This window comes from Burkholderia sp. MSMB1498 (assembly GCF_001526245.1).
GTDB lineage: Bacteria > Pseudomonadota > Gammaproteobacteria > Burkholderiales > Burkholderiaceae > Burkholderia > Burkholderia savannae.
Genome location: NZ_LOYJ01000084.1, coordinates 112,293 through 168,162, shown reverse-complemented (window position 1 = coordinate 168,162; position 55,870 = coordinate 112,293). Strand labels below are relative to the sequence as shown.

Annotated in this window: 52 protein-coding genes, 1 tRNA gene and 1 pseudogene (2 of these 54 only partly in view); 33 read left to right on the top strand and 21 right to left on the bottom strand. The window is 67.1% G+C overall.

From position 1 onward, the window contains the following. The 16 genes from rsmH to lpxC all read left to right on the top strand — a co-directional run. Positions 1-169: the 3' portion of a 16S rRNA (cytosine(1402)-N(4))-methyltransferase RsmH gene (gene rsmH / locus WS91_RS18730; protein WP_038754495.1), read on the top strand. 773 nt of this gene lie to the left of the window's left edge; 169 of the gene's 942 nt are visible here — the last part of the coding sequence; the start codon falls outside the window, past its left edge; its stop codon occupies positions 167-169. Then, positions 166-495 carry a cell division protein FtsL gene (gene ftsL / locus WS91_RS18725; protein WP_038754492.1) on the top strand — a complete coding sequence of 110 codons (330 nt, stop codon included), beginning with the start codon at positions 166-168 and terminating at the stop codon, positions 493-495. The genes rsmH and ftsL overlap by 4 nt, the downstream gene beginning before the upstream one ends. Next, a complete protein-coding gene (locus WS91_RS18720) occupies positions 492-2,336 on the top strand; it encodes a peptidoglycan D,D-transpeptidase FtsI family protein (protein ID WP_038754490.1) in 1,845 nt (614 codons plus the stop codon). Before ftsL ends, WS91_RS18720 begins: the two co-directional genes overlap by 4 nt. Next, positions 2,333-3,877, top strand: coding sequence for a UDP-N-acetylmuramoyl-L-alanyl-D-glutamate--2,6-diaminopimelate ligase (locus WS91_RS18715; RefSeq protein WP_059670753.1), 1,545 nt, complete (start codon positions 2,333-2,335; stop codon positions 3,875-3,877). Before WS91_RS18720 ends, WS91_RS18715 begins: the two co-directional genes overlap by 4 nt. Further along, positions 3,874-5,280, top strand: coding sequence for a UDP-N-acetylmuramoyl-tripeptide--D-alanyl-D-alanine ligase (locus tag WS91_RS18710; RefSeq protein ID WP_059670752.1), 1,407 nt, complete (start codon positions 3,874-3,876; stop codon positions 5,278-5,280). Before WS91_RS18715 ends, WS91_RS18710 begins: the two co-directional genes overlap by 4 nt. 14 nt (positions 5,281-5,294) lie before the next feature. Beyond that, positions 5,295-6,464, top strand: a complete 1,170-nt coding sequence (gene mraY / locus WS91_RS18705; RefSeq protein WP_006025147.1) for a phospho-N-acetylmuramoyl-pentapeptide-transferase — start codon at positions 5,295-5,297, stop codon at positions 6,462-6,464. Positions 6,465-6,489: 25 nt separating this feature from the next. Next, positions 6,490-8,004 carry a UDP-N-acetylmuramoyl-L-alanine--D-glutamate ligase gene (gene murD, locus WS91_RS18700; RefSeq protein WP_059670758.1) on the top strand — a complete coding sequence of 505 codons (1,515 nt, stop codon included), beginning with the start codon at positions 6,490-6,492 and terminating at the stop codon, positions 8,002-8,004. Continuing rightward, on the top strand, positions 8,001-9,293 hold the full coding sequence (ftsW, locus tag WS91_RS18695; RefSeq protein WP_038754480.1) for a putative lipid II flippase FtsW: 1,293 nt from the start codon (positions 8,001-8,003) through the stop codon (positions 9,291-9,293). Before murD ends, ftsW begins: the two co-directional genes overlap by 4 nt. Continuing rightward, a complete protein-coding gene (gene murG, locus WS91_RS18690) occupies positions 9,290-10,390 on the top strand; it encodes an undecaprenyldiphospho-muramoylpentapeptide beta-N-acetylglucosaminyltransferase (protein WP_059647147.1) in 1,101 nt (366 codons plus the stop codon). Before ftsW ends, murG begins: the two co-directional genes overlap by 4 nt. Continuing rightward, entirely contained in the window at positions 10,387-11,784 is a 1,398-nt protein-coding gene (gene murC, locus WS91_RS18685; protein ID WP_038754475.1) for a UDP-N-acetylmuramate--L-alanine ligase, read from the top strand. Before murG ends, murC begins: the two co-directional genes overlap by 4 nt. A 1-nt stretch (position 11,785) precedes the next feature. Then, positions 11,786-12,724 carry a D-alanine--D-alanine ligase gene (locus tag WS91_RS18680; protein WP_038754472.1) on the top strand — a complete coding sequence of 313 codons (939 nt, stop codon included), beginning with the start codon at positions 11,786-11,788 and terminating at the stop codon, positions 12,722-12,724. Between the two features lie 20 nt (positions 12,725-12,744). After that, entirely contained in the window at positions 12,745-13,497 is a 753-nt protein-coding gene (locus WS91_RS18675; RefSeq protein WP_038754469.1) for a cell division protein FtsQ/DivIB, read from the top strand. Between the two features lie 26 nt (positions 13,498-13,523). Further along, positions 13,524-14,756, top strand: coding sequence for a cell division protein FtsA (gene ftsA, locus WS91_RS18670; protein WP_006025154.1), 1,233 nt, complete (start codon positions 13,524-13,526; stop codon positions 14,754-14,756). A gap of 108 nt (positions 14,757-14,864) precedes the next feature. After that, on the top strand, positions 14,865-16,061 hold the full coding sequence (gene ftsZ, locus WS91_RS18665; RefSeq protein ID WP_038754467.1) for a cell division protein FtsZ: 1,197 nt from the start codon (positions 14,865-14,867) through the stop codon (positions 16,059-16,061). A 182-nt stretch (positions 16,062-16,243) separates the two neighbouring features. Continuing rightward, positions 16,244-16,750, top strand: a complete 507-nt coding sequence (locus WS91_RS18660; RefSeq protein WP_038754464.1) for a peroxiredoxin — start codon at positions 16,244-16,246, stop codon at positions 16,748-16,750. A gap of 241 nt (positions 16,751-16,991) precedes the next feature. Continuing rightward, positions 16,992-17,909, top strand: coding sequence for a UDP-3-O-acyl-N-acetylglucosamine deacetylase (gene lpxC / locus WS91_RS18655; protein ID WP_009888790.1), 918 nt, complete (start codon positions 16,992-16,994; stop codon positions 17,907-17,909). Between the two features lie 292 nt (positions 17,910-18,201). On the opposite strand, the gene WS91_RS18650 is transcribed toward lpxC, so the two are convergent. Further along, positions 18,202-18,681, bottom strand: coding sequence for a DciA family protein (locus WS91_RS18650; RefSeq protein WP_059583253.1), 480 nt, complete (start codon positions 18,679-18,681; stop codon positions 18,202-18,204). Positions 18,682-19,092: 411 nt separating this feature from the next. Between WS91_RS18650 and secA the strand changes: the two genes are divergently transcribed. From secA to WS91_RS18630, 4 genes are all read left to right on the top strand, one after another. Then, the gene (gene secA / locus WS91_RS18645; protein WP_038754458.1) at positions 19,093-21,876 is read left to right on the top strand and encodes a preprotein translocase subunit SecA; all 2,784 of its coding nucleotides are present in this window, start codon (positions 19,093-19,095) and stop codon (positions 21,874-21,876) included. 156 nt (positions 21,877-22,032) lie between these two features. Continuing rightward, on the top strand, positions 22,033-23,274 hold the full coding sequence (gene argJ / locus WS91_RS18640) for a bifunctional glutamate N-acetyltransferase/amino-acid acetyltransferase ArgJ (protein WP_038754455.1): 1,242 nt from the start codon (positions 22,033-22,035) through the stop codon (positions 23,272-23,274). Between the two features lie 21 nt (positions 23,275-23,295). Beyond that, a complete protein-coding gene (locus WS91_RS18635; RefSeq protein WP_059647155.1) occupies positions 23,296-24,165 on the top strand; it encodes an ATP-binding protein in 870 nt (289 codons plus the stop codon). After that, positions 24,162-24,611 carry an NUDIX domain-containing protein gene (locus tag WS91_RS18630; protein WP_059670751.1) on the top strand — a complete coding sequence of 150 codons (450 nt, stop codon included), beginning with the start codon at positions 24,162-24,164 and terminating at the stop codon, positions 24,609-24,611. The genes WS91_RS18635 and WS91_RS18630 overlap by 4 nt, the downstream gene beginning before the upstream one ends. 117 nt (positions 24,612-24,728) lie before the next feature. Here WS91_RS18630 and WS91_RS18625 read toward each other — a convergent pair whose 3' ends face one another. The 9 genes from WS91_RS18625 to WS91_RS18585 form a co-directional block, all read right to left on the bottom strand. Then, complete coding sequence (locus tag WS91_RS18625) at positions 24,729-24,932, bottom strand: DNA gyrase inhibitor YacG (protein ID WP_059670750.1); 204 nt, start codon at positions 24,930-24,932, stop codon at positions 24,729-24,731. Positions 24,933-24,962: 30 nt separating this feature from the next. Then, a complete protein-coding gene (gene zapD, locus WS91_RS18620) occupies positions 24,963-25,718 on the bottom strand; it encodes a cell division protein ZapD (RefSeq protein ID WP_038754444.1) in 756 nt (251 codons plus the stop codon). A 146-nt stretch (positions 25,719-25,864) separates the two neighbouring features. After that, positions 25,865-26,476: a dephospho-CoA kinase gene (gene coaE, locus WS91_RS18615; protein WP_059670749.1), complete on the bottom strand. Its 612-nt coding sequence runs from the start codon at positions 26,474-26,476 to the stop codon at positions 25,865-25,867. 3 nt (positions 26,477-26,479) lie between these two features. Then, positions 26,480-27,391, bottom strand: a complete 912-nt coding sequence (locus tag WS91_RS18610; RefSeq protein WP_059670748.1) for a prepilin peptidase — start codon at positions 27,389-27,391, stop codon at positions 26,480-26,482. Between the two features lie 44 nt (positions 27,392-27,435). Beyond that, on the bottom strand, positions 27,436-28,653 hold the full coding sequence (locus WS91_RS18605; protein ID WP_038754435.1) for a type II secretion system F family protein: 1,218 nt from the start codon (positions 28,651-28,653) through the stop codon (positions 27,436-27,438). Then, positions 28,650-29,927 (bottom strand): GspE/PulE family protein, encoded by a 1,278-nt coding sequence (locus WS91_RS18600; RefSeq protein WP_059670747.1) that lies wholly within the window; start codon positions 29,925-29,927, stop codon positions 28,650-28,652. Before WS91_RS18600 ends, WS91_RS18605 begins: the two co-directional genes overlap by 4 nt. A gap of 101 nt (positions 29,928-30,028) precedes the next feature. Beyond that, positions 30,029-31,237: an HlyC/CorC family transporter gene (locus WS91_RS18595; protein ID WP_231752040.1), complete on the bottom strand. Its 1,209-nt coding sequence runs from the start codon at positions 31,235-31,237 to the stop codon at positions 30,029-30,031. A 241-nt stretch (positions 31,238-31,478) separates the two neighbouring features. Then, positions 31,479-31,555, bottom strand: a tRNA-Pro gene (locus WS91_RS18590). A gap of 41 nt (positions 31,556-31,596) precedes the next feature. Next, positions 31,597-32,589 (bottom strand): polyprenyl synthetase family protein, encoded by a 993-nt coding sequence (locus WS91_RS18585; protein ID WP_059670757.1) that lies wholly within the window; start codon positions 32,587-32,589, stop codon positions 31,597-31,599. Between the two features lie 221 nt (positions 32,590-32,810). Here WS91_RS18585 and rplU point away from each other — a divergent pair, with 221 nt between their 5' ends. The 4 genes from rplU to proB all read left to right on the top strand — a co-directional run bounded on the left by rplU (position 32,811) and on the right by proB (position 35,930). Beyond that, entirely contained in the window at positions 32,811-33,122 is a 312-nt protein-coding gene (gene rplU, locus WS91_RS18580; RefSeq protein ID WP_006025184.1) for a 50S ribosomal protein L21, read from the top strand. A 28-nt stretch (positions 33,123-33,150) separates the two neighbouring features. Next, positions 33,151-33,414, top strand: coding sequence for a 50S ribosomal protein L27 (rpmA, locus tag WS91_RS18575; protein ID WP_006025185.1), 264 nt, complete (start codon positions 33,151-33,153; stop codon positions 33,412-33,414). Between the two features lie 184 nt (positions 33,415-33,598). Further along, complete coding sequence (gene cgtA / locus WS91_RS18570; RefSeq protein ID WP_059583270.1) at positions 33,599-34,717, top strand: Obg family GTPase CgtA; 1,119 nt, start codon at positions 33,599-33,601, stop codon at positions 34,715-34,717. 94 nt (positions 34,718-34,811) lie between these two features. Beyond that, on the top strand, positions 34,812-35,930 hold the full coding sequence (gene proB, locus WS91_RS18565; protein ID WP_038754411.1) for a glutamate 5-kinase: 1,119 nt from the start codon (positions 34,812-34,814) through the stop codon (positions 35,928-35,930). A 198-nt stretch (positions 35,931-36,128) separates the two neighbouring features. On the opposite strand, the gene WS91_RS18560 is transcribed toward proB, so the two are convergent. Together WS91_RS18560 and WS91_RS18555 are read right to left on the bottom strand one after the other, a co-directional pair. Then, entirely contained in the window at positions 36,129-36,686 is a 558-nt protein-coding gene (locus WS91_RS18560; protein ID WP_059670746.1) for a CNP1-like family protein, read from the bottom strand. Positions 36,687-36,771: 85 nt separating this feature from the next. Then, a complete protein-coding gene (locus WS91_RS18555; RefSeq protein ID WP_038754405.1) occupies positions 36,772-37,422 on the bottom strand; it encodes an RNA pyrophosphohydrolase in 651 nt (216 codons plus the stop codon). A 218-nt stretch (positions 37,423-37,640) separates the two neighbouring features. On the opposite strand from WS91_RS18555, the gene WS91_RS18550 reads away from it, so the two are divergent. Further along, positions 37,641-39,377: a proline--tRNA ligase gene (locus WS91_RS18550; RefSeq protein WP_059583274.1), complete on the top strand. Its 1,737-nt coding sequence runs from the start codon at positions 37,641-37,643 to the stop codon at positions 39,375-39,377. Positions 39,378-39,410: 33 nt separating this feature from the next. Next, on the top strand, positions 39,411-40,013 hold the full coding sequence (locus WS91_RS18545; RefSeq protein ID WP_038754400.1) for a MarC family protein: 603 nt from the start codon (positions 39,411-39,413) through the stop codon (positions 40,011-40,013). A gap of 132 nt (positions 40,014-40,145) precedes the next feature. On the opposite strand, the gene WS91_RS18540 is transcribed toward WS91_RS18545, so the two are convergent. Both WS91_RS18540 and ffh read right to left on the bottom strand, forming a co-directional pair. Next, entirely contained in the window at positions 40,146-40,697 is a 552-nt protein-coding gene (locus WS91_RS18540; protein WP_038754398.1) for a hypoxanthine-guanine phosphoribosyltransferase, read from the bottom strand. Between the two features lie 97 nt (positions 40,698-40,794). After that, positions 40,795-42,162, bottom strand: coding sequence for a signal recognition particle protein (gene ffh / locus WS91_RS18535; RefSeq protein WP_059583276.1), 1,368 nt, complete (start codon positions 42,160-42,162; stop codon positions 40,795-40,797). Between the two features lie 87 nt (positions 42,163-42,249). On the opposite strand from ffh, the gene WS91_RS18530 reads away from it, so the two are divergent. Genes WS91_RS18530 through ampD form a run of 3 tightly spaced genes read left to right on the top strand, consistent with a single transcriptional unit; the run spans position 42,250 to position 44,070 of the window. Then, positions 42,250-43,149 carry a cytochrome C assembly family protein gene (locus WS91_RS18530; RefSeq protein WP_059583279.1) on the top strand — a complete coding sequence of 300 codons (900 nt, stop codon included), beginning with the start codon at positions 42,250-42,252 and terminating at the stop codon, positions 43,147-43,149. Between the two features lie 13 nt (positions 43,150-43,162). Then, the gene (locus WS91_RS18525; protein ID WP_038754389.1) at positions 43,163-43,483 is read left to right on the top strand and encodes a PP0621 family protein; all 321 of its coding nucleotides are present in this window, start codon (positions 43,163-43,165) and stop codon (positions 43,481-43,483) included. After that, positions 43,480-44,070 carry a 1,6-anhydro-N-acetylmuramyl-L-alanine amidase AmpD gene (ampD, locus tag WS91_RS18520; protein ID WP_059670745.1) on the top strand — a complete coding sequence of 197 codons (591 nt, stop codon included), beginning with the start codon at positions 43,480-43,482 and terminating at the stop codon, positions 44,068-44,070. Before WS91_RS18525 ends, ampD begins: the two co-directional genes overlap by 4 nt. 150 nt (positions 44,071-44,220) lie before the next feature. On the opposite strand, the pseudogene WS91_RS37985 reads toward ampD, so the two are convergent. Further along, positions 44,221-44,503, bottom strand: a pseudogene (locus WS91_RS37985) (hypothetical protein). A 24-nt stretch (positions 44,504-44,527) separates the two neighbouring features. Between WS91_RS37985 and WS91_RS18515 the strand changes: the two are divergent. The 4 genes from WS91_RS18515 (at position 44,528) to WS91_RS18505 (ending at position 50,130) form a co-directional block, all read left to right on the top strand. Then, positions 44,528-47,515, top strand: a complete 2,988-nt coding sequence (locus WS91_RS18515; RefSeq protein ID WP_059670744.1) for a ribonucleoside-diphosphate reductase subunit alpha — start codon at positions 44,528-44,530, stop codon at positions 47,513-47,515. A gap of 367 nt (positions 47,516-47,882) precedes the next feature. Continuing rightward, on the top strand, positions 47,883-49,097 hold the full coding sequence (locus WS91_RS18510; RefSeq protein WP_038754379.1) for a ribonucleotide-diphosphate reductase subunit beta: 1,215 nt from the start codon (positions 47,883-47,885) through the stop codon (positions 49,095-49,097). Between the two features lie 78 nt (positions 49,098-49,175). Then, a complete protein-coding gene (locus WS91_RS33635) occupies positions 49,176-49,502 on the top strand; it encodes a hypothetical protein (protein WP_081990071.1) in 327 nt (108 codons plus the stop codon). 28 nt (positions 49,503-49,530) lie between these two features. Beyond that, entirely contained in the window at positions 49,531-50,130 is a 600-nt protein-coding gene (locus WS91_RS18505; protein WP_038754376.1) for a histone H1-like DNA-binding protein, read from the top strand. Positions 50,131-50,375: 245 nt separating this feature from the next. Here WS91_RS18505 and WS91_RS18500 read toward each other — a convergent pair whose 3' ends face one another. From WS91_RS18500 to accC, 6 genes are all read right to left on the bottom strand, one after another. Beyond that, the gene (locus tag WS91_RS18500) at positions 50,376-50,849 is read right to left on the bottom strand and encodes a glycine zipper 2TM domain-containing protein (protein WP_038754372.1); all 474 of its coding nucleotides are present in this window, start codon (positions 50,847-50,849) and stop codon (positions 50,376-50,378) included. Positions 50,850-50,872: 23 nt separating this feature from the next. Next, positions 50,873-51,811 carry a carbohydrate kinase family protein gene (locus tag WS91_RS18495; RefSeq protein ID WP_059583287.1) on the bottom strand — a complete coding sequence of 313 codons (939 nt, stop codon included), beginning with the start codon at positions 51,809-51,811 and terminating at the stop codon, positions 50,873-50,875. Positions 51,812-51,911: 100 nt separating this feature from the next. Then, positions 51,912-52,415, bottom strand: coding sequence for a thiol peroxidase (tpx, locus tag WS91_RS18490; protein ID WP_038754541.1), 504 nt, complete (start codon positions 52,413-52,415; stop codon positions 51,912-51,914). 67 nt (positions 52,416-52,482) lie between these two features. Beyond that, positions 52,483-53,850 (bottom strand): DUF3426 domain-containing protein, encoded by a 1,368-nt coding sequence (locus WS91_RS18485; RefSeq protein ID WP_059670743.1) that lies wholly within the window; start codon positions 53,848-53,850, stop codon positions 52,483-52,485. A 47-nt stretch (positions 53,851-53,897) separates the two neighbouring features. Beyond that, complete coding sequence (prmA, locus tag WS91_RS18480) at positions 53,898-54,800, bottom strand: 50S ribosomal protein L11 methyltransferase (RefSeq protein ID WP_038754363.1); 903 nt, start codon at positions 54,798-54,800, stop codon at positions 53,898-53,900. A gap of 2 nt (positions 54,801-54,802) precedes the next feature. After that, positions 54,803-55,870, bottom strand: the 3' portion of a protein-coding gene (gene accC / locus WS91_RS18475) for an acetyl-CoA carboxylase biotin carboxylase subunit (protein ID WP_038754360.1). Its footprint extends 300 nt past the window's final position; only the last 1,068 of its 1,368 coding nucleotides appear in the window; its start codon lies beyond the right edge, outside the window — the gene reads right to left on this strand; its stop codon occupies positions 54,803-54,805.

The window sequence follows — 55,870 nt, the reverse complement described above, 5'->3', positions numbered from 1 at the left end:
GCACGCCAGCGCGCCTGCGGTCGACCGCCGCCTGCCGATCCGCGCCGTCGATCTGCCCAGCCCGCCGCTCAAGCTGCTCGGCCGGAAGTTTCCGAGCGACGCGGAAGTCGTGGCCAATCCGCGTGCCCGTTCGGCGGTGATGCGCATCGCGGAGCGCGTCGCGCCATGAGCCGCCTCAACATCTTCCTGCTGATCATCGTGATGGGATGCGCGCTGTCGGTCGTCAATTCGACCAACCAGCAGCGGCAGATCTTCATTCAATTGCAGCGCGCGCAATCGCAGGAGCATCAGCTTCAGCAGGACTACGCGCAGCTTCAGTATCAGCAGAGCGCGCTGTCGAAGACGTCGCGCATCGAGCAGCTCGCGACGAGCTCGCTGAAGATGCAGTCGATCACGACGGGGCGCACGCAGTACCTGACGCTCGCGCCCGGCGCGGCGAAGGCCGTCGACGCGCCGCTGCCGGCGTCCGCCGCGTCGCAGGGGGGCGCGCGATGAAGCCCGCGTCGAAGCGCACGCAAGGCGTGAAGTTCGCATCGAGCCCGGTGCTGTCGGTCCATCTGCCGATGTGGCGCTCGAAGCTCGTCGTGTTCATGCTGTTCATGGCGTTCGTCGCGCTCGCGATCCGCGCGTTCTGGATTCAGGGGCCCGGCAACGCGTTCTATCAGAAACAGGGCGAAAGCCGCTATCAGCGCACGCTCGAATTGCCGGCGACGCGCGGCAAGATCCTCGATCGCAACGGCCTCGTGCTGGCGACGAGCCTGCCCGTGCGCGCGATCTGGGCGATTCCCGCCGACGTGCCCGACGATCTCGGCGCGGACAAGCTCGACGCGCTCGGCAAGCTGCTCGGGATGACGGCGAAGGAGCTGAAGACGAAGCTGTCGGAGGACAAGACTTTCGTCTACGTGAAGCGCCAGGTGCCGCTCGACGTCGCCGACCAGGTCGCGAAGCTCGACATTCCCGGCATCTATCAGCGTGCCGAGTACAAGCGCTTCTATCCGGAAGGCGAGATCACCGCGCACCTGATCGGCTTCACGAACGTCGAGGACGAAGGGCAGGAGGGCGTCGAGCTCGCCGACCAGAAGATGCTCGTCGGCACGCCGGGCAGCCGCCACGTGATCAAGGACCGCGTCGGGCACATCGTCGAGGACGTCGACGCGCAGGTGCCGCCGCACAACGGCGACGACGTCGATCTGTCGATCGACAGCAAGATCCAGTACATCACGTATACGAATCTGAAGGCGGCCGTCGAGAAGTTTCACGCGAAGGCGGGCGCGGCGATGGTGATCGACGTGCAGACGGGCGAGGTGCTGTCGCTCGTCAATTATCCGACGTACAACCCGAACGATCGCTCGCACCTGACGGGCGAGCAGTTGCGCAACCGCGTGCTGACCGACGTGTTCGAGCCGGGCTCGATCATGAAGCCGTTCACGGTGTCGCTCGCGCTCGATCTGCATCGCGTGACGCCGAACACGCTCGTCGACACGGGCAACGGCCACTTCGTGCTCGACGGCGCGCCGATCACCGACGATTCGGGTTTCGGCACGCTGACGGTGGGCGGCGTGATCCAGAAATCGAGCAACATCGGCGCGACGAAGATCGCGATGACGATGAAGCCCGAGGAAATGTGGAATATGTATGCGGGCATCGGGCTCGGGCAGGCGCCGAAGGTCGGGTTCCCCGGCGCGGCGGCGGGCCGGCTGCGTCCGTGGAAGAACTGGCGGCGGATCGAGCAGGCGACGATGTCGTACGGCTACGGCCTGTCGGTGTCGCTGTTCCAGCTCGCGCGCGCGTACACCGCGATCGCGCACGACGGCGAGCTGATGCCCGTTACGATCTTCAAGACGAGCGACGCGCAGCCGGCGACCGGGCCGCGCATCTTCTCGCCGACGACCGCGCGCGAAGTGCGCACGATGCTCGAATCCGTCGTGTCGCCGCAGGGCACGTCGCCGAACGCGGCGGTGCCGGGCTACCGCGTCGGCGGCAAGAGCGGCACCGCTTACAAGCAGGTCGGCCGCGGCTATGATCACAAGAAGTATCGTGCGTCGTTCGTCGGGATGGCGCCGATGCCGAATCCGCGCATCGTCGTCGCGGTGTCGGTCGACGAGCCTACGATGGGCGGCCACTTCGGCGGCCAGGTGTCAGGCCCCGTGTTCTCCGCGATCGTCGGCGACACGCTGCGCGCGCTGAACGTGCCGCCCAACATGCCGGTCAAGCAGCTTGTCGTGTCGGACGATATGGCGAACTCAGCCGCCCCGCAGAAGCTGGCCGCGAACGCGCCGGCGAAGCACATGATCGTGTCGAGCACGACACACAACCGTCCTGGAGTAGTTCGATGAGCGCCGCGCGCAGTTCTCATCCGGCGCACCAACAGATCGCAGCCGCGCTCGCGTGGCTGCGCGCGCATGCCGCGTCCGGCGCGCAATTGCATGCCGACACGCGCAGCCTGCAAGCAGGCGACATATTCGTCGCCTATGCGGTCGACGGCGCGGACAATCGTCCGTTCATTGCCGACGCGCTCGCGCGCGGCGCGGCGGCCGTGCTGTATCAGCCGGAAGGGTTCTCGGCCGAAGGTCTCGACCCCGCGACGTCGCTCGCCGTGCCCGCGCTCGACGAGCTCGCGGGCGACATCGCGAGCGGCTGGTACGGCGATCCGAGCGATGCGCTGTTCACGGTCGGCGTGACGGGCACGAACGGCAAGACGTCGTGCACGCAATGGATCGCGACCGCGCTCACCGCGTTGCGCGAGCCGTGCGCGGTGATCGGCACGCTCGGCAGCGGGATGCCCGGACAGCTCGTGCACACGGGCTTCACGACGCCCGACGCGCCGCAACTGCAGCGCAGCCTCGCGCAGCTGCGCGGCGCGGGCGCGCAGGCCATTGCGATGGAAGTGTCGTCGCACGCGCTGCACCAGGGGCGCGTGAACGGCACCGCGTTCGACGTCGCGGTGTTCACGAACCTGACGCAGGATCACCTCGATTACCACCGCACGTTCGAGGCTTACGAGGCGGCGAAGACGAAGCTCTTCGCGTGGCGCGGGCTGCGCGTCGCGATCGTCAATCGCGACGATCCGGCCGGCCGCCGCCTGCTCGCGAATCTCGCCGGCCGCGTGCGGACGATCGCGTACGGGATCGGCGCGCGGCCGCGAGCGGCGGACGCCGATCGCGAGCTCGTCGCGACGAACGTGCGCGCGACCGCGACGGGCACCGCATTTCATCTGAGCTCGTCGTGGGGCAAAGCGGACGTCGAAGTCGGCACGCTCGGCGCGTTCAACGTGAGCAATCTGCTCGCGGTGCTCGGCACGCTGCTCGTGGCCGACGTGCCGCTCGACGCGGCGCTCGCGGAAATCCAGAAGCTCGAATCGGTCAACGGGCGGATGCAGCGGCTCGGCGGGCGGCTTCAGAACGACGAGCCGCTCGTCGTCGTCGACTACGCGCACACGCCGGACGCGCTCGAGAAGACGCTCGACGCGCTGCGCCCGATCGCGCAAGCGCGCGGCGGCGAGCTCGTCTGCATGTTCGGCTGCGGCGGCGACCGCGACGCGACCAAGCGCCCGCTGATGGGCGCGATCGCCGAACGGCTCGCGGACAAGGTCGTCGTGACGAGCGACAACCCGCGTAGCGAGAATCCGCAGACGATCATCGACCAGATCGCCGCCGGCATGCAGGACGCCGCGAAGGCGCGCCGCATCGAGGACCGCGCGAGCGCGATCCTGCAGGCGGTGCGCGGCGCCGCGCGCGAGGACGTCGTGCTGCTGGCCGGCAAGGGGCACGAGGCGACGCAGGAAATCATGGGCAAGAAGCGCACGTTCTCCGATCAGGATCATGCGCGCCTCGCGCTCGCCGCGCGCACGACGCAGACTCGCGGAGGCGGCGAATGACGATGCTGACCTTGCGCGAAGCCGCGGCGATGATTCCCGGCGCGACGGTGCTCGGCGACGAGTGCGCGTCGTTCGAGCGGGTGTCGACGGACAGCCGCACGGCGGGGCCGGGCGATCTGTTCGTCGCGCTGAAGGGCGAGCGCTTCGACGCGCACGATTTCGTCGGCGACGTGGCCGCGCGCGGCGCGAGCGCCGCGATCGTATCGCGCAGCCCGGCCGAATGGAACCTGCCCGCGCTGAAGGTTGCCGATACGCGCGCCGCGCTCGGCGCGCTCGCGCACGGCTGGCGGATGCGCTTTTCGATGCCGCTCGTCGCGGTCACGGGCAGCAACGGCAAGACGACCGTGAAGGAGATGATCGCGTCGATCTTCGCGGCGGCGGTCGGCGATGACGCGCGCCTTGCGACCTCGGGCAACTTCAACAACGACGTCGGCCTGCCGCTCACGCTGCTGCGCCTCACCGCCGCGCACCGGCTCGCGGTCGTCGAGCTCGGGATGAATCATCCGGGCGAGACGGAGACGCTCGCGCGCATTGCCGCGCCGACGGTCGCGCTCGTGAACAACGCGCAGCGCGAGCATCAGGAATTCATGGCGACGGTCGAGGCGGTCGCGCTCGAGCACGCGGCCGTCATCCACGCACTCGGCCCGGACGGCGTCGCGGTGTTTCCGGCCGACGACGCGTACGCGGGCATCTGGCGCGTCGCGGCGACCGGCAACCGGATCGTCGACTTCGCGCTGCACGGCGCCGGGCGCGACGCGCCCGCCGCGGTGACGGGCGCGCTCGACGGCAGCCGGCTCGCGATCGCGACGCCCGGCGGCCGCGTCGACGTGCAGCTCAACGCGCTCGGCGAGCACAACGCGCGCAACGCGCTCGCCGCGACGGCGGCGGCGCTCGCGGCCGGCGTGCCGCTCGCGGCGATCAAAGCGGGGCTCGAGGCGTTCGTGCCAGTGAAGGGGCGGCTGCAGGTGACGCGCGCGACCATCGGCTCGCTCGCGGGCGCGACGGTGATCGACGACACCTACAACGCGAACCCCGATTCGATGCGCGCCGCGATCGACGTGCTCGCCGCGCAATCGGCGCCGCGCGTGCTCGTGATCGGCGAGATGGGCGAAGTCGGCGACGATGGGCCGGCGTTTCATCGCGAGATCGGCGGCTATGCGCGCGAGCGCGGGATCGACGCGCTTTTCGCGCTCGGCGCGGCCACGCTGCCCGCGTGCGAGGCGTACGGCGGGGCCGCGCGCCACTTCGACGACGCGGCGGCGCTGACCGCCGCGCTGCTCGCCGCGAGCTTCGGCGCGCACGCGACGCTCCTCGTGAAGGGCTCGCGGTTCATGAAGATGGAGCGCGTCGTCGGCGCGCTCGCGAACGAAACCGCGCCGGGCGCAGCGCCCGGCGCACACTGAGGAAGGAAGTAAGCATGCTGCTGGCGTTGGCGCAATGGCTGCAAGGTGACGCAAGCTTTTTGCGCTTGTTCACGTATCTGACGTTCCGGGCGGTGATGGCCACCATCACGGCGCTCGTGATCGGTCTCGTCTGCGGCCCGTGGGTGATTCGCAAGCTCACGCAGATGAAGGTCGGCCAGGCGGTGCGCAAGGACGGCCCGCAGACGCACCTCGTGAAATCCGGCACGCCGACGATGGGCGGCGTGCTGATCCTGATCGGCATCGCGGTCGCGACGTTGCTCTGGGGCGATCTGACGAACCGCTTCATCTGGATCGTGATGCTCGTCACGTTCGGCTTCGGCGTGATCGGCTGGGTCGACGATTATCGCAAGGTCGTCTACAAGGACCCGCGCGGCATGTCGTCGCGCGAAAAGTATTTCTGGCAATCGGTGATCGGCCTGTTCGCGGCCGTCTATCTCGCGTTCAGCGTGTCCGAGGCGAGCAATGTGCGCGTGTTCGACCTGTTCATGGCGTGGGTGCGGAGCGGCTTGTCGATGGGGCTGCCCGCGCGCGCCGACCTGATGTTGCCGTTCCTGAAGTCGATCAGCTATCCGCTCGGCGTCTGGGGCTTCATCGCGCTCACCTATTTCGTGATCGTCGGCGCGAGCAACGCGGTGAACCTGACCGACGGGCTCGACGGCCTCGTGATCATGCCGGTGGTGCTCGTCGGCGCGTCGCTCGGCGTGTTCGCGTACGTGATGGGCAGCGCCGTCTATTCGAAATATCTGCTGTTTCCGCATATTCCGGGCGCGGGCGAGCTGCTGATCTTCTGCTCGGCGATGGGCGGCGCCGGGCTCGCGTTCCTTTGGTACAACACGCACCCGGCGCAGGTGTTCATGGGCGACGTCGGCGCGCTCGCGTTGGGCGGCGCGCTCGGCACGGTCGCCGTGATCGTCCGGCAGGAAATCGTGCTGTTCATCATGGGCGGCATCTTCGTCGCGGAGACGCTGTCCGTGATGCTGCAGGTCACGTGGTTCAAGTACACGAAAAAGCGTTACGGCGAGGGGCGGCGCATCTTCAAGATGGCGCCGCTGCATCACCATTTCGAGTTGTCGGGCTGGAAGGAAACGCAAGTGGTGGTGCGCTTCTGGATCATCACGTTGATGTTGTGCCTGTTCGGTTTGTCCACCCTCAAGCTGCGGTAAAGGGAAGGTAAGGATGTTTGGCGAGATGTTCGGAGATCGGCGGCGGCCGATGGTGCTCGTGCTGGGGCTCGGCGAATCGGGCCTCGCGATCGCGCGGTGGTGCGCGAGGCATGGGTGCCGGCTGCGCGTCGCCGATACGCGCGAGGTGCCGCCCAACCTTGCCGCGTTGACGGCCGCCGGGATCGACGCCGAATTTGTCGGCGGCGCGTTTTCGCCGGCGCTCATCGACGGCGGGATCGAGCTCGTCGCGCTGAGCCCCGGGCTGTCGCCGCTCGCCGGCGATCTCGCGCCGCTTCTCGCCGCCGCGCGCGAGCGGGGCATTCCCGTGTGGGGCGAGCTCGAATTCTTCGCGCAGGCGCTCGGCACGCTCGGCGCGAACGGTTACGCGCCGAAGGTGATCGCGATCACCGGCACGAACGGCAAGACCACGACGACGAGCCTCGCGGGCCTGTTGTGCGAGCGCGCGGGCAAGAAGGTCGCGGTTGCGGGCAACATCAGCCCGGCGATGCTCGACAAGCTGACCGCGGCGATCGACGCGGCCGCGCTGCCGGACGTGTGGGTGCTCGAGCTGTCGAGCTTCCAGCTCGAAACCGCGCACACGTTCGCGCCCGACGCCGCGACGATCCTCAACATCACGCAGGACCACCTCGACTGGCACGGCGGCTTCGCCGCGTACGCGGCCGCGAAAGGGCGGATCTTCGGGCCGCGCACGGCGCGCGTGCTCAACCGCGACGACGCCGAAGTGATGAAGTTCGCGCCGCTTGCGGCGGCGGCCGACGCGCCGCGCGCGATCACGTTCGGCCTGAACGAGCCGGCCGCCGACGGCGATTACGGGCTGCTGCGCGAGAACGGGATCGCCTGGCTCGTCGAGGCGGTCGATCGCGACGCGGCCGATGCGCCCGCCGCGCCGTCGCGCCGCCGCAAGCAGGAAGCGGCGAACCCGCCCGACATCGCGCTGAAGCGCCTGATGCCCGCTGACGCGTTGCGCATCCGCGGGCTGCACAACGCGGCGAACGCGCTCGCCGCATACGCGCTTGCGCGCGCGATCGACCTGCCGGCCGCGCCGCTTTTGCACGGCCTGCGCGAATACCGCGGCGAGCCGCACCGCGTCGAAGTGATCGCGACGCTCGACGGCGTCGATTACGTCGACGACAGCAAGGGCACGAACGTCGGCGCGACGGTCGCGGCGCTCGACGGCCTCGCGCAGCGCGCGGTGCTGATCGCGGGCGGCGACGGCAAGGGCCAGGATTTCGAGCCGCTCGCGGCGCCCGTCGAGCGGTGGTGCCGGGCGGTGATGCTGATCGGCCGCGACGCGCCCGCGCTTCGCGCGGCGCTCGCCGATACAGGCGTGCCGCTTGCCGATCACGCGACGCTCGACGCCGCGGTGCGCGCGGCGAGCGCGCTCGCGCAGCCGGGCGACGCGGTGCTGCTGTCGCCCGCGTGCGCGAGCCTCGACATGTTCCGGAATTACGCGCATCGGGCCGAGGTGTTCCACGGCGCGGTGGAAGACATCGCCTTGGAAAAAGGAACGACGCTATGAGCTGGTCCGATCGCCTCGTTTCCCGCTTCAACGGCACGCGCGACGCGGGCGGCGGCGGCGCGCCGCGCACCGCCGCGCGGGCGGCCTCGGGCGCGCGCGCGGCGGCGGGCGGGCTCGCGAGCGTCGTCAACGGCGCGCGCCCGACCCGCTCGCGGATGCTCGATTTCGATTACTCGTTGCTATGGGTGTCGATCGCGCTCCTCGGCCTTGGCGTCGTGATGGTGTATTCGGCGTCGATCGCGATGCCGGATTCGCCGAAATACGCGTCGTATCACGATTACGCGTTCCTGCTGCGCCACTGCGTGTCGCTCGTCGTCGCGTTCGTCGCGGCGGTGATCGCGTTCCGCGTGCCGGTGTCGACATGGGACAAGTACGCGCCGCATCTCTTCCTGATCGCGCTCGTCGGCCTCGTGATCGTGCTGATTCCGCACGTCGGCAAGGGCGTGAACGGCGCGCGCCGCTGGATTCCGCTCGGCATCACGAACATGCAGCCGTCGGAAATCATGAAGCTCGCGGTGACGATCTACGCGGCGAACTACACGGTGCGCAAGCAGGAGTACATGCAGAGCTTCGCGAAGGGCTTCCTGCCGATGGCGTGCGCGGTCGGCCTCGTCGGCGCGCTGCTGCTGCTCGAGCCGGACATGGGCGCGTTCATGGTGATCGCCGCGATCGCGATGGGCGTGCTGTTCCTCGGCGGCGTGAACGGCAAGCTGTTCGGCGGCCTTGTCGCGACGGCGGTCGGCACCTTCACGATGCTCGTGTGGCTGTCGCCGTGGCGGCGCGAGCGGATTTTCGCGTACCTCGATCCGTGGGACGAGCGCTACGCGCAAGGCAAGGCGTATCAGCTCACGCATTCGCTGATCGCGTTCGGGCGCGGCGAATGGTTCGGCGTCGGCCTGGGCGGCAGCGTCGAAAAGCTCAACTACCTGCCGGAAGCGCACACCGACTTCATTCTGGCGGTGATCGGCGAGGAGCTCGGCTTCGTCGGCGTGCTCGTCGTGATCCTGCTGTTCTACTGGATCGTGCGCCGCGCATTCGAGATCGGCCGCCAGGCGCTCGCGCTCGATCGCACGTTCGCAGGGTTGATGGCGAAGGGCGTCGGCATCTGGTTCGGCGCGCAGGCGTTCATCAACATGGGCGTGAATCTCGGCCTTTTGCCGACCAAGGGGCTCACGCTGCCGCTCGTGAGCTACGGCGGCTCGGGCATTCTGCTCAACTGCGTCGCGCTCGCGGTGTTGCTGCGCGTCGATTATGAAAATCGGGTGCTGATGCGCGGAGGCAAGGTATGACCTCTCGGCGCACGCTGATGGTGATGGCCGGCGGCACCGGGGGCCACGTGTTCCCGGGGCTCGCGGTCGCGCATCGGATGGAGGCGCAGGGCTGGCGCGTCGTGTGGCTCGGCAATCCGGCCGGCATGGAAGCGACGCTCGTGCCGAAGCACGGCATCCCGATGGAGTATGTGCGCTTCGGCGGGCTGCGCGGCAAGGGCCTGAAGACGAAGCTCGCGCTGCCGCTCAATCTGCTGCGCGCGTGCACGCAGAGCCTGCAGGCGCTGCGCCGCGTGAAGCCCGACGTCGTGCTCGGCATGGGCGGCTACATCACGTTCCCGGCGGGGCTGATGACCGTGCTGACGGGCCGTCCGCTCGTGCTGCACGAACAGAATTCGATCGCGGGCCTGACGAACAAGGTGCTCGCGAAGCTCGCGAAGCGCGTGCTCGTCGCGTTTCCGGGCGCGCTGCCGGGCGCCGAATGGACGGGCAACCCGATTCGCGCGGAACTTGCGCGCACGGAACCGCCCCAGGCGCGCTACGCGGCGCGCGGCGGGAAACTGAAGCTGCTCGTCGTCGGCGGCAGCCTGGGCGCGGCCGCGCTGAACGAAGTCGTGCCGCGCGCGCTCGCGCTCCTCGCGCCGAACGAGCGGCCGCAAGTCGTGCATCAGGCGGGCGCGAAGCACATCGATACGCTGAAGGAGAACTACGAAACCGCGGGCCTCGCGTGCGGCAGCGACGTCGCGCTCGTGCCGTTCATCGACGACATGGCGTCCGCCTACGCGAATGCGGATCTCGTGATCTGCCGCTCGGGCGCGATGACGGTCGCGGAGATCGCGGCGGTCGGGGTGGCGGCGCTGTTCGTGCCGTTCCCGCACGCGGTCGACGATCATCAGACGACCAACGCCGAGTTCCTTGCCGAGCAAGGCGCGGCGGTGCTCGTGCAACAACGCGACCTGTCGGCCGAGCTGCTCGCCGACTGGTTGCGCGGCCAGTCGCGGGAATCGCTCGCGGCGATGGCCGAACGTTCGCGCTCGCTCGCGAAGCCGGACGCCACCGACGAAGTCGCGCGCGTGTGCGCGGCGGTGGCGGGCGCGAACCTGGAAGGAAAGCAATGAAACACATCGTCAAACACATTCATTTCGTCGGGATCGGCGGCGCGGGCATGAGCGGCATCGCCGAAGTGCTCGTGAACCTGGGCTATCAGGTGAGCGGCTCCGATCTCGCGCGCAACGCGGTGACCGAACGCCTCGAGGCGCTCGGCGCGCGCGTGTCGATCGGCCACGATGCGGCGAACATCGAAGGCGCGAACGCGGTGGTCGTGTCGACCGCGGTGCGCTCGGACAACCCCGAAGTGCTCGCCGCTCGCCATTTGCGTGTGCCGATCGTGCCGCGCGCGGTGATGCTCGCGGAGCTGATGCGCCTGAAGCAGGGGATCGCGATCGCCGGCACGCACGGCAAGACCACGACGACGAGCCTCGTCGCGAGCGTGCTCGCGGCAGGCGGGCTCGATCCGACGTTCGTGATCGGCGGGCGCCTCACGAGCGCCGGCGCGAACGCGCGGCTCGGCACGGGCGACTTCATCGTCGCGGAAGCCGACGAATCGGACGCGTCGTTCCTGAATCTGTATCCGGTGATCGAGGTCATCACGAACATCGACGCCGATCACATGGATACCTACGGCCACGACTTCGCGCGGCTCAAGCAGGCGTTCATCGAATTCACGCAGCGGCTGCCGTTCTACGGCAGCGCGGTCGTGTGCATCGACGACGCGAACGTGCGGCAGATCGTGCCGCTGATCTCGAAGCCCGTCGTGCGCTACGGCTTCGCGGCGGATGCGCAGGTGCGCGCGGAGAACGTCGAGGCGCGCGACGGCCGGATGCACTTCACGGTGCTGCGCGAAGGGCGCGAGCCGCTGCCCGTCGTGCTGAACATGCCCGGCCTGCACAACGTGCAGAACGCGCTCGCCGCGATCGCGATCGCGACCGATCTCGACGTGGCCGATGCGGCGATCCAGCAGGCGCTCGAGGAATTCAACGGCGTCGGCCGGCGCTTCCAGCGCTACGGCGAGATCGCGGTCGCGGGCGGCGGCGCGTACACGCTGATCGACGACTACGGCCACCATCCGGTCGAGATGGCGGCGACGATCGCGGCCGCGCGCGGCGCGTTCCCGGGCCGCCGGCTCGTGCTCGCGTTCCAGCCGCATCGCTATACGCGCACGCGCGACTGCTTCGACGATTTCGTCAACGTGCTGTCGACCGTCGACGCGCTCGTGCTGACCGAGGTGTACGCGGCGGGCGAGGCGCCGATCGCGACCGCGAACGGCGAGGCGCTGTCGCGCGCGCTGCGCGCGGCGGGCAAGGTCGATCCGGTGTTCGTCGCGACGGTCGACGAGGTGCCGGACGCGCTCGCGAAGGTCGCGCTCGCGGGCGACGTGGTGATCACGATGGGTGCGGGCTCGATCGGCGGGGTGCCGGGCAAGCTCGCGCAAGACACGCAACAGAAGGGATGACATGAGCGGGATCGATCCGAAACGTTTCGGCAAGGTGGCGGTGCTGCTCGGCGGGGAATCCGCCGAGCGCGAGGTGTCGCTGAACTCCGGCCGGCTGGTGCTGCAGGGCTTGCGCGACGCGGGCATCGACGCGCATCCGTTCGATCCGGCGGAGCGGCCGCTCGCGGCGCTCAAGGACGAAGGCTTCGAGCGCGCGTTCAACGCGCTGCACGGCGGCTACGGCGAGAACGGCCAGATCCAGGGCGCGCTCGATTTCTACGGCATCCGCTACACGGGCAGCGGCGTGCTCGGCTCGGCGCTCGGGCTCGACAAGTTCCGCACGAAGCTCGTCTGGCAGCAGACGGGCATCCCGACGCCGCCGTTCGAGACGGTGCTGCGCGGCGACGATTATGCGGCGCGCGCGCAGGACATCGTCGCGAAGCTCGGCGTGCCGCTCTTCGTGAAGCCGGCGAGCGAGGGATCGAGCGTCGCGGTCGAAAAGGTGAAAAGCGCCGATGCGTTGCCCGCCGCACTGGAAGAAGCGGCGAAGCACGACAAGATCGTGATCGTCGAGAAGAGCATCGAAGGCGGCGGCGAGTACACCGCGTGCATCGCCGCGGATCTCGATCTGCCGCTCATCAAGATCGTGCCCGCGGGCGAGTTCTACGACTATCACGCGAAGTACATCGCGAACGACACGCAATACCTGATTCCGTGCGGCCTCGACGCCGCGCAGGAAGCGCAGTTCAAGCGCCTCGCGCGCCGCGCGTTCGACGTGCTCGGCTGCACGGACTGGGGCCGCGCGGACTTCATGCTCGACGCCGCGGGCAACCCGTATTTCCTGGAAGTGAACACCGCGCCGGGGATGACCGATCACTCGCTGCCGCCGAAGGCGGCGCGCGCGGTCGGCATCAGCTACTCGGAGCTGGTGGTGAAGGTGCTTTCGCTCACGCTCGATTGATGCAGGACCGGACTTGAACCATGTGGAATAACGTTCGCCAACTCAACCTTGCCGCCAGCGCGTTGTACGCGCTGCTGCTGCTCGTGTTGGCGGCGGCCGGCTGCTACTGGCTGATCCAGCGCCCGGCATTCGCACTGCGCGAAATCCGGATCGACGGCGACACCGAGCACATCAACGCGCCGATCGTGCGCGCGGGCGTCGTCGGGCGGCTGAAGGGCAACTTCTTCACCGTCGATCTCGATACCGCGCGGGTCGCGTTCGAGCAGATGCCGTGGGTGCGCCACGCGAGCGTGCGCCGGGTGTGGCCGAACGCGCTCGCCGTGACGCTCGAGGAATACAAGCCGCTCGGGACCTGGGGCAACGACCAGCTCGTGAGCGTCGACGGCGAGCTCTTCACCGCGAATCAGGGCGAGCTCGACGAGGAACTGCCGTCGTTCGACGGCCCCGAAGGCAGCGCGAAGGAAGTCGTCGCGCGCTATCGCGATTTCGCGAAATGGTTTGCGCCGATCCGCGCGACGCCGGAGGAAGTGACGCTGTCGCCGCGCTACGCATGGACGGTGAAGCTGTCGAACGGCATGCAGGTCGAGCTCGGCCGGGAGCGCAACGGCGATTCGCTGCCCGACCGCGTTCAGCGCCTCGTCGCCGCGTGGCCGTCCGTCACGCAGCGCTGGGGCAGCGACATCGAGTACGCGGATCTGCGCTATCCGAACGGATTCGCGATCCGCGCGGCGGGCATGCGGTTCCTGACCGACACCGACAAGGGCAAGAAGTAACACGACATCACACGCAAGAGCACTCTATGAGCAAAGACTACAAGGATCTGCTGGTTGCCCTCGACATCGGCACGTCGAAGGTGGTGGCCGTCGTCGCGGAGCTGAAGGGCGAGGGCCACTATGAGGTCATCGGCCTCGGCCAGAGCGAGTCGAAGGGGCTGAAGAAAGGCGTGGTGGTGAACATCGAGGCCACCGTCCAATCGATTCAGCGCGCGCTCGAGGAAGCCGAGCTGATGGCCGACTGCAAGATCACCAACGTCTTCACGGGCATCGCCGGCAGCCACATCCGCAGCTTCAACTCGAGCGGGATGGTCGCGATCAAGGAAAAGGAAGTCACGCAGACCGACGTCGCGCGCGTGATCGAAACCGCGAAGGCGATCAACATCCCGACCGACCAGCAGGTGCTGCACATCCTCACGCAGGAATTCATCATCGACGGCCAGGAGGACGTGCGCGAGCCGATCGGCATGAGCGGCATCCGCCTCGAGGTGAAGGTGCACATCGTGACGGGCGCGGTGAGCGCCGCGCAGAACATCGTGAAGTGCGTGCGCCGCTGCGGGCTGGAAGTGAACGACCTGATTCTGCAGCCGCTCGCGTCGTCGCTCGCGGTGCTGACGGAAGACGAGAAGGATCTCGGCGTCGTGCTCGTCGACATCGGCGGCGGCACGACCGACATCGCGATCTTCGCGGAAGGCGCGATTCGCCACACGGCGGTGATTCCGATCGCGGGCGACCAGATCACGAGCGACATCGCGATGGCGCTGCGCACGCCGACGCCCGATGCGGAAGACATCAAGGTCGGCTACGGGATCGCGAAGCAGGCGCTCGCCGATCCGGACGAGATGGTGGAGGTGCCGGGCCTGGGCGAACGCGGCCCGCGCACGCTGTCGCGACAGGCGCTCGCGGCCGTCGTCGAGCCGCGCGTCGAAGAGCTGTTCTCGCTCGTGCAGCAGGTCGTGCGCGAGTCCGGTTACGAAGAGTTACTCAGTTCCGGTGTCGTGCTCACGGGCGGGGCTGCGATGATGCCCGGCATGGTCGAGCTGGGCGAAGACATTTTTCTGAAGCCGGTGCGCATCGGCGCGCCGGAATACGCGGGCGGGCTCTCGGACGTCGTGCGCAATCCGCGCTATTCGACGGCGATGGGTCTTCTCGTCGAGGGCAGCGCTCAACGGATGCGCGGGCGCAAGGTCGCCGTGCAATCCGGTTCCGCGGGGCAGATCTTCTCGCGGATGAAGGAGTGGTTCCTCAGCAACTTCTGACGATTTCGACATTCGCGCCGGTGCCGGCGGCCGGCGCGCGACGGAGGGTTGCCCGATCTTCCGCCGAATAACGGCCGAGTAGCGGTTCTTTTCTTGACGGAGGCAATAATGGAATTCGAAATGCTGGAAACCGAAACCAACGGCACGATCATCAAGGTGATCGGCGTCGGCGGCGCAGGTGGCAACGCGGTGCAGCACATGATCAACAAGGGTGTTCAGGGCGTCGATTTCGTCGTGATGAACACCGACGCGCAGGCGCTGTCGCGCTCGCGTGCACCGTCCGTGATCCAGCTCGGCAACACCGGCCTCGGCGCCGGCGCGAAGCCGGAGATGGGCCGTGCGGCGGCCGAGGAAGCGCGCGAGCGGATCGCCGACGCGCTGCGCGGCGCGCACATGGTGTTCATCACGGCCGGCATGGGCGGCGGCACCGGCACGGGCGCGGCGCCCGTCGTCGCGCAGATCGCGAAGGAGATGGGCATTCTGACCGTCGGCGTCGTCAGCAAGCCGTTCGAATTCGAAGGCGGCAAGCGGATGCGCGTCGCGGAAGCAGGTTCGCAGCAACTGGAGGATCACGTCGACTCGCTGATCGTCGTTCTGAACGACAAGCTGTTCGAGGTGATGGGCGACGACGCCGAGATGGACAAGTGCTTCCAGTGTGCTGACGACGTGCTCAACAACGCGGTCGCGGGCATTGCCGAGATCATCAACGTCGACGGCCTCGTGAACGTCGACTTCGAAGACGTGAAGACGGTGATGGGCGAGCAGGGCAAGGCGATGATGGGCACGGCGACGGTCGCCGGCGTCGATCGCGCGCGTCTTGCGGCCGAGCAGGCGGTCGCGAGCCCGCTGCTCGAAGGCGTCGATCTGTCGGGCGCGCGCGGCGTGCTCGTCAACATCACGTCGAGCCGCTCGCTGCGTCTGTCGGAAACGCGCGAAGTGATGAACACGATCAAGAGCTACGCGGCCGACGACGCGACCGTGATCTTCGGCGCGGTGTACGACGACGCGATGGGCGACGCGCTGCGCGTGACGGTCGTCGCGACGGGCCTCGGCCGCGCGGCGAAGAAGCAGCAGTCCGCACCGATGACGCTTTTGCGCACGGGTACGGACAACCAGCCGGTCAACGCGGCGTCGCACGGCTACGCGGCTTCGCATCACGTGAGCACGAGCGACTACGGCGCGTTCGACACGCCGGCCGTGTGGCGCAATTCGCGCGAGACGGCTGCGTCGCACGTGCAGGCGCTGCAGGAGAAGGGTGTCGACACGTACGACATTCCGGCATTCCTGCGCAAGCAGGCCGACTGACGCGCGAGGCTTCGCGCCGCGCGGTTTGGCGCGGCACGAGCCGACGTGACGGATGAAACGGCTGACGACAGGCCGCGTCGCTCGCGACGCCGGGCCGGGAAAGTCGCCCGCTTCGCTTGTGCGAGGCCGGGCTGGGCCGTGTCGTCTGTTGCGAACGATCGTATCGCTATGAAGGACCAGGCATGATTCAAGTGGGCGACACGCTGCCCGACACGCAACTCTTCGAGTATCTCGACGACGCGCGCGCGGGCTGCACGCTGGGGCCGAACGCCTTTGGCGTGCGCGAGCAGGCGGCGGGCAAGCGCGTGGTGATCTTCGGATTGCCGGGCGCGTTCACGCCGACCTGCTCGGCGCAGCATGTGCCGGGCTACGTCGCGCATGCCGAGCCGTTGCGCTCGGCGGGCGTCGATGAGATCTGGTGCGTTGCCGTCAACGACGCATTCGTGATGGGCGCTTGGGGACGCGATCTGCACACCGCGGGCAAGGTGCGCATGATGGCGGACGGCAGCGCGGCTTTCACTCATGCACTGGGACTGACGCAGGACTTGTCCGCGCGTGGCATGGGAATTCGTTCCCGGCGCTATGCGATGGTGGTCGACGACGGCGTGGTCAAGACGCTCTTCGTCGAAGCGCCGGGCAAGTTCGAAGTGAGCGATGCGGCCAGCGTGCTGGCGAGTTTGACGCGTTGAAAGGCGCGTGCGGCGTTGTCTTTCGGCAACGCCGCGACGCGCCCGACACGCGGTTGTAACACGGGCCGACGACCGGGAACGCCTCCGTTCCGGGCGTCGGCCCGTCTCGCATTTGCGCAGGGTAATGCGTCGAAACACTTTGAAACGTCGATCATCACGACGCGAAATGGGGATTTACGTTATAATCTCGCCTATCGAATAAAACTCCTGATTGATATCTTCAATCAAGAAGACTTTGACCATGTTGAAGCAGCGCACCATCAAATCGATCGTCAAGACCGTCGGCATCGGCCTGCACTCGGGCCGCAAGGTCGAACTGACGCTTCGCCCCGCGGCGCCCGATACGGGCATCGTGTTCTCGCGCGTCGATCTGCCGACGCCCGTCGACATTCCGGCTTCGGCGCTGTCGATCGGCGATACGCGGCTTGCGTCCGTGCTGCAGAAGGACGGCGCGCGCGTGTCGACGGTCGAGCACCTGATGTCGGCGTGCGCGGGCCTCGGCATCGACAACCTCTACGTCGACGTGACGGCCGAGGAAATTCCGATCATGGACGGCAGCGCGGCTTCGTTCGTGTTCCTGATCCAGTCGGCCGGCATCGAAGAGCAGAACGCGGCGAAGAAGTTCATCAAGGTGACGAAGCCCGTCGAGATCCGCGACGGCGACAAGTTCGCGCGCCTCGATCCGTACTTCGGCTTCAAGCTCAAGTTCACGATCGACTTCCGTCATCCGGCCGTCGACAAGACGGGCCAGGAGCTCGAGGTCGATTTCGCGAACACATCGTACGTGCGCGAGATCGCGCGCGCGCGCACGTTCGGCTTCGCGCACGAAGTCGAGATGATGCGCGAGCTCGGGCTCGCGCGCGGCGGCAGCATGGACAACGCGATCGTGCTCGACGAGTACCGGATTCTGAACAACGACGGGCTGCGCTACGACGACGAATTCGTGAAGCACAAGATGCTCGACGCGATCGGCGATCTGTATGTGGTCGGCCATCCGCTTCTCGCGTCATACACCGCGTACAAGTCGGGCCATGGGCTGAACAACGCGCTGCTGCGCGAGCTGCTCGCGCACGAGGACGCTTACGAGATCGTCACGTTCGACGATCCGAAGGCGGCGCCGACGGGCTTCGGCTTCGACGCCCAGACAGCGTTCGCGTGATGCATCGATGCGAGCGCGTCCCGGACGCGCGACTGCAAAAAAGCGGCCTGCGGGCCGCTTTTTTCATGGCGTCGAGTGTCTCGTGGCGTTTCGCTTGTGGCCGTGTGGACGTTCGTTGCGCGTCTCGGGGCGGCTCGATCGCGGCTGCGGGGTTGCCGCGAGATGGGCGAGGCGCCGCGCGATGCGTCAATGGGCCGCGCATCGGGGCTCGCGGACGGCGGCGGTGCGGCCGGCAATCGGCTCCGGGGTTTTTATGCCGGGCGTGGGATGGGGGCCGTGCGCCGCGAATCGGTCAGCGCGGCGCTTTCGCGTGGCGTGCGGCCATGCGCGCGAGCGCGCTTTGCAGCGGCGACGGCTCGAGCGTGTCGGCGAGTTGGCGCAGCGCGTCGGTGCCGGCCGCCGACATCCGAGCCTGCTTGACGCGCGGCGGCTCCGGCGCGGGCTGCGGGCGCACGCGCACCTTCAGGGCGGCCACTGCCCATCCGCGCGCCTGTAGCTCCGACAGAAGCCGCGGTTCGACCTGCCGCAGCCGAGCGGCGAGCGCGTTGTGCGCGGCGAACAGCGTGAGCGCGCCGTCCTTGATGAAGCCGGGCTCGACGTGGTTCGCCAGATAATCGGGAAGCAACGCGGCCAGATCCCGCTTCAGCGCCGCGACCTGCTCGACGCCCGCGCGCAACGCGGCGAACGCGTCGGTGCGCTTGAGGACGTCGGCGGCCGCTTGCGGCCGCGACCAGTCGTTCGGACGAAATAATTGCTTCGGCGGTCGGTTCATGAGGGCAGTCGGCTGCGCCGCGTGGCTGGGCGCATGACGGGCGACCGGATGGTGGAGCGATGCGCCGATTGTACCGCGATGTCGTTCGGCGGCCGCGGGTATCGTGTTTGCCGACCGCCGACCGCCGACCGCCGACCGCCGACCGCCGACCGCCGACCGCCGACCGCCGACCGCCGACCGCCGACCGCCGATCGCCGATCGCCGGATGGCGGATGGCGGTCGCTTTTCGCGTTCCCGCCCGGCCGAGGCGCGCCCCATGGCGGCGGCCGCCGCCGCCGACACCGGCGCGCCCTGGAGCGCGTGCTAAAATTCGACGTTTGAATTCACTTCTACGCTAAGCCGCCGAGGCTCGGCGCGCCGGGGAGGGCGTTCACCGCTCCGGGGCCGTTGCACCGACGCACACCCGATCCGATGACAACCGGTTTTCTTCAGAAAATTTTTGGCAGCCGCAACCAGCGGCTCGTCAAGCAATACCAAAAGACCGTCGCGGCGATCAATGCGCTCGAAACGCAGATCGAAAAGCTGACGGACGACCAGTTGCGCGGCAAGACAGGGGAGTTTCGTCAGCGCATCTCGGCCGGCGAGTCGCTCGACAAACTCCTGCCCGACGCGTTCGCCGTGTGCCGCGAAGCGAGCCGCCGCGTGCTGAAGATGCGCCACTTCGACGTGCAGCTGATCGGCGGGATGGTGCTGCACTACGGCAAGATCGCCGAAATGCGCACGGGCGAAGGCAAGACGCTCGTCGCGACGCTCGCCGCGTATCTGAACGCGCTCGCGGGCCGCGGCGTGCACGTCGTGACGGTCAACGACTATCTCGCGCAGCGCGACGCGGAGTGGATGGGCCGGCTCTACAACTTCCTCGGGCTGTCCGTCGGCATCAACCTGTCGGGGATGGAGCACGACCAGAAGCAGGCGGCGTACGCGGCCGACATCACGTACGGCACGAACAACGAATTCGGCTTCGACTACCTGCGCGACAACATGGTCTACGAGACCGACGCGCGCGTGCAGCGGCCGCTGAACTTCGCGGTCGTCGACGAAGTGGACTCGATCCTGATCGACGAGGCGCGTACGCCGCTCATCATCTCGGGCCAGGCGGAGGATCACACCGAGCTGTACGTGCGGATGAACGCGATGCCGCCGCTCCTCGAGCGTCAGATCGGCGAGGAGAAGGCGGACGGCACGGGCGTCGAGAAGCCGGGCGACTACACGCTCGACGAGAAGGGCCGCCAGGTGTTCCTGACCGAGTCGGGACACGAGAAGGCCGAGCGGATGCTCGCCGAATGGGGCTTGATCGGCGACGGCGAGAGCCTCTATGCGCCGCAGAACATCACGCTGATGCACCACGTGTACGCGGCGCTGCGCGCGCATACGCTGTTCCATCGCGACCAGCACTACGTCGTGCAGAACGGCGAAGTGATCATCGTCGACGAATTCACGGGCCGCCTGATGCCGGGCCGCCGTTGGTCCGACGGCCTGCATCAGGCGGTGGAGGCGAAGGAGCACGTGAAGATCCAGAGCGAGAACCAGACGCTCGCGTCGATCACGTTCCAGAACTATTTCCGGATGTACGCGAAGCTCGCCGGCATGACGGGCACGGCGGACACCGAAGCGTACGAGTTCAACGAGATCTACGGCCTCGAGACCGTCGTGATCCCGACCAACCGGCCGCCGAAGCGGATCGACAAGCAGGATCAGATCTACAAGACCGCGAAGGAGCGCTACGACGCGGTGATCCGCGACATCCGCGAATGCCATGAGCGCGGCCAGCCGGTGCTCGTCGGCACGACGTCGATCGAAAACTCGGAGCTGCTGTCGCATCTGCTCAAGCAGGCGGGCCTGCCGCACGAGGTGCTCAACGCGAAGCAGCACGCGCGCGAAGCGGCGATCGTCGCCGAGGCCGGGCGTCCGCAGCGCATCACGATCGCGACCAACATGGCGGGCCGCGGCACCGACATCGTGCTCGGCGGCAATGCCGAGAAGCAGGCGGCGTTCATCGAGGCCGACGAATCGATTCCGGCCGACGACAAGACGCGCCGGATTCAGAAGCTGCACGACGAGTGGGAAACGCTGCACGAGCAGGTGAAGGCGGCGGGCGGCCTGCACATCATCGGCACCGAGCGGCACGAATCGCGCCGGATCGACAACCAGCTGCGCGGCCGCGCGGGCCGCCAGGGCGATCCGGGCTCGTCGCGCTTCTACCTGTCGCTTGAAGATCCGCTCCTGCGCATCTTCGCGGGCGACCGCGTGCGCGCGATCATGGATCGCCTGAAGATGCCGGAAGGCGAGGCGATCGAAGCGGGCATCGTCACGCGTTCGATCGAATCGGCGCAGCGCAAGGTCGAGGCGCGCAACTTCGACATCCGCAAGCAGCTGCTCGAATACGACGACGTGTCGAACGATCAGCGCAAGGTGATCTATCAGCAGCGCAACGAATTGCTCGAGGCGCACGACATCGCCGAGACGATCGGCGCGATGCGGCACGGCGTGATGTCGGAAGTGGTCCGCCCGTTCGTGCCGGCGGGCAGCATCGAAGAGCAGTGGCAACTCCCCGAGCTCGAAGAGGCGCTGCGCAACGACTGGCAGCTCGATCTCGCGATCCAGGAAATGGTGAACGAGTCGTCGTCGATCAACGCGGACGAGATCGTCGACGCGGTCACGACGGCCGCCGACGAACACTACGAAGCGAAGGTCGCGCTCGTCGGCCGCGAGTCGTTCAGCGCGTTCGAGCGCTCGATCATGCTGCAGACGCTCGACCGCCTCTGGCGCGAGCACCTTGCGGCGCTCGACCACCTGCGCCAGGGCATCCACCTGCGCGGCTACGCGCAGAAGAACCCGAAGCAGGAGTACAAGCGCGAGGCGTTCGAGCTGTTCGCGGCGATGCTCGACGCCGTGAAGCAGGAAGTCACGCGGATCGTGATGAACGTGCAGATCCAGTCGCCCGAGCAGCTCGAGGAAGCGGCCGAGCAGATCGAGGAGCAGGGCGGCCATCTCGAGAACGTCGAATTCCAGCACGCCGATTTCGCCGCGGCTGCGGCGGGCGGCGCGGCGGTCGCGGATGCGACGGCCGAAATGGTCGGCCACGCGATGAGCCATAGCGGCCCGGCGGGCGAAGTGCCGCGGGTCGGCCGCAACGATCCGTGCCCCTGCGGCAGCGGCAAGAAGTACAAGCACTGTCACGGCAAGCTGAACTGACGTGATCGAAGGCGGCGCGCGATGAGCGCGCCGCGTCGTCTGTGCGAAAGGTTTTTCGAGGTGTGATGCGCGGCGGCGCGTGAGCGGCCGCCGGTTCTTCAATCCAATCGATGCCGGCTCGAATGCCGGCATTTTCCTTCGGGGCAGGTGCTTCAGATGGCTGTCAATTTTCCCTCGATCGATCCCGCGCAATTGCATCCCGTCGCCGGCGTGACGCTCGGCTGGGCGGAGGCGAACATTCGCAAGCCGAACCGCAAGGACGTGCTCGTCGTTTCCGTCGACGAAGGCGCGGCCGTGTCGGGCGTGTTCACCGAGAACCGCTTCTGCGCGGCGCCCGTGACGGTCTGCCGCGAGCATCTGGCGAAGGTGCGCGCGGGCGGCGCGGGCATTCGCGCGCTCGTCGTCAACACGGGCAACGCGAACGCGGGCACGGGCGAGCCGGGCCTCGCGCATGCTCGCGAGACCTGCACGGAGCTCGCGCGCCTCGCGGGCATCGCGCCCGAGCAGGTGCTGCCGTTCTCGACGGGCGTGATCCTCGAGCCGCTGCCGATCGAGCGCCTGAAGGCCGGCTTGCCCGCCGCGCTCGCGAGCCGCGCGGCGGCGAACTGGTACGACGCCGCGCAGGCGATCATGACGACCGACACGCTGCCGAAGGCGGCGTCGCGCCAGGTGACGATCGACGGCCACACGATCACGCTGACGGGCATCAGCAAGGGCGCAGGGATGATCAAGCCGAACATGGCGACGATGCTCGGCTTCCTCGCGTTCGACGCGAAGGTCGCGCAGCCGGTGCTCGACGCGCTCGTGAAGGAAGTGGCCGATCGCTCGTTCAACTGCATCACGATCGACGGCGACACGTCGACGAACGACTCGTTCATCCTGATCGCGTCGGGCAAGGCGGGCCTGCCCGAGATCGCGTCGACCGATTCGCCCGCGTACGCGGCGCTGCGCGACGCGGTGACCGCCGTTGCGCAGACGCTCGCGCAGCTCATCGTGCGCGACGGCGAAGGCGCGACGAAGTTCATGACGGTGACGGTCGAGGGCGGCAAGAGCGTGGCCGAGTGCCGCCAGATCGCGTACGCGATCGGCCACTCGCCGCTCGTGAAGACGGCGTTCTATGCGTCGGACCCGAACCTCGGCCGGATTCTCGCGGCGATCGGCTACGCGGGCGTCGCGGATCTCGACGTCGGCAAGATCGATCTCTATCTCGACGACGTGCTCGTCGCGAAGGCGGGCGGCCGCAATCCCGCGTATCTGGAAGAGGACGGCCAGCGCGTGATGAAGCAGAGCGAGATCGCGATCCGCGTGCTGCTCGGCCGCGGCGACGCGCAGGCGACGATCTGGACTTGCGATTTGTCGCACGAATACGTGAGCATCAACGCCGACTATCGTTCGTAAGCCACACGAGGGCGCGACATCATGGACCCACTCGAGCAGTTTCTCAACCGCGCCGAGGCGTTGCTTGAGCGCCTCGAAGCGATTCTTCCGCCGGCGGCTGCCGCCGTCGACTGGACGGCAGCGCTCGCTTTCCGTTGGCGCAAGCGCCAGGGGCGCGGCTATCTGCAGCCCGTCGTCGCGCGTTCGACGATCTCGCTCGACGATCTGCAGAACATCGAGCGCCAAAAGGCGCTGATCGAGCAGAACACGCGCCAGTTCGTGATCGGAAAGCCCGCGAATAACGTGCTGCTGACGGGCGCGCGCGGCACCGGCAAGTCGTCGCTGATCAAGGCGTGCCTGAACGCGTACGCGGCGGACGGGCTGCGGCTCATCGAAGTCGACAAGGAAGATCTGCACGATCTGGGCGACATCGTCGAGCTGATCGCCGCGCGTTCCGAGCGCTTCATCGTGTTCTGCGACGATCTGTCGTTCGAGGAGGGCGAATCGGGTTACAAGGCGCTCAAGGTCGCGCTCGACGGATCGGTCGCCGCGCAGTCCGACAACGTGCTGATCTACGCGACGTCGAACCGCCGCCATCTGCTGCCCGAGTACATGAGCGACAACGAGACGTACAAGCATCTGCCGGACGGCGAGATCCATCCGGGCGAGGTCGTCGAGGAGAAGATCTCGCTGTCGGAGCGTTTCGGCCTTTGGGTCAGTTTCTATCCGTTCAAGCAGGACGACTATCTGACGATCGTCGGCCATTGGCTCAAGCATTTCGGCTGCGACGACGCCGAGATTGAGGCGGCGCGCGGCGACGCGCTCGTCTGGGCGCTCGAGCGCGGCTCGCGCTCCGGCCGGGTCGCATGGCAGTTCGCGCGCGATCGCGCGGGCCGCAAGGAGAAAGTATGAGTAGCGAAGTGACGAACGACGCGGCGCCTGCGGGCGTCGGCCGCAAGGTGACCGAAGTCGCGGTCGGCGTGCTGGTGCAGCCTGACGGCCGCTATCTGCTCGCGCAGCGGCTGCCCGGCAAGCCTTACGAGGGCTATTGGGAGTTTCCGGGCGGCAAGCTCGAGGCTGGCGAGAGTGTCGAAGAGGCGCTTGCGCGCGAGCTGCACGAGGAGCTCGGCATCGCCGTGACCGAGTGTCATCGCTGGCATACGCTCGAGCACGACTATCCGCACGCGTACGTTCGCCTGCACTTCTGCAAGGTCACGGGGTGGACGGGCGAGCCGCACAGCCGCGAAGGGCAGGCGTTCGTCTGGCAGCATCTGCCCGTCGACCTCGAGCCGCCGTTGCCCGCCGCGCTGCCCGTGCTCGAACTGCTCGCGCGCGAGCACGGCGAGACGCCGCAATAAACGTGCGCGGAACCTCGGTTCCGCAGCTTTCCTATTACCCTATTTAGTCGGCCGGACTTTTTCGGGGCGGCGATTCGCGGCACGAGCCGCGTCGGGGCCGCTTGGCGCGGCGGACGGTCAGTTGCGGCCGCCGTCTTCCCGATGGCTCGCGTCGTCGTCGGACGGCGCTTCGTCATCGGTTCCGCCGATTCGGTACTTCTCGGCTGCCCAGGCGCCGAGATCGAGCTGCTTGCAGCGGGCGGAACAGAACGGGCGAAAGCGGTTTTCGGGCGTCCAGCGCACTTCCTTGCCGCAGGACGGGCATTTCACGACGGTAGCCATACGGATGATCGATGCGGCGCGAGGCCGCAGTTACAGGTTGCAGAGCGTGAGCTGGAACGGCACGTCGATGTCGACCGCGCGCGGCCGGACATCGCCGTCCTGCGCGGTGAAGCGCACCCATAGCATGTATTTGTTCGCGCTCGCCTCGGGAATCACGCGCAGCTCGGGAGAGACGCGCACCTGCATCAGCTGGTAGGTGCGTCCGGACAGCATCTGCTGATAGCTGCCCTGCATCGCCATCACCTTCGACGCCTGCCCGGATTCGCGCGCGAGGCGCAGCACGATCATCGCGGCGTCGCGCAGCGGCAGGAGCGGCATCGCCCACTTGGCGATGTCCTGGCGGCGCTGCTCGGCGGGCCACTGCTGCCACGCGTAGTACGAAGGGAGATCGAACTTGCAGGTGCCGCCGGGGATGACCGCGCGGCTGCGGATGCTGGCGAGCCATTCGTTGTCGATCAGATGCTGGCCGGTCTTGCCCTGCATCTGCGCGAGGTTCGCAAGCGTCTGCTCGATTTCGCCGAGCACGGCTTCCAGCGCGTTCTGCTCGATGCCTGGATTGCCGCGAAACGGCGCGAGCGTCTGCCGCTGGCGTTCGAGCTCCTTCATCAGATCCGATTTCAGATCTGCGCGGCCCGCGACTTCGGAGATTTCGAACAGCGTCGTCAGCGCGACATGATGCTCTCTCGCGTCCTCTTGAGCCACGAAGAACGTGAAGCGTTCGAACAAATCTTCGAGACGCAACAGCGTGCGGATTCGCTCGTTGAACGGATACTCGTAAAGAATCAAGCGCGCTCGCCTCTCGCGGTGGGTGACCAAAATTGCAGGGACATTCTAATGCCCACTGTCTACCCTCGCAATCGCGCCATTTTTCGGGGCGTATGGCGCACGCGGCGATTTCATGCAGCGGACGCAACATATGCACCGCAAGTTCGTCATTTCTGCGCGCCGGCCGCGTGTGCGAGATAGCGTTGGTGCAGTGCGGCGACCTCGGCTGCGAGCTCGTCGTGCGACGCGCCGTCGTTGACGATCACGTCGTCGGCGGCGGCGAGACGTGCGTCGCGCGGCGCCTGGCGCGCGACGATCGCCTCCACCTGCTCGCGGCTGAAGCCGTTGCGGCGCATCACGCGCGCGATTTGCGTCTCGACGTTGCAATCGACGACGAGCACGCGGTCGACGCGCGCCTTCCACGTGCCCGATTCGACGAGCAGCGGCACGACGAAAACGACGTACGCGCCTTGCGCGGCGCTCGCTTCGCGCTCGGTTTCTTCGCGGATCAGCGGATGAGTGATCGCCTCGAGCCGCTTGCGCGCGGATTCGTCGCCGAAGATCAGCTCGCGCATCTTCGTGCGATCGAGCGAGCCGTCGGCCGCGACGAACGCGGCGCCGAACTCGCGGGCGATGAGCGGCATCGCGAGGCCGCGCGGCGCGGTGATGCGGTGCGCGATCAGATCGGTGTCGACGATCGATGCGCCGAGCTCGCCGAACAGATTCGCGACGGTTGTCTTCCCGCTGCCGATTCCGCCCGTCAATCCCACCGAGAACATAGGTCAGCCTCCGAGCAGCAGATAGAACGGCGTGCCGAAAAAGAGGGTCGCCGCACCGCCCGCCGCTAGGAATGGACCGAACGGCAGCGGTTCCTCGAAGCGCATGCGGCCGCGCCAGGTCGCGACGAGGCCGACGGCGGCGCCCGCGACCGCGGCGATCAGCACGATTTGGGGCAGCGCTTCCCAGCCGAGCCATGCGCCGAGCGCGGCGAGGAGTTTCAGGTCGCCGTAACCGATCCCTTCGATGCCGCGCAGCAACTTGAAGAGCCACAGGATGCACCAGAGAAACAGATAGCCGGCGATCGCGCCGATCACCGCGGTGCGCAGGCTCGCGAACGTCTCCCACAGATTGACGCAAAGCCCGGCCCACAGCAGCGGCAGCGTCAGCGAATCGGGCAGAAAGCCGGTCTGCATGTCGATCGCGCTCATTGCGAGAAGCGCCGCGCACAGGCCGAACGCGGCGAGCGCAGCGACGCTCGGGCCGAAGAGCAAGAGCGAACCGGCGGCGAGCGCGCCGCTCGCGAGCTCGACGAGCGGATAGCGCGCGCCGATCGGCGCATGGCAGCGGCCGCAGCGGCCGCGCAATGCGATGTAGCTCAGGACCGGCACGTTTTCCCATGCGCGCAGCACGTGGCCGCAGTGCGGGCATGCGCTGCGCGGCGCCCAGAGGTTGTAGCGCGCCGGCAGGCCGTCGTCGGCGTGCGGCTCGCCCGTCGCTTCGGCGATCTCCGCGAGCCACGCGCGCTTCATCATGATCGGCAGCCGATGAACGACGACGTTGATGAAGCTGCCGACGACGAGGCCGAGCACGATCGCGAACGCAAGCTGCATGCCCGTGGGGAGCGCCGCGAACGCGGCGAGCGGCCCGGCGGCCGCGTGCGCGGCCGGATCGGGAAGGAACGGATTGGGCGTCATCGGGGCGGTTGGCATTGCAAATGGAGTCGGATTCGGCTGCGATGCTACACCACGTTGCCGAGCTGGACGATCGGCAAGTACATCGCGACCACGAGTGCACCGATCAGCGCGCCGAGCACGACGATCACGACGGGTTCGCACATGTTCGCAAGCACGCCGATCTGTTCGTCGATGCGGCGATCGCAGAGCGCCGCGACGTCGATGAGCATCGTATCCAGCGTGCCCGATTCCTCGGCGACGGCGATCGGCTGGACGATGTCGTCCGGGAAGCACCTTTCGGCGCGCATTGCGCGGGCGAGCCGTTCGCCGTGCTGCAAGCGCGCGGCGATGCCGGCTGTCGCGAGATCGAAGCGTGCATTGCCGGTTGCGTTCGACAACGCGGCGAAAGCGTCGGTGAGGGGCGTGCCGGCGGCGAGCAGCGTGCCGAGCGCGCGGCTCCACCGGGCTGCGGCGAGCGTGCGCATGAGCGGTCCGGCGAACGGCGCGCGCAGCAGCGCCTGCGCGAGTGCAAGGCGCGCGGCCGCGGAACGGCGAGCTGCGTGGCGCAAGGCGAGGCCGGCGAGCAGTGCGAACGCGGCGACGGGCGCGCTCCAGCGCGTCACGCCAGCCGACAGCGCCAGAATGAAGCGGGTCGGCGCCGGCAGTGCGGCGCCGAAGCCCGAGAAGATCTGCTCGAACGTCGGCACGACCCAGATCAGCAGCGCTGCGGTGATCGCAAGCGCGAACAGCAGCACGGCGACGGGATAAGCGAGCGCGCCCCGGACTCGCGCATATTGCGCGGCCGCGCGCTCGCGATCGTCGGCGAGTCGTGCAAGGACGGCCGCGAGCGCCCCCGCCGTCTCGCCGACCGCGACCAGTTGGCAGAAGAGGGGATCGAACTGGCGCGGGTAGCGGCGCAGCGCGGCGGAGAACTGTCGTCCCGCAACGATCTCGCGCGCAAGGCCAGCCGCGATGCGTGGCATTTCGCTTCGCTGCATCGCTTGCGCGAGCAAGTCGAGCGACGGCGCGAGTGCGAGCCCCGCGCGCAGGAGGTCGGCGAGCTGCCGCGCGAAACGCGTGACTTCGCTCGCCCGCACGGCGGGCTGCGGCGCCGTGCCGCGCGCTTCGAGATGCAGCACCGTGACGCCCGTGCCTTTGAGCGCCGCACGGGCAGCGAACGGACTGACGGCGATCAGTGTGCCGCGCCGCCGCGCGCCGTCGGTCGTCACGCCCGCCCAGCGATATCGCGCCTCGATCGGTGGGGGCGGATTGCGCGTGCTCATGCCGCCTCCGTCGTGCCGAGCGCCTCGTCCAGGCTCGACGTGCCGTCGCGCACGCGGGCGAGCGCCGCGTCGCGCAGACTCGTCATGCCTTCGGTGCGCGCTTGCCGCGCGAGCTCGGCGCTGCTCGCGCGCGCGACGATCAGGTCGCGTTGCGCGTCGGACAGCGGCATGACTTGATGAACGCCGATGCGCCCCCGATAACCGATGCCATGGCACGCGGCGCAGCCCGCCGCCTCATAGGGACGCCAGCCGGCGTGGAGCGTAGCGGCGTCGAGGCCCGCCGCACGCAGAGCGTCGAGCGGCGCGCCGGACGGCGTACGGCACGCAGGACAGAGTCGCCGCACAAGCCGCTGCGCGGTCACGAGCCGCAGCGCGGCGGCGAGGTTGTACGGCGCGACGCCGATGTCGAGCAGTCGGGCCACCGCCGCGGGCGCGTCGTTCGTATGCAGCGTGGACAACACGAGATGCCCCGTCTGCGCGGCTTTCAGCGCGACGTCGGCGGTTTCCGCATCGCGTATCTCGCCAACCATGATGACGTCCGGGTCCTGGCGCAGGAACGCACGCAGCGCGACCGCGAAGGTCAAGCCCGCTTTCTCGCGCACGCCGACCTGATTGATTCCGTCGAGCTCGATTTCGGCCGGATCTTCGACCGTGCAGACGTTGCGCGACACGTCGTTCAGCATTTGCAGGAAGCAGTAGAGCGACAGCGTCTTGCCGCTGCCCGTCGGTCCCGTGACGAGGACGAGGCCGTGCGGCGCGCCGATCGCCGCCTCGACGCTGCGTGCCTGAGCGGCGTCGAAGCCGAGCTTGGCGAGCGACAGATTGTCGGGCAGCGTTTCGAGGCGCCGCAGCACGAGCTTTTCGCCATGCAGCGTCGGCAGCGAGCTGACCCGGTAGTCGCCCGCTCGCCCCGGCGCGAGCGTGAGCCGCAGGCGGCCGTCCTGCGGCACGCGGCGCTCGGCGATGTCCATTCGCGCGAGCACCTTGATGCGCGTCACGCATGCGTCGCGCAGATGGGCGGGCGGGCGCGCGAACTCGTGCAGCACGCCGTCGATGCGCAGGCGCACGCGCCAGCCGGATTCGCCCGGCTCGACGTGAATGTCGGACGCATCGCGTTCGTGCGCCGCGCGCAGCATGTCGGCGACGACACCTACCGCGGGCGCGTCGTCGGCGAGCTCGGCGGTGCGAGCCCGAGGCGGGGCGGACGCCGCGGGTGGGAGCGCCGCTGCGGGCCACGCGGAAGAAAAGGAAGGGTTGGGGGGCGTTGCGGACATCGGATTCGGCCTCGCGGCCGCCTGCTCGACACGATGGAGCGATCATCGCGCGTCGGGCAGGGCGGCCGCCAGTCGGCCGATCGGCCAACCGCGGCGCGCCGTCAGGCGTTCGACGCGCGCCCGCCGCGCTGCGTGCGCGGCTTGAACAGCTTGACCGTGCGCACGCCCTGGTCGTCGGTGCGCAGCACTTCGATCATCACGTCGTCGATCTTCAGACACACGTCGCCTTCGGGAATTTCCTCGAGCATTTCGAGGATCAGGCCATTGAGCGTCTTGGGGCCCGTGGTCGGCAGGCTCAGATGCAGCCAGCGGTTCAGCTCGCGCAGCGGCATGCTGCCCGCGACGATGCATTCGCCGTTCGCGTCCCAGCCGCTCTTCGAGTTTTCGCTTCGCGGCATCGTCGTCGTGAATTCGCCGATCAGCTCCTCGATGATGTCCTCCGGCGTGACGAGCCCCTGCAGCTCGCCGTATTCGTTGACGACGAGCGCCGTACGCTGCCGGCTCTCCTGGAAGAATTGCAACTGCTGGAACACGGGCGTGCCCGACGGCACGTAGTACGGTTCCGCGAGCAGCCCGCGCAGCGTTTCGCGATCGAAATCCTGATTGTGGAACGCGGCGAGCGTCTTGCGCACGTGCAGCACGCCGAGCACGCGGTCGATGTCGCCTTCGTAGACGACGAGCCGGTTGTGATAGCAGGTTTCGAGCTGATGCAGCACGTCGTCGAGCGGCGCGAGGATGTTGAGCGCCTCGATCTGGCGGCGCGGAATCATCACGTCGTCGACAGTGATGTTCTCGAGATCGAACAGATTGAGCAGGATGCTGCGGTGCTTGGTCGGCATGAAGCTGCCCGACTCGAGCACGAGCGAGCGCAGCTCCTCGGTCGACAGCCGCTGGTCGCGGCCCGCTTTCGTGTTGATCCGCAGCGTGGCGAGGATCGATCCCGACAGCGTGTTGACGAACCACACGACAGGCATCATCACGCGCATCAGCGGCGCGATCACGACGCTCGCCGGCAGCGCGATCCGTTCGGGGAACGTTGCGCCGACGATCTTCGGCGTGATCTCCGCGAACACGATGATGAGGAACGCGACGATGCCGGTCGCAATCGACAGCACGAAGTTGTTGTGGCCGAACGTGTGCAGCGCGATCGACGTCGTCAGCACCGGGATGATCGTGTTGAACAGGTTGTTGCCGATCAGGATCACGCTCAGCAACTGATCGGTTCGCGCGAGGAGCCCCTGCGTCGTTTTCGCGCCGAGCGCGCCGCGGCTCGCGAGATGTTTGAGCCGATGGCGATTGAGCGCCATCATCGCGGTTTCAGAAATGGAGAAGAAGCTGGAGCAGAGAAGAAGCAGGAAGACGGCGCTGATTTGCGCCCATAAGGGAATTTGGTCCACGCGTCGGAGAGTCGGTGAATGACAGGAATGGAAAAGACTATAGCAGAGGGGCGCGATCGGATCGTGTACGGCGCCGCGCCGTAGGTGCCGCAGCGCGACGCTCGCCGTCGCGCAAAAAAAAACCGCGCATCGTGTGCGCGGTTTTTTGCAAATCTGGTCGGGGTGAGAGGATTCGAACCTCCGGCCTCTACGTCCCGAACGTAGCGCTCTACCAGGCTAAGCTACACCCCGATTTGGACTCGATTCGTACTGCTTCGTCGCTTCGGTCTAGATCAAGACTGACGTGACGTCGAGTAAAAGCATAATTCTAGCAGGCTCTCTTTGAAAATGGAAGAGGGAAATGAAGAAATCGCTGCGGCTGCTGCGTGGGCCTCCTGGCGAGCGCATTCGAGCGTATGGTCGAGCGCGCCCGACCGCGTGATTGCGTCGAAGATCGTGTCGAAGCGGTCGGTGCCGCCCTGCTCGATCGCCTCGCGCGCGAGCGCCGACTGCTCGGGCGTGCCGCGCTCGATCAGATAGATGAGCGGCAGCGTCGGCTTGCCTTCGCGCAGGTCGTCGCCGGCGTTCTTGCCCATCGACTCGGCAGTGCCCGCGTAGTCGAGCCAGTCGTCCATGATCTGGAACGCGGTGCCGATGCGGCGGCCGTATTCGGCGGCGGCGGCTTCCGTCGGCGCGTCGGCTCCCGCGAGCACCGCGCCGAGCCGCGCGGCGGCCTCGAACAGCTTCGCCGTCTTGTAGCGGATCACCTGCATGTAGCGGGTTTCGTCGACGTCGGCGTCGTGCATGTTCAGCAGTTGCAGCACTTCGCCTTCGGAGATGATCGTCGTCGCCTCCGACAGGATCTCCATCACGCGCATCTTGCCCACGCCCACCATCATCTCGAACGAGCGCGAGTACAGGTAGTCGCCCACGAGCACGCTCGCCGCATTGCCAAACAGTGCGTTCGCGGTCTTGCGGCCGCGCCGCAGCTCGGATTCGTCGACGACGTCGTCGTGCAGCAGCGTCGCCGTGTGGATGAATTCGACGACGGCCGCGAGCACGTGCTTCTGGCTCGTGTTTTCGCCGAGCGCGCCGGCGACGAGAAGAAGAAGCGCCGGCCGCAGCCGCTTGCCGCCCGCGCCGATGATGTACTCGGCGATCTGGTTGATCAGCAGCACGTCGGACGCGAGGCTTTGCCGGATGACGCGATTCACCTGCTCCATATCGCTTGCGATCGGGGCGAGCAGGTGGGCGGCGCTGAGGGAGGGGGTGGCAGTCGACGACATGATCATGGAAATTGGTAGTGCCGCGGATTATAAGGCGAATCGCCGTTGAGCCGAGCCGTCGTGCGACTTCATCGCGCGTTTTTCGGCCGTCCGGCCGATGTCCGCGCCACGATCAGGCGCGCAAGACGTGGATGGGCTTTGACCGAAGCGCTAACTCTATGTATAATCACGCGTTTTCCGCGCACGGTGTGCGGAAAAATGGATCCAGAGTGAGGTTCTCAATGTACGCGGTCATAAAAACCGGCGGCAAGCAGTACAAGGTTGCCGTTGGCGAAAAACTGAAAGTAGAACAGATACCGGCAGACATTGACGCAGAAATCACGCTCGACCAGGTTCTCGCAGTGGGCGAAGGCGAATCGATTAAGTTCGGTACGCCGCTGGTCAGTGGGGCTTCCGTCAAGGCTACCGTCGTATCTCACGGTCGTCATGCCAAGGTCACCATCTTCAAGATGCGTCGCCGGAAGCACTACCAAAAGCACGGCGGCCACCGCCAGAACTACACCGAGCTGCGCATCGACGCGATCAACGCGTAAGCGCCTTCCTCGGTAAAGGAGCAATCAGATGGCACACAAAAAAGCAGGCGGCTCGTCCCGGAACGGCCGCGACTCCGAGTCGAAGCGTCTCGGCGTCAAGGTGTATGGCGGCCAGGCGATCAACGCGGGCGGCATCATCGTGCGTCAACGCGGCACGCGCATGCACGCAGGCGAAAACGTCGGCATGGGCAAGGACCACACGCTCTTCGCGCTGGTCGACGGCCACGTGAAGTTCACGACGAAGGGCGCCGACAAGAAGCATACGGTCGTCGTCGTTCCGGCCGCTGCCTGAGTTCAGGCGCGACGGGCTTCGTAGCCAAGAAAAGGCCCCGCGGTAGCAGCGGGGCCTTTTTTATTTTGCGCGCGTCTTGCGCGCGGGCACCCGGCGCGCGCGTCGGCCGTTCGGCCGATTGGTCAAGCGCTGCGCCGCGCGGCACAATAGCGGGAATGGCAGCACATACTGAACGGAGTGACGGATGAAGTTCATTGACGAAGCGCGAATCGAAGTCATCGCCGGAGACGGGGGCGATGGCAGCGCGTCGATGCGCCGCGAGAAATTCGTCCCGTTCGGCGGGCCGGACGGCGGCGACGGCGGCCGCGGCGGCAGTGTCTACGTGATCGCGGATCGCAACATCAATACGCTGATCGACTATCGGTACGCGAAGAAGCACCTGGCGCGCAACGGCGAGAACGGTCGCGGCTCGGATTGCTACGGCAAGGGCGGCGACGACATCACGCTGCGCATGCCCGTCGGCACCGTGATCAACGACATGGATACGGGCGAGCTGATCGCCGATCTGACCGAGCACGATCAGAAGGTGCTCGTTGCGAAGGGCGGCGCGGGCGGCCTCGGCAATCTGCATTTCAAGTCGAGCACGAACCGCGCGCCGCGCCAGAAGACGGACGGCAAGCCGGGCGAGCGGCGCATGCTGAAGCTCGAGCTGAAGGTGCTTGCGGACGTGGGCCTCCTCGGGATGCCCAACGCCGGCAAGTCGACGTTCATTTCGTCGGTGTCGAACGCAAAGCCGAAGATCGCCGACTATCCGTTCACGACGCTCGCGCCGAATCTCGGCGTCGTGCGCGTCGGGCCGGGCAAGAGCTTCGTGATTGCCGACATTCCGGGCCTGATCGAAGGCGCGGCGGAGGGCGCGGGCCTCGGTCACCAGTTCCTGCGGCATCTGCAGCGCACGGGTCTCCTGTTGCATCTCGTCGATCTCGCGCCGTTCGACGAAAACGTCGATCCCGTTGCGGAGGCGAAGGCGATCGTCGGCGAGTTGCGCAAGTACGACGAATCGCTGTACGAGAAACCGCGCTGGCTCGTCCTGAACAAGCTCGACATGGTGCAGGAGGGCGAGCGCGGCGCGCGCGTCGCCGATTTCGTCGAGCGCTTCGGCTGGACGGGCCCCGTATTCGAGATCTCCGCGCTGACCGGCCAAGGCTGCGAAGCCCTCGTCTACGCGATCTATGACTATCTTGCCGAACATTCGGATGCGCATCGCGCCGAGCTCGCCGAGGATCTGGCGTCGGACGTGCGCTTTCGCGACGTACCGCCCGCGGCGGGCGAGCCGCGCGAGCGTGAAGCCGACGCGCCCTAAGCATATTCGCCGCCGCAACGCGCCGAGCGGTTCGCTCGGTGCGTGAGAGATTCAATCGCGCATCATTCACAGGATTCACAGGAGACAGCGCACGATGCGTTCGATCATCGCCGATTCGAAGCGCCTGGTAGTGAAGGTCGGCTCGAGCCTCGTCACCAACGACGGTCGCGGGCTCGACCATGACGCCATCGGCCGATGGGCCGCCCAGATCGCCGCGTTGCGTGGCGCGGGCAAGGAGGTGGTGCTCGTGAGCTCAGGTGCGATCGCGGAAGGGATGCAGCGCCTCGGCTGGAACAAGCGGCCGCGTGAAATCGACGAACTGCAGGCGGCCGCGGCCGTCGGGCAGATGGGGCTCGCGCAGGTGTACGAGAGCCGCTTTGCCGAGCACGGTATCCGTACAGCGCAGATTCTCCTCACGCACGCGGATCTTGCCGATCGCGAGCGCTATCTGAACGCGCGTTCGACGCTCCTCACGCTGCTGCGGCTCGGCGTCGTGCCGATCATCAACGAGAACGACACCGTCGTCACCGACGAGATCAAGTTCGGCGACAACGACACGCTCGGTGCGCTCGTTGCGAACCTGATCGAAGGCGACGCGCTCATCATCCTGACCGACCAGCAGGGCCTCTTCACCGCCGATCCGCGCAAGGACCCGAGCGCGACGCTCGTCGCCGAGGCGAGCGCCGGCGCGCACGAGCTGGAGGCGATGGCGGGCGGCGCGGGCTCGAGCATCGGCCGTGGCGGCATGCTGACGAAAATCCTCGCGGCGAAGCGCGCCGCGCATAGCGGAGCGAACACGGTGATCGCGAGCGGCCGCGAGCGCGATGTGCTCGTGCGGCTCGCGTCGGGCGAAGCGATCGGCACGCAACTGATCGCACGCACCGCGCGGATGGCGGCGCGCAAGCAATGGATGGCCGATCACCTGCAGATGCGCGGCCACGTCGTCATCGATGCGGGCGCCGTCGACAAGCTGACGGCGGGCGGCAAGAGCCTGCTGCCGATCGGCGTCGTCGCGGTGCAGGGCGTGTTCGCGCGCGGCGAAGTGATCGCGTGCGTCGACGATGCGGGGCGCGAAGTTGCGCGCGGGATCACGAATTACAGCAGCGCCGAGACGAAGCTGATCCAGCGCAAGCCGAGCGGCGAGATCGAAGCGGTGCTCGGCTACATGCTCGAGCCCGAGCTGATTCATCGGGACAACCTCGTCGTCGTCTGACGACGCCGCGCGTCGAGCGAAGCCGAACGAACAAAACGAACAAAACGAAAAAGCCCGCACGTGCGGGCTTTTTTTGCGTTTGTCGCGCTGTCGCGGCGCTGCTTCGCGGCCGATCTTCGGCGCATTCGCGCGTCCCGCCTGCCGGGGCGCCAGCAGGCGGTCGCGTGTCCGGCAGCACCCAATTAGCGGATCACAGGATCAACGGATCTGATTGAGCGTCGTCCGGTTGTAGCGAATGTTCTCGACGATCGATTGGCGCTTGCCCGCCGGCATCTTGTTCGCGCAGAAGAAGTCCTGATAAAGCGCCGCATGGTACGCATTCAGCTCGCCGTTCTCGATGCGCTGCCAATCGGTTTCGACCGTGCGGTCCCAGCCGTCGTGGTCCGCGTTCAGGCCCGCATACTGGCGCCATTCATACGTATCGCAGCGAATGCCTTCGTAGTTGACGTTGCGCGCGCCGGCAGGGCTTGTCACGACGACGACATAGCGGACGACGCCGTCGGTGCCGACGTCGAGCGACTTCGAATCGACGAGGAACTTGAGCGGCGTGTTCTGCGACACGTTGAACGGCAGCAAATCGCTCGTCTGCGGCAGCGGCGGCAGCTTCTCGACCTTGTTTTCAGCCCATTGCGGCTGACGGTCGAGCAAGTAGGTGAACGCGCTGTCGTCCTTGTTGGACGGGGTGTTCGAATGAGCGCAGCCGGCCAGCGCGGCGGCCGCGGCAATCGACGCGGCGGCAAGAGCAATCGCTTTCAATATGCATACCTCGTAAAAAAGCGCGGCATCCTTCAATGCCGCGCCCGGTCATGCGTTTTTCATTCCCGCCGGACGAGCCCGCGCGTCAGTCGCGCAAGATCAGGCGGGGAGGATTTTCGTCGAGCGTGCTCGCGCCCGGCTCGATTTCCGAACAGACTGCCGACGCGTCGATCGCTGCCGGTGTTTCCGCGGCCGCGTGCCCGTTCGCGACGCGCGGATAGCGCGTCGCGCGCGGACCGCGCGACTTGTCGGGGCGCTGCGCCGGGCGGCGCAGGAAACGCGACAGTTCGGTCAACGCCAACTGATATACATCCCGCTTGAACTCGATCACCGCGTCGAGTGGCACCCAGTATTCGTTCCAGCGCCACGCATCGAACTCCGGATGATCCGTCGCGCGCAGGCAGATGTCGCAATCGCGCCCGACCATTCGCAGCAGGAACCAGATCTGCTTCTGGCCGCGATAATGACCGCGCACTTCGCGCTTGATGAACTTGTCTGGCACCTCATAACGCAACCAGTCGCGAGTGCGGCCGATGATCTTGACGTGTTCCGGCAGCAGCCCGGTTTCCTCGTGCAGTTCCCGGTACATCGCCTGCATCGGGGTCTCGCCGTACTTGATGCCCCCTTGCGGAAACTGCCAGGAATGCTCGCGGAGCCGCTTGCCCCAAAACACTTCGTTGCGCGCGTTCAAGAGGATGATGCCGACGTTCGGGCGAAAGCCTTCACGATCCAGCATACAACCACCTTCGAATCCTTTAAAATTGCTTTGATTATAAACAGATAACGGGCGTTGCGCACCGGAACGGAGCGAATCCGGGCGGGGCGCGTCAACTACACTGTCCCCGATTTGTCTGCTATGTCAGCTGCGCCGCACACTGTCAGGCGCAGTCGTTTATTCACCCTTAGACTTTTTTCGGGCGGCCCGCGTTGGCCGCTGCTAATGGAACCGTTCGCATGAAAGCCTCCCGTTTCTTTATCGGCACCCTGAAGGAAGCACCCGCCGACGCCGAGATCGTCAGTCACAAGCTGATGGTGCGCGCAGGCATGATCCGCCGCGTCGCCGGCGGCATCTACAACTATCTGCCGGTCGGCCTGCGCTCGATTCGCAAGGTCGAGGCGATCGTGCGCGAGGAGATGAACCGTGCGGGCGCGATCGAACTGCTGATGCCCGCCGTGCAGCCGGCCGAGCTGTGGCAGGAGTCGGGGCGCTGGGAGCAGTATGGCCCGGAGCTGCTGCGCTTCAAGGATCGCAAGCAGAACGAATTCGTGATCGGGCCGACGCACGAAGAGGTGATCACCGACATCGCGCGCAACCAGATCAAGAGCTACCGGCAGATGCCGGTGAACTTCTACCAGATCCAGGCGAAGTTCCGCGACGAGATCCGCCCGCGCTTCGGCGTGATGCGCGGGCGCGAATTCATCATGAAGGATGCGTACTCGTTCGACAAGGACCACGAAGGCCTCAAGGAATCGTACAAGAAGATGTACGACGCGTACGTGCGGATCTTCACGCGGATCGGCCTCGAGTTCCGCCCGGTCGCAGCCGACAACGGCTCGATCGGCGGCAGCGGCTCGCACGAATTCCACGTGATCGCCGATACCGGCGAGGACGCGATCGCCTACTGCCCGACGTCCGACTTCGCGGCGAACGTCGAGGCGGCCGAGGCGCTGCCGCTGCTCGCTAGCCGTGCGGCGCCCGCCGAGGCGATGCAGAAGGTCGCGACGCCCGGCAAGGCGAAGTGCGAGGCGGTCGCCGAGCTGATGGGCATTCCGCTCGAGCGCACGATCAAGTCGATCGTGCTCGCGACCGACAACGACGGCGCCGAGCCGACGATCTGGTTGCTGATGCTGCGCGGCGACCACGATCTGAACGAGATCAAGGCGGCGAAGCTGCCGGGCTTGGCCGGCTATCGCTTCGCGACCGAGGCGGAGATCGTCGAGTGGTTCGGCACGCCGCCCGGCTATCTCGGCCCGATCGGCACGAAGAAGCCGGTGCGCGTGGTCGCCGATCGCACGGTCGCGAACATGAGCGACTTCGTCGTCGGCGCGAACGAGGTCGATTACCACATCGCCGGCGTGAACTGGGGCCGCGACCTGCCGGAGCCCGTGATCGCCGACATCCGCAACGTGAAGGCGGGCGATCCGTCGCCGGACGGCAAGGGCGCGCTCGACATCTGCCGCGGCATCGAAGTCGGCCACGTGTTCCAGCTCGGCACGAAGTATTCGGATGCGATGGGCGCGACGTTCATCGACGAATCGGGCAAGGCGCAGCCGATGGTGATGGGCTGCTACGGGATCGGCGTCACGCGGATTCTCGGCGCGGCGATCGAGCAGAATTTCGACGACAAGGGGATCATCTGGCCGGAGGCGATCGCGCCGTTCGAGATCGTGCTCTGCCCGATGGGCTATGACCGCAGCGACGCGGTGCGCGAAGCGGCCGACAAGCTCTACGCGGATCTGGCCGCGGCGGGCGTCGACGTGATCCTCGACGATCGCGGCGAGCGCCCGGGCGTGATGTTCGCCGACTGGGAGCTGATCGGCGTGCCGCACCGCCTCGTGATCGGCGAGCGCGGCCTGAAGGACGGCAAGATCGAGTACCAGGGCCGCCGCGACGCCGAAGCGACGCTGCTGCCCGCCGATTCGGCCGCGGCGACGGTCGTCGAGAAGGTCCGCGCGGCGCTCGGCCGCTGATCGTCGACGAAGCGAAGAGAAGAGGGAGGCGCGTTGGAGTCGAATTTCCTGTCGGCGACGGTGCTTCTCGTCCTCATCACCGATCCGCTCGGCAACATCCCGCTCGTCATCGCCGCGCTGCGGGACGTGCCGCGCGAGCGGCGCGTGAAGGTCATCCTGCGCGAAGTGGCGATCGCGTTCGTGATCCTGCTGTTCTTCATGGTCGTCGGCGACCGCTTCCTGCGGATGATGAGCCTGACCGACCTGTCGCTGCGGATCGGCGGCGGGATCGTGCTGTTCCTGATCGCGCTCAGGATGATCTTCCCGCATCCGGACGGCGCGCTCGGCAACGATCCGCGCACGGGCGGCGAGCCGTTCATCGTGCCGCTCGCGATTCCGGCGCTCGCCGGGCCGTCGGCACTCGCGACGGTGATGCTGCTCACGTCGCAGGCGCCGGGCAAGATGCTCGAATGGGCGGGCGCGCTGACAGTGACGATGCTCGTCTGCGCGGTTACGCTCGTGCTCGCCGAGCGGATTCAGCAGTGGCTCGGCGAGCGCACGGTGGTTGCGTTCGAGCGGCTGATGGGGCTCGTGCTGGTCGCGATTTCGGTCGAGATGATGATGGCGGGCATCCGCACCTTCGTTCACCAGTTGTGACGAACCGGCGTGACGATCGGCCGACGCTTTGCGCCGCCATCGATCGCCTAATAAAGAAAAGCGGCTCGCGCACGATGCGCGAGCCGCTTTTTTGTTTCCGACGGGGCGACGCTCGACGCCGCCGCGCGGGCGTCAGACGTCCGCCGTCAGCGCGCGGATCGTCGGCAGGTTGCGCCAGTAGCCCTTCGCGTCCATCCCGCAGCCGAACACGTAGCGGTCCGGCACCGCGAACCCGCAGTAGTCCGGATGCAGCGGCTTCGCCTTCGTGAGCGTCTTCTCGCACAGCACCGCGGAGAGGAAGCGCGTCGCGCCCATCTCGAGGATGCGGTCGCGGATCGCGGCCATCGTTTCGCCTTCGTCGAGGATGTCGTCGAGCACGAGCACGATGCGGTCCTTCACCGATTCGCGCGGCGCGACGCGCCAATGCATCTCGGGGCTGCCCTTCGTCGTGTTGCGGTAGCGGGTCAGGTGGATGTAGTCGAACTCGAGCGGGAAATCGAGGTGCGGCAGCAGCATGCCGGTGAACACCGCCGCACCGCCCATCACCGACAGCACGAGCGGAAACTCCTCGCCGATCTGGCCGCGGATCTCCGCGGCCATCCTGCCGATCGACGCGTTGACTTCGTCGGCGGAGACGATCTCTTCGGAGTGTTGGAAAATGTGGAGGGCTTCTTCTCGATTCATGAGGTCTGGCGAGCGGTCTCGTCTGGGGTACCAATAAGAATGAAACAATGCGGCGCCACGTGCTACAGCATATACCCGCGCGCGGCGCCGCGGCGAATCAGCGCAGGCCGGGCATCATGCCCTTTATGCCGCGCATCATCTTCTGCAGGTTGCCGCCCTTCAACTTCTTCATCATCGTGCGCATCTGGTCGTACTGATTGAGCATCCGGTTGACTTCCTGCACCGGCACGCCCGCGCCCGCGGCGATCCGGCGCTTGCGCGTCGCCTTGATGATCTCGGGCTTCGCGCGCTCGGCGGGCGTCATCGAACTGATGATGCCTTCCATCCGGCGGATCTGCTTTTCGGCCTGGCCCATGTCGGCGCCGGCCGCGGCCTGCTGGAACTGCGCGGGCAGCTTGTCCATCAGCGACGACAGCCCGCCCATGTTCTTCATTTGCGAGATTTGCGCGCGGAAGTCGTTCAGGTCGAAGTCGCCGCCTTTCTTCACCTTGTTGGCGAGCTTCTCCGCAGCCTGGATGTCGACGCCGCGCTGCGCTTCCTCGACGAGCGCGAGGATGTCGCCCATCCCGAGGATTCGGTTCGCCATCCGGTCGGGGTGGAACACTTCGAGGCCGTCGAGCTTTTCGGCGACGCCGACGAACTTGATCGGCTTGCCCGTCACGTGGCGCACCGACAGCGCGGCGCCGCCGCGCGAGTCGCCGTCGAGCTTCGTCAGCACGACGCCCGTGAGCGGCAGCGCGTCGTTGAACGCCTTCGCGGTGTTGACGGCGTCCTGGCCGAGCATCGCGTCGACGACGAAGAGCGTCTCGACTGGCTTGAGCGCCGCGTGCAGCGCGGCGATCTCCTGCATCATCGCTTCGTCGATGCCGAGGCGGCCCGCGGTGTCGACGAGCAGCACGTCGTGATAGTGGCGCTTTGCCCAGTCGACGGCTGCGTTTGCGATGTCGACGGGCTTCTGGTCGGGCGTCGACGGGAAGAAGTCGGCGCCGACCTGCTCGCTCACCGTTTTCAGCTGCGCGATGGCGGCCGGGCGATAGACGTCGCACGAGACCGTGAGCACCTTCTTCTTGTACTTCTCGCGCAGGAGCTTCGCGAGCTTGCCGACGGTCGTCGTCTTGCCGGCGCCCTGCAGGCCCGCCATCAGGATGATCGCGGGCGGCGTGACGGCGAGGTTCAGCTCGGCCGCCTTGCCTTCGTAGTCGCCGCCGATCACGGCGGTCAGTTCCTTCTGGACCACGCCGACGAGCGCCTGACCGGGCGACAGGCTGCTGATCACCTCCTCGCCGAGCGCTTTTTCCTTGACCTTCGCGATGAAGTCGCGGACGACGGGCAGCGCGACGTCGGCTTCGAGGAGCGCAAGCCGCACCTCGCGGAGCATCTCCTGGGTGTTCGCCTCGGTGAGCCGGGCCTCGCCGCGCAGCGTCTTGACGACGCGCGCCATCCGTTGGGTGAGATTGTCGAGCATGGGGAGCGATGGACAGTGAAGCCCGCAGGCGCGAGTGGGACAAAAAGCCGGCCGTCGCGGGTAGGGGGCCTAGTGTAAACTTCGAACATGGATATTGTACTGTATGCCCTCACCGCGCTCCTGTATGGCGGCCTCGCCGTCGCCGGCTGGCGCACGCGCCGCATGGGCGAGGCGGGGCCGTTCGTCGCGAGCGTGCCGTCCGTTCCGCACGTGCGCGAACCTGCGCCGCCCGGGATGGGCGGGCTCGGGCGCGCGCTTCTCGGCGCCGCGCTGCTCGCGCACGGGGTGCTGCTGCACATGACGATCTTCCCGCACGACGCGATGGTGTTCGGCTTCGCGTTCGCGCTGTCGGCGATGTTCTGGCTCGGCGCCGGCATCTACTGGGTCGAGAGCTTCTTCTTTCCGCTCGACGGCATGCGGCTTCTCGTGCTGCCGCTCGCGTGCGTCGCGTCGCTCCTGCCGCTCGCGTTCGGCGGCGTGCGCGTGCTGCCGTATGCGGCCGCGCCGCTCTTCAAGGTGCACTTCCTGATCGCGAACATCGCGTATGGGCTCTTCGCGATCGCGGCGCTCCACGCGGTGCTGATGCTGATGGTCGAGCGGCGTCTGCACGCGCTGCGGCGCGACGGGTTTCGCGAGTCGGCGGGCTGGGTCGCCGGCTGGCTCGACACGCTGCCGCCGCTCCTGACGCTCGAGAAGCTGCTGTTTCGCCTCATCGGCGCGGGCTTCGTCCTGCTCACGCTGACGCTCGCGACGGGCATCCTGTTCAGCGAGCAGATTGACGCGCGCGCGCTCAAGCTCGATCACAAGACCGTGTTCGCGATCCTGTCCTGGCTGATGTTCGGCGGGCTCCTCGTCGCGCACAAGACGTCCGGCTGGCGAGGCCGCGGCGTGGCACGCTGGGTGCTCGCGTCGTTCGTCGCGCTGCTGCTCGCCTACGTCGGCAGCCGCTTCGTTCTCGAGGTGCTGCTGCACCGTTCCGTGGTTTGATCACCTGATCTCGATGCGACAAATCCTTCTTCTCATCGTGCTGTTCTTCGCGAGCTCGTGGCTCGCGAGAAAGATTCGCCGGGCGCAGGCACGCGGCGACGGCCCGTTCGCGGGCGGCGCGGGCCACACCGCGGATTCCGCGTCAGGCCCGGGCGGCGCGGCTCATGCGGGCCGCGCGCGCGACGCCGCGCTGCCGGAGCCGATGGTCCGCTGCGCGGAGTGCGGCGTGCATGCGCCGAAGAGCGATGCAGTCGCCGCAGGCGGCGAGTATTTCTGCAGTCCGGAGCACGCGGCGCGCCACGCCGCGCATTCGGGCGGCCGCAGCGAACCATGAGCGACGTGCGGCGCTTCACCGTCGACGCCGACGGCTGGGTCGACGGCGTGCGGCGCGAGCCGTCGCCGAATTTCGAGGCGCGGCCCGACGGCGCCGTGCCTTCGCTCGTGGTGATCCACAACATCAGTCTGCCTCCCGGCGAGTTCGGTGGCGACGCGATCGTCGAGCTGTTCCAGAATCGTCTCGACTGCGACGCGCATCCGTACTACGCCGCGCACCTGCGCGGCGTGCGGGTCTCCGCGCATTTCCTGATCCGGCGCGACGGTGCGCTGATCCAGTTCGTGTCGTGCGACGCGCGCGCTTGGCACGCGGGCGCGTCGAGCTTCTTCGGCCGCGAGCGCTGTAACGATTTTTCAATTGGCATCGAGCTCGAAGGCGCGGACGACGTCGCGTTCGATGCGCCGCAATACGCGACGCTCGCCGCGCTCGCGCGCGCGCTCGCCGCGCATTACCCGATCGATGCGTTCGCGGGCCACGAGCATGTCGCGCCCGGACGCAAGACCGATCCCGGTCCGCACTTCGATTGGCAACGTCTTGCAGACGATGCCGGTTTCCCGCCGCGATACTTTCCCTATCGGAAGCACTGAGCGGGGTCTTTTTGACACGCGCCGCATCGTTGCAGTGGCCGCGCCTTGTCGCGTCGGCGTATCGCGCTTGTCAATAGACCGCGAGCAAATTTTTCCTTTGGCGCTCGCGCGAGGCTCCACTATACTTTGGGCCAATCGAGCAGTTCGGCACTACATATAGTGTGTCGATCGGGGGCATTTTCCGTTCCCGACCGCAGTCCCGGCGTTGCCGCCGGAACGCGACATTCTCAATGCGGCGCATCCGGCCAGCGGTCCGGCGCGCTGCGACCCACGTGGAAAAGTGCAGCCGGGGGCGCGATGCGCATGAAGAAGACCAGTGTCGAATCAAGCGCGTCGTTCGGACCCAACCGGCAAGGCAGCCGCTTCTTCCGCGTCTTACCGCTCGCGCACCTTGTGGCGCACCGTTCGTTTTAATCCGCGGTTCCTGCCGCATCACCCAACACCAGGAGTTTTGCCCATGCAAACCACCGACAACGCGACGTCCCAATTCGAGAGCGCGGCGAGCCGCTCTCTCGCCGGGGGCGCGCAAGGCGCGCCGGCAATTGCGTCGCAGACGACGTACGCCGACTACAAGGTGATCCGCCGCAACGGCAGCGTGGTGTCGTTCGAACCGTCGAAGATCGCGATCGCGGTGACGAAGGCGTTCCTGGCCGTCAACGGCGGCCAGGGCGCCGCGTCGGCACGCGTGCGCGAGCTCGTCGAGCAACTGACGCAATCCGTCGTGCGCGCGCTTGTGCGCAGCCGCCCGAACGGCGGCACGTTCCATATTGAAGACATTCAGGATCAGGTCGAGCTCGCGCTGATGCGCGGCGGCGAGCACAACGTCGCGCGCGCGTACGTGCTGTATCGCGAGAAGCGCCACCTCGAGCGCGTTCACGCGGGCGAGGCGGCGGCCGTCGAATCGTCGACGGGCGGCGGCATCAACGTGACGGACAACGGCGTCACGCGTGCGCTCGACCTGAACGCGCTGCGCGCGCTGATCGTGTCGGCGTGCGAAGGCCTGGGCGACGCGGTGAGCCCGGAGCCGATCGTCTCGGAAACGGTCAAGAACCTGTACGACGGCGTGCCGATGACCCAGGTCTACGACTCGGCGATCCTGGCCGCGCGCACGATGATCGAGAAGGACCCGGCGTACAGCCAGGTCACGGCGCGCATCCTGCTGCACACGATCCGCCGCGAGATCCTCGGCGAGGAAGTGACGCAGGCGGAAATGTCGACGCGCTACGCCGAGTATTTCCCGCAGTTCCTGAAGCGCGGCGTCGAAGCCGAGCTGCTCGACGACAAACTGCTGCAGTTCGACCTGAAGCGCCTCGGCGACGCGCTCGACGCGAGCCGCGACCTGCAGTTCGGCTACCTCGGCCTGCAGACGCTGTACGACCGCTACTTCCTGCACGTCGACGGCACCCGCATCGAGATGCCGCAGGCGTTCTTCATGCGCGTCGCGATGGGCCTCGCGCTGAACGAGATCGACCGCGAAGCGCGCGCGATCGAGTTTTACAACGTGCTGTCGAGCTTCGACTTCATGAGCTCGACGCCGACGCTCTTCAACTCGGGCACGCGCCGCTCGCAGCTGTCGTCGTGCTACCTGACGACGGTCGCGGACGATCTCGACGGCATCTATGAAGCGCTGAAGGACAACGCGCTGCTGTCGAAATTCGCGGGCGGCCTCGGCAACGACTGGACCCGCGTGCGTGCGCTCGGCTCGCATATCAAGGGCACGAACGGCAAGTCGCAAGGCGTGGTGCCGTTCCTGAAGGTCGTCAACGACACGGCGGTCGCGGTGAACCAGGGCGGCAAGCGCAAGGGCGCGGTGTGCGCGTACCTGGAGTCGTGGCACCTCGACATCGAGGAATTCCTCGAGCTGCGCAAGAACACGGGCGACGACCGCCGCCGCACGCACGACATGAACACGGCGAACTGGATTCCCGACCTGTTCATGAAGCGCGTGATGGAAGGCGGCGACTGGACGTTGTTCTCGCCGTCGACCTGCCCGGACCTGCACGACAAGTTCGGCGCCGAGTTCGAGGCGGCGTACGTCGGCTACGAAGAGAAGGTCGCGCGCGGCGAGATCAAGCTGTTCAAGAGGATTCCGGCGCAGCAGCTCTGGCGCAAGATGCTCGGGATGCTGTTCGAGACCGGCCACCCGTGGATCACGTTCAAGGACCCGTGCAACGTGCGTTCGCCGCAACAGCACGTCGGCGTCGTCCACTCGTCGAACCTGTGCACGGAAATCACGCTGAACACGAGCGACACCGAGATCGCCGTCTGCAACCTCGGCTCGGTGAACCTCGTCGCGCACCTCGCGAAGCAGGCCGACGGCAGCTACGCGCTGGACCAGGAAAAGCTCAAGCGCACGGTCGGCGTCGCGATGCGGATGCTCGACAACGTCATCGACATCAATTATTACGCGGTCGCGAAGGCGCGCAACTCGAACCTGAAGCACCGTCCGGTCGGCCTCGGCATCATGGGCTTCCAGGACTGCCTGCACCTGCTGCGCACGCCGTACGCGTCGGAGGAGGCGGTCGAATTCGCCGATCGCTCGATGGAAGCGGTCTGCTACTACGCGTACTACGCGTCGACCGAGCTCGCCGAAGAGCGCGGCCGCTACTCGAGCTACCGCGGCTCGCTGTGGGATCGCGGCATCCTCCCGCAGGACACGCTGAAGCTGCTGACGGAAGCCCGCGGCGGCTACGTCGAGGTCGACACGAGCGCAACGCTCGACTGGCCGGCGCTGCGCGCGCGGATCGACTCGTTCGGCATGCGCAACTCGAACTGCGTCGCGATCGCGCCGACGGCGACGATCTCGAACATCATCGGCGTGTCGGCGTGCATCGAGCCGACCTTCCAGAACCTGTACGTGAAGTCGAACCTGTCGGGCGAATTCACGGTGGTCAACGAGTACCTGGTGCGCGACCTGAAGGAGCGCGGCCTGTGGGACGAGGTGATGGTCGCCGACCTGAAGTACTTCGACGGCATGCTGTCGCGCATCGACCGTATCCCCGCCGACCTGCGCGCGATCTACGCGACCGCGTTCGAAGTCGATCCGAAGTGGCTCGTCGAGGCGGCGTCGCGCCGTCAGAAGTGGATCGACCAGGCGCAGTCGCTGAACATCTACATGGGCGGCGCGTCGGGCAAGAAGCTCGACGAGGTCTACAAGCTCGCGTGGCTGCGTGGCCTGAAGACGACGTACTACCTGCGCACGATGGCGGCGACGCACGTCGAGAAGTCGACGGTCGCGCACGGCGCGCTGAACGCGGTGCCGACTTCGGGCGGCTCGAGCGGCGGTGCCGCGGGCGGCGCGCAAGGCGCGGCGGGTGGTTTCGGCGCGGCGGGCGGCGATGCGCAGTCGGGTGCGCTGAGCGCGGCGCCGATCGAAGCGGACGGTCCGGTGTGCACGATGCGCCCGGGCGATCCGGGCTTCGAAGAGTGCGAAGCGTGCCAGTGATGCGGCGCGCGTAGCGCGCAAAGAGCGCGAGCGGCGCGTGGCGAAGACCGATAAAGGTTGAAGTGCGCGCCGCTCTCTACTAAAAAAAATGATAAGGAATCTGTAACGCAGCGAACGCGTTGCAGCGAGCAGGAAGAGTGATCGAAACAGCCCCGACGACGTCGCGTTTCGATCCGCGTTCGATGCGTCGAGCGCACCTCGCGAATCACGTGCGGCACACATCGCGCTCCGCATGAATGACGATGCGTTGCTCAAAGTGTTGTATCGAGGTCGCAACGCGAATCGAAAAAAGGATTTTTCGTGAGCGAACCCTTTTATCGCTCAGGAAAAGATGGTACAAACCGATCTAAATTGATGGTGAGAATTTATGCTCAACTGGGATGACGAGAAGACTGCCGTAACTCCCGCGAGCGGAGCGCAGCAAAACGCGATGCGCGACCCCGCAGGAATGGCCGTCGGATTGCAGGCTGCGGTGCCTGCCGCTCATCAAGCTTCGTCGGCGCGCGACATCTTCGCGGGCGATTTCGCGGTAGCGCCGCATGCGCCGGCAGCCGTCGCTTCGGAAGCGCGCGTCAACGTCGCCGACAAGCGCATCATCAACGGCCAGACCGACGTCAATCAGCTCGTGCCGTTCAAGTACAAGTGGGCGTGGGAGAAGTACTTGGCCGGCTGCGCGAATCACTGGATGCCGCAGGAAATCAACATGTCCCGCGACATCGCGCTGTGGAAGGACCCGAACGGCCTGACGGAAGACGAGCGCCGGATCGTCAAGCGCAACCTCGGCTTCTTCGTGACGGCCGATTCGCTCGCGGCGAACAACATCGTGCTCGGCACGTACCGCCACATCACGGCGCCGGAGTGCCGGCAGTTCCTGCTGCGACAGGCGTTCGAAGAGGCGATCCACACGCACGCGTACCAATATATTGTCGAATCGCTCGGCCTCGACGAAGGCGAGATCTTCAACGCGTACCACGAGGTCGAGTCGATCCGCGCGAAGGACGAGTTCCTGATTCCGTTCATCCATACGCTGACCGACCCGGCTTTCAAGACGGGCACGCTGGAAGCCGATCAGAAGCTGCTGAAGTCGCTGATCGTGTTCGCGTGCGTCATGGAAGGCCTGTTCTTCTACGTCGGCTTCACGCAAATTCTCGCGCTCGGCCGTCAGAACAAGATGACGGGCGCGGCGGAGCAATATCAGTACATCCTCCGCGACGAGTCGATGCACTGCAACTTCGGGATCGACTTGATCAACCAGATCAAGCTCGAGAACCCGCACCTGTGGACGGCCGAATTCCGCGCCGAGATCCGCGAGCTGTTCAAGCACGCCGTCGATCTCGAGTATCGCTACGCGGAGGACACGATGCCGCGCGGCGTGCTGGGCCTGAACGCGTCGATGTTCAAGAGCTACCTGCGCTTCATCTGCAATCGCCGCTGCCAGCAGATCGGCCTCGATCCGCTGTTCCCGAACGAGGAAAACCCGTTTCCGTGGATGAGCGAGATGATCGACTTGAAGAAGGAACGCAACTTCTTCGAGACGCGGGTGATCGAGTATCAGACGGGCGGCGCGCTGTCGTGGGAGTGACCCGGCGCGCAGTCGACGAGTAACGATGTGGATGCCGGGCGCCGTGCCCGGCACAAGGTTTAGGAGCAAGAACGCCTGATGCAAAGCATGTCCGGCGCCTCAAGGGCCCAAGTACACGACAGGCACTTTGCGAACCCTTCAGTGGGATGGGCAAACTTCCCTCCGGAAAAAGCGGGCGGCCGAGCGGCCGCCGGCTCGATCAAGCGATTAGGGGCGGCGGCGCAGGGCGCGCCGGTCGCCGACTTGATTTGGCGCGCGGTGCCGAGCGGCACGGTGCGCCATACCGTATTCATTAGCGTAAGCAAGCGTCATCCGCGTACGCCGATGAATAGCCCGCTTCGCAGCGCACGTTCTGATAGACGTCCGCGGGAAGCGGGTTTTGACGAAGGGTGTAGTTTGAACTGACTCTCATCTGAACCTGAAGGAGAAAATGATGGCACTTGCCAAGAAGAAGCCGGCTGCCAAGAAGGCTGCCGCGAAGAAGGTTGCTGCCAAGAAGGCCGCACCGGCCAAGAAGGCAGCGGTGAAGAAGGTTGCTGCGAAGAAGGTCGCGGTGAAGAAGGTCGCTGCCAAGAAGGCGGCACCGGCGAAGAAGGTCGCAGCGAAGAAGGTTGCCGCGAAGAAGGCGCCGGCGAAGAAGGCTGCTGCGAAGAAAGTCGCAGTGAAGAAGGTCGCGGCGAAGAAGGTTGCTGCGAAGAAGGTCGCCGCGAAGAAGGCGCCGGCGAAGAAGGCCGCTGCGAAGAAAGTCGCAGTGAAGAAGGTCGCGGCGAAGAAGGTTGCCGCGAAGAAGGCGCCGGCGAAGAAGGCTGCCGCGAAGAAGGCCGCGCCTGCGAAGAAGGCTGCTGCGAAGAAGGCCGCGCCTGCGAAGAAGGCTGCGCCCGCAAAGAAGGCGGCTGCGCCGAAGAAGGCGGTCGTGAAGAAGGCTGCGCCGGCGACGACGGCGTCGACGGCATCGGTTGCTCCGGCATCGGGCGTGAAGACCGCGCTCAACCCGGCAGCGGCATGGCCGTTCCCGACCGGCAGCCGTCCGTAAAGACTCGCTGCGCCCAGACGGACACATTCGCTGTGTCCTGAATCGAGTAGTCCTACTCGATCGAGATCCCGTCATCGGCTCGCCGGTGGCGGGATTTTTTCATGTCGAGGCCGGCAGCGGTGCGTGGCGGGTTATCCGCAGGCGCATAAAAAAACGCACGCGCGCAGAGGCACATGCGTTTTTTGGCTGTGCGGCTCGCGCCGCATCGTGCTTCGGGGCGCCGGGCGTGCTCGCCGGCGCGCCGATCAGTGCGTGACGCGAGTCACGCCGCCGCTCGACAGCAGTCGCACGCGCTCGCCCGCGCGGAACGCTTCGGGCGTCGCTGCCTGCGTGATCGAGCGCAGGTCGCCGTTGTCGAGGCGCACGGTGATTTCGACGCCGTTCGCCGAGCTGAGGCCCTGGCCGACCGCGTTGCCCGCGACCGCGCCGGCGATGCCGCCCGCGATCGCGGTCAGCACCGAGCCGCGACCGCCGCCGATCGCGCTGCCGGCGACCGCGCCGAGCGCGCCGCCGCCGAGCGTGCCGAGCGCGCCGCCGCCGCCGTCGCCCTGAATCCGCACTGCGCGGACGGTTTCGACCGTGCCCATCCGCACGGTCTGCTCGCGCTGCGCCTGGCCGACGCTATAAACGTCGGCCGAACCCGGCGGCGTGAAGCAGCCTGCGAGCGTCACCGTCGCGGTCAGCATCGCGGCGAGCGTGAGGGTTTTCCTGGTCAACATGTTTCATCTTCTCCAAACAAGATTCACTTCGGACTGTAGCCGAACGCGGTCTCGAAACGCTCATCGATTTCCGCGCGAGTCAGCGTGTACGTTTGCGGACCCTGGTGCGCGATCTTCAGCGAGCCCATCAGGCTCGCGAGGCGCCCCGTCGTCGCCCAGTCGAAGCCGTGCTCGATTCCATGCAGCAAGCCGCCGCGGAACGCGTCGCCGCAGCCGGTCGGATCGACGATCCGATCGGCCTTCACGGCCGGGATCTGCTCTTCGCCGTCGCGATGGCGGACCGTCGCGCCGTGCTCGCCGCGCGTGATGATGAGCGCCTGAACCCGGCTGGCGATTTCGTCTTCGGACCAACCCGTCTTGTCGCACACCAGCTTGGCTTCGTAATCGTTGACAGCAATGTAAGTCGCAAGTTCAATGCTGCGGCGCAAGGTAGCGCCGTCGAAGAGGGGCAAACCCTGACCCGGATCGAAAATGAACGGCACGCCCGCCTGCGCGAGCTCCTCGGTGTGCTGGACCATCCCCTGGAAGCCGTCCGGCGCGACGATCGCGAGCTTGATGCCCTTCGCTTCGCCCGCGTGGTTCACGTGCGACTGCATCATCGCACCCGGGTGGAAGGCGGCGATCTGGTTGTTGTCGAGGTCGGTGGTGATCATCGCCTGCGCCGAGTACGTGTCGGGCAGCACGCGCACGTAGTCGCGCGCGAGGCCGAGCGCGTCGAGGCGGTCGAGGTACGGCTGCGCGTCGATCGCGCCGAGCGTGCCCATCATCCGCGCGTCGCCGCCGAGCAGATTCAGCGCATAGGCGATGTTGCCCGCGCAGCCGCCGAACTCGCGGCGCATCGTCGGCACGAGGAAACTCAGATTGATGAGGTGCACCTGGTCGGGCAGGATGTGCTCGCGAAAGCGCCCTTCGAAGGTCATGATGTTGTCGTAGGCGATCGAACCGCAGATCAGCGTAGCCAAGGTGTGCGTTCCTGTAGAGAAGGTGGAAGGGCGGCCGCGCCGCGCGTTTCGCCCGTCGCGCGGCTGGCGGGCGGGGCGCGTCGCGGCCGTTCGGTGCGGCTTACTTCAGTGCGGCGAGGGCGGCGTCGTAGTTCGGCTCGTTCTTGATTTCGCCGACGAGCTCGGTGTGCGTCACCTTGTCGTTCTCGTCGATCACGACGACCGCGCGCGCGGTCAGGCCGTCGAGCGGACCGCTCGTCACGTTCACGCCGTACGCGTCGGCGAATGCGCGGCCGCCGCGGAACGTCGACGCGGTGATCACGTTCGCGAGGCCTTCCGTCGTGCAGAAGCGGGTTGCCGCGAACGGCAGATCCGCCGACACGACGATGACGACGGTGTTGTCGAGCTTGCTCGCCGCTTCGTTGAACTTGCGAGTCGACGTCGCGCAGGTCGGCGTGTCGAGGCTCGGGACGATGTTCAGCACCTTGCGCTTGCCGGCGAAGCTCGCCAGCGACACGTCCGCGAGATCCTTGCCGACCAGCTTGAAGTCGGGGGCCTGCGAGCCGACTGCCGGGAACGTGCCGGCGATTTCGATCGGGTTGCCACCCAGCGTGACTTTGCTCATGTTCGTGCTCCAAATGTGTGCGCCGATGCGGCGCACGGGTTGAGGCCACGCGCCGCTTCGCGGCGCGTTACGGATAGAAGATCTGGACGCGGAAGTTCGACGCGGCGACGCCGTTCGTCTCGATGCGGACGATCATCGTCTGCGTCGCGCCGGCGGGCATGCCCGCTTCGATGCGCGTGCCGGGGCGCGCGTAGTCGCGCGGCGCGAGCACGCGGCGCGCGGTGATGTTGTTCGCTTCGTCGAGCAGCGTGAGCTCGATCGACGGATAGGCGAGCGCGACGCGGTAGCGATTCGTGAGCGGCACCTTCAGCTCGAGGAGGCGCGGGCCGTCGAGCTGGCGCAGGTCGGACGCGTCGAGCCGCAGACCGTCGATCGCGCGCGGCGGCGCGACCGTGCAGCCGAGCGCGGTGCATGCCTGCTTGAAGAGCGGCTCGGTCGACGGCCAATAGATCGTGATCGTCTCGCGTTGCCACCATGCGAGCTGCGCGGCGAGCAGCGCGGCGAGCGCCAGTGCGACGCTCATGCCGAGCGCGCGCGCGAAGCCGCCGCGCGCGGCATTCGCGCGGGCTTCGCGGGTCATCGCGAAATGCTCGCGCTCGTCGGCTTCGGGCGTTGCCGCGAACGGCTCGGCCTGCGTTCGGGGCGATGCCGCCGCGCCGAAGCGCGGCTCGCGATCGTGCGCGGTATCGGCGAGCGCCGCGGCTGCGGCCGAGGGCGACGCGAGCACGGGTTCGGCCGCATCGTCGTGCCGCGGGCCGAAGGCGTGCGCGGCTTCCGGCTCGCGCTCGGCGGTCACGCGGTGATCGAGATCGGGCGCCGGGTGCGGCGGCGGCGGAAATTCGCGCGTGCCGACGGCGGGCAAGTCGACGTCGGGCGTTCGGGTTGCATGCGCGCCAGGAGCGGCCGCGGGCGGCACGTGCGCCGCGCGTTCGGCGGGCGACGGCGTTTGCGCGGCTTGCGCTTCGGTTTCGGAGAATTCGGGGGCTTCGGGGGCTTCGGGCGCGCCAGGCGCTTCGTGCGCCGGCGCGTCGGCTTCGGGCTCGCGCGTTTGTTCCGCCGCGCCTTGCATCGCAGCCGCGCCGTTCGGCGGGGCCGCGGCGCTTGCGCTCGTCACCTGCAGCTTCGGATCGACGACGCCGTCGAGCCATGGCGCCCACATGTCCCATGCGCCCGGCGCGAAATCGCGATGACCGGCTTCGAGCGGACGTCGATCAGGCGACGTTGCATCGAACAGGCGCTGCGGCGCCGGCTGCTGTTGCGCGTACGGCGCCGTTTGCGCAGCGGCCGCCTCGTGCTCGGCAGGCACGAGCGAGCGCGCCGCGTCGAACACCTGCTGGCAGTGGCCGCAGCGCACGAGACCGTCGTGCAGCGCGAGCTGTTCCCGCTGCAGTCGGAAGACGGTTTCACAATGAGGGCAGCGCGTTGCGAGGAGCATGGTCAGCCGGGCAGCCAGCGGGGCCTGAGTGAAGGACAGCGCTTATTCTAATGGCTTTCGCGCCGCTTTCCGGCGAGGCATACCCAGCCTTCGTGTTCGCGCCAGACGGCGATGTCGATATAGCGGGCGTAGACGCTCGCGACTTCGTCCGCCTGCCGCGCGAGCACGCCCGACAGTGCGATGCGCCCGCCCGGCTTCACTTTCGATGCGAGCATCGACGCCATCAGCTTCAGCGGATTCGACAGGATGTTCGCGACGACGATGTCGAATTCGCCGTCCGGGCAGTCGCCGGGCAGGCCGTACGTGACGTCCGCGCGATTGCGCTCGCTGTTCTGGCGCGCCGCTTCGACCGCCTGCGGATCGATGTCGATGCCGGTCACGCTGCCCGCGCCGCACTTCTTCGCGAGGATCGCGAGAATGCCGGAGCCGCAGCCGTAATCGAGCACCGTCTGCCCGGGCTTTACGGTCTGCTCGAGCCATTCCATGCAAAGGCGCGTCGTCGGATGGCTGCCCGTGCCGAACGCGAGGCCCGGATCGAGCTCGAGCACGAGCGCGTCGGGCTCCGGCGCGTCGTGCCACGACGGCACGACCCAGATCTTCTCGCCGATGTGGATCGGGTCGAATTGCGATTGCGTGAGCCGCACCCAGTCCTGCTCCTCGACTTCGCGCAGCGCGAAGCGCGGCGTCTCGTCGAGGCCGGCCTCGTTCGCGGCGGCGGCGAGCAGCACCGCGGGGTCCTGCGTCGCGTCGACGAGCGCGATCACGCGCGAGTGCTGCCACGCGGTGCGCTCGGGCGTCAGACCCGGTTCGCCGAAGAGCGGCTGCTCGTCCGGCGTGTCGGCATCGGCGTCCTCGACGGACACCGACAGCGCGCCCAGCTCGACGAGCGCGTCGGACAGCGCGTCCGCGTGCTCGCGGGGCAGCTCGGCGACGAGTTCCCGATAGCTCATGATTACGCTTCTTCCGGCGCGGCCTGCAGCTTCTGCGCGAGCCGGTTCTCGAGATAATGGATGCTCGGGCCGCCTTCGACGAACTTCGAGTCGAGCATCAGCTCGCGATGCAGCGGGATGTTGGTCAGGATGCCTTCGACCACCATTTCCGACAGCGCGATGCGCATCCGGCTGATCGCCTGCTCGCGCGTCGCGCCGTAGGCGATCAGCTTGCCGATCATCGAATCGTAGTTGGGCGGCACGAAATACCCATTGTACGCGTGCGAATCGACGCGGATGCCGGGGCCGCCCGGTGTGTGCCACGACGTGATCCGGCCCGGCGACGGCGTGAACTTGAACGGATCTTCGGCGTTGATCCGGCATTCGATCGCGTGGCCGCGGAATTGAATGTCGCGCTGGCGGAACGACAGCTTCTCGCCCGCGGCGATCTTGATCTGCTCCTGGACGATGTCGACGCCCGTGATCAGCTCCGTCACCGGATGCTCGACCTGCACGCGCGTGTTCATCTCGATGAAGTAGAACTCGTTGTTCTCGTACAGGAACTCGAACGTGCCCGCGCCGAGGTAGCCCATCTTCTTGCACGCGTCCGCGCAGCGGTCGCCGATTCGGTCGATCAGGCGGCGCGCGATGCCGGGCGCCGGCGCTTCCTCGATCACCTTCTGGTGGCGGCGCTGCATCGAGCAGTCGCGCTCGCCGAGCCAGACCGCGTTCTTGTGCGAATCGGAGAGCACCTGAATCTCGATGTGGCGCGGATTTTCGAGGAACTTCTCCATGTAGACCTGCGGATTGCCGAATGCACGGCCCGCTTCCTCGCGCGTCATGTTGACCGCGTTCACGAGCGCCGCTTCGGTGTGAACGACGCGCATCCCGCGTCCGCCGCCGCCGCCCGCCGCCTTGATGATCACCGGATAGCCGACCGCGCGCGCAATTTTCACGATCTCCTTCGGATCGTCCGGCAACGCGCCGTCCGAGCCCGGCACGCACGGTACGCCGGTGCGGATCATCGTCTGCTTCGCGGTGACTTTGTCGCCCATCATGCGGATCGTGTCCGGGCGCGGGCCGATGAACGT

Excerpts from the sequence above, each read along its gene's own strand:
- WS91_RS18505 (WP_038754376.1), top strand. The coding sequence starts at position 49,531 with ATGGCACTTGCCAAGAAGAAGCCGGCTGCCAAGAAGGCTGCCGCGAAG.
- secA (WP_038754458.1), top strand. The coding sequence starts at position 19,093 with ATGACAACCGGTTTTCTTCAGAAAATTTTTGGCAGCCGCAACCAGCGG.
- WS91_RS18715 (WP_059670753.1), top strand. The coding sequence starts at position 2,333 with ATGAGCGCCGCGCGCAGTTCTCATCCGGCGCACCAACAGATCGCAGCC.
- WS91_RS18555 (WP_038754405.1), bottom strand. The coding sequence starts at position 37,422 with ATGCTGGATCGTGAAGGCTTTCGCCCGAACGTCGGCATCATCCTCTTG.
- cgtA (WP_059583270.1), top strand. The coding sequence starts at position 33,599 with ATGAAGTTCATTGACGAAGCGCGAATCGAAGTCATCGCCGGAGACGGG.
- argJ (WP_038754455.1), top strand. The coding sequence starts at position 22,033 with ATGGCTGTCAATTTTCCCTCGATCGATCCCGCGCAATTGCATCCCGTC.
- WS91_RS18635 (WP_059647155.1), top strand. The coding sequence starts at position 23,296 with ATGGACCCACTCGAGCAGTTTCTCAACCGCGCCGAGGCGTTGCTTGAG.
- WS91_RS18585 (WP_059670757.1), bottom strand. The coding sequence starts at position 32,589 with ATGTCGTCGACTGCCACCCCCTCCCTCAGCGCCGCCCACCTGCTCGCC.
- WS91_RS18510 (WP_038754379.1), top strand. The coding sequence starts at position 47,883 with ATGCTCAACTGGGATGACGAGAAGACTGCCGTAACTCCCGCGAGCGGA.
- WS91_RS18525 (WP_038754389.1), top strand. The coding sequence starts at position 43,163 with ATGCGACAAATCCTTCTTCTCATCGTGCTGTTCTTCGCGAGCTCGTGG.
- WS91_RS18720 (WP_038754490.1), top strand. The coding sequence starts at position 492 with ATGAAGCCCGCGTCGAAGCGCACGCAAGGCGTGAAGTTCGCATCGAGC.
- rplU (WP_006025184.1), top strand. The coding sequence starts at position 32,811 with ATGTACGCGGTCATAAAAACCGGCGGCAAGCAGTACAAGGTTGCCGTT.
- rpmA (WP_006025185.1), top strand. The coding sequence starts at position 33,151 with ATGGCACACAAAAAAGCAGGCGGCTCGTCCCGGAACGGCCGCGACTCC.
- WS91_RS18625 (WP_059670750.1), bottom strand. The coding sequence starts at position 24,932 with ATGGCTACCGTCGTGAAATGCCCGTCCTGCGGCAAGGAAGTGCGCTGG.
- WS91_RS18530 (WP_059583279.1), top strand. The coding sequence starts at position 42,250 with ATGGATATTGTACTGTATGCCCTCACCGCGCTCCTGTATGGCGGCCTC.
- ffh (WP_059583276.1), bottom strand. The coding sequence starts at position 42,162 with ATGCTCGACAATCTCACCCAACGGATGGCGCGCGTCGTCAAGACGCTG.
- WS91_RS33635 (WP_081990071.1), top strand. The coding sequence starts at position 49,176 with ATGCAAAGCATGTCCGGCGCCTCAAGGGCCCAAGTACACGACAGGCAC.
- WS91_RS18595 (WP_231752040.1), bottom strand. The coding sequence starts at position 31,237 with ATGATGGCGCTCAATCGCCATCGGCTCAAACATCTCGCGAGCCGCGGC.
- WS91_RS18600 (WP_059670747.1), bottom strand. The coding sequence starts at position 29,927 with ATGTCCGCAACGCCCCCCAACCCTTCCTTTTCTTCCGCGTGGCCCGCA.
- WS91_RS18650 (WP_059583253.1), bottom strand. The coding sequence starts at position 18,681 with ATGAACCGACCGCCGAAGCAATTATTTCGTCCGAACGACTGGTCGCGG.
- WS91_RS18485 (WP_059670743.1), bottom strand. The coding sequence starts at position 53,850 with ATGCTCCTCGCAACGCGCTGCCCTCATTGTGAAACCGTCTTCCGACTG.
- murD (WP_059670758.1), top strand. The coding sequence starts at position 6,490 with ATGTTCGGAGATCGGCGGCGGCCGATGGTGCTCGTGCTGGGGCTCGGC.
- WS91_RS18515 (WP_059670744.1), top strand. The coding sequence starts at position 44,528 with ATGCAAACCACCGACAACGCGACGTCCCAATTCGAGAGCGCGGCGAGC.
- WS91_RS18540 (WP_038754398.1), bottom strand. The coding sequence starts at position 40,697 with ATGAATCGAGAAGAAGCCCTCCACATTTTCCAACACTCCGAAGAGATC.
- tpx (WP_038754541.1), bottom strand. The coding sequence starts at position 52,415 with ATGAGCAAAGTCACGCTGGGTGGCAACCCGATCGAAATCGCCGGCACG.
- WS91_RS18605 (WP_038754435.1), bottom strand. The coding sequence starts at position 28,653 with ATGAGCACGCGCAATCCGCCCCCACCGATCGAGGCGCGATATCGCTGG.
- WS91_RS18610 (WP_059670748.1), bottom strand. The coding sequence starts at position 27,391 with ATGACGCCCAATCCGTTCCTTCCCGATCCGGCCGCGCACGCGGCCGCC.
- mraY (WP_006025147.1), top strand. The coding sequence starts at position 5,295 with ATGCTGCTGGCGTTGGCGCAATGGCTGCAAGGTGACGCAAGCTTTTTG.
- WS91_RS18630 (WP_059670751.1), top strand. The coding sequence starts at position 24,162 with ATGAGTAGCGAAGTGACGAACGACGCGGCGCCTGCGGGCGTCGGCCGC.
- ftsA (WP_006025154.1), top strand. The coding sequence starts at position 13,524 with ATGAGCAAAGACTACAAGGATCTGCTGGTTGCCCTCGACATCGGCACG.
- lpxC (WP_009888790.1), top strand. The coding sequence starts at position 16,992 with ATGTTGAAGCAGCGCACCATCAAATCGATCGTCAAGACCGTCGGCATC.
- prmA (WP_038754363.1), bottom strand. The coding sequence starts at position 54,800 with ATGAGCTATCGGGAACTCGTCGCCGAGCTGCCCCGCGAGCACGCGGAC.
- murG (WP_059647147.1), top strand. The coding sequence starts at position 9,290 with ATGACCTCTCGGCGCACGCTGATGGTGATGGCCGGCGGCACCGGGGGC.
- murC (WP_038754475.1), top strand. The coding sequence starts at position 10,387 with ATGAAACACATCGTCAAACACATTCATTTCGTCGGGATCGGCGGCGCG.
- WS91_RS18675 (WP_038754469.1), top strand. The coding sequence starts at position 12,745 with ATGTGGAATAACGTTCGCCAACTCAACCTTGCCGCCAGCGCGTTGTAC.
- WS91_RS18550 (WP_059583274.1), top strand. The coding sequence starts at position 37,641 with ATGAAAGCCTCCCGTTTCTTTATCGGCACCCTGAAGGAAGCACCCGCC.
- WS91_RS18680 (WP_038754472.1), top strand. The coding sequence starts at position 11,786 with ATGAGCGGGATCGATCCGAAACGTTTCGGCAAGGTGGCGGTGCTGCTC.
- ampD (WP_059670745.1), top strand. The coding sequence starts at position 43,480 with ATGAGCGACGTGCGGCGCTTCACCGTCGACGCCGACGGCTGGGTCGAC.
- coaE (WP_059670749.1), bottom strand. The coding sequence starts at position 26,476 with ATGTTCTCGGTGGGATTGACGGGCGGAATCGGCAGCGGGAAGACAACC.
- ftsZ (WP_038754467.1), top strand. The coding sequence starts at position 14,865 with ATGGAATTCGAAATGCTGGAAACCGAAACCAACGGCACGATCATCAAG.
- WS91_RS18710 (WP_059670752.1), top strand. The coding sequence starts at position 3,874 with ATGACGATGCTGACCTTGCGCGAAGCCGCGGCGATGATTCCCGGCGCG.
- WS91_RS18500 (WP_038754372.1), bottom strand. The coding sequence starts at position 50,849 with ATGTTGACCAGGAAAACCCTCACGCTCGCCGCGATGCTGACCGCGACG.
- proB (WP_038754411.1), top strand. The coding sequence starts at position 34,812 with ATGCGTTCGATCATCGCCGATTCGAAGCGCCTGGTAGTGAAGGTCGGC.
- ftsW (WP_038754480.1), top strand. The coding sequence starts at position 8,001 with ATGAGCTGGTCCGATCGCCTCGTTTCCCGCTTCAACGGCACGCGCGAC.
- ftsL (WP_038754492.1), top strand. The coding sequence starts at position 166 with ATGAGCCGCCTCAACATCTTCCTGCTGATCATCGTGATGGGATGCGCG.
- WS91_RS18660 (WP_038754464.1), top strand. The coding sequence starts at position 16,244 with ATGATTCAAGTGGGCGACACGCTGCCCGACACGCAACTCTTCGAGTAT.